The organism is Arthrobacter sp. UYNi723, assembly GCF_054057635.1.
In genome coordinates this window covers 1-43,170 of the sequence record NZ_JBSRZM010000031.1, presented here as the reverse complement: position 1 = coordinate 43,170, position 43,170 = coordinate 1, and the positions used below count along the sequence as shown (strand labels likewise).

Sequence of the window (43,170 nt, the reverse complement as noted above, 5' to 3'; positions counted from 1 at the left end):
CGTTACCCGGGCACGGACCGGATCCTACGATTCGAGATCAAAAACAAAGAAACGTCACTCATAAACTAAATCGCTGTGTCCAGAGTCCTGAGCACCGGCTTGCGGGCGTGTTCGCCGCCGACGATCCGACCGGCAGCCTCCAGGCCGCCTGGCACGTCAAGGAACAACTCCGCACCCTGCTCTCCACCGGGTCCCTCGAAGCCGCAGACGCCGCGAAGTCTGCCCTCGCGGACCTGGTGGAACGCGCCGCGATGCCCGAGACGAACAGGCTCTACCGGACAGTGTGCCGCTGGTGGGCCGAGATCGAAGTCCTCATCGTCACCGGCGCTACAACAGCCAAGGTAGAAGCCAACAACACCGCGATAAAGCACATCAAACGCACCGCCCGCGGCTACCGCAACCCAACCAATTACAAATCGCCTATTCTCTTGAGAAGTGCAGCCCGGATGGCAGCATGAGCAATCATCTCAGCAGACCATTCCCCGGGAACCTTGAAGAGCCCTGTACGCGGGGCCATACAGCGACAGATCCAGGCACTCACGGCCGAGTTACTGATGCTCTCGACCAGCCGAAAGCGGCAAACCGAAGGACGCCACGCGCACTGTCCCGATGATTCCAAGAAGGAGGCTACGCGCGCATCTGGACATGATTCCGCGGGGCTTCCTTGGGCGATGGGGTCCCCAACCGGGTGTCGGCAATCTTATGGGAAGTGCGGGCTGCGCCCACTCCGATGCCAAATACCATCGAAAGAAGCGGCCACGCGACGGGTTCCATGAGGAAGAACCCGACTGCACAAGGAATGGCACCCAATACGAAGGCCCGGTGCCAAGAGCCTAAAGTCGGCGATCTTATTCCCTGGATCAGCGATAGGAACATTCCCACCATTAGTGCGAGGCCGATCAGGCCGAACTCCGCATACATAGTGAAAAACTGGTTGTCGACGGTGCCGTAGATTACGCCTTCGACGTTGTTTGAGAACGCTTTGGCCACAGCCTTCGGTCCTGCTCCAAGCACTATTTCGTGACCTGTCGTAATCTGCATAACCGTATCAAAACCGCCTAAGCGAATTCTTTGATCCTGAGCGGAAAGCTCACCAAAACGCTGTCCAAACCCTTCACCGAAGTACATAGCAATGCTGCCAACGGCGCCTGCTGCCGCAAGTGCGAAGGCTAAAAACTTTGAACGGTCGCTGTCCGCCCGAGCTAGCAATATTCCGAGAAGGCCAGCTGCCACGAACATGTAGATGCTCCTTGAAACCGATGCACTGGCACCCGCCAATGGAAGAGCAATGCTTAGGACTTGAAAGATCTTTCCGCCTCTGGAGCCGTGCGCCGGACCAGAAAGATTCAAGACCGCAACGCAGGTTAGTAGAACGCAGAGAACTAGAGGGTGGCCTAGGAAGGCTGACGCACGAAATACTCCGTAGGTAGTCCCGGGTACTTGGAACTCGGTATATAAATAGAATGGCCTCTTAGTGACGAACTCTGCTATAGCGATGATGGCGGCAACGCACGCTAGGAATGACAGCATTGTACGAATAGTTGCCAGCTCGCGCGGAGAAGCGGCGCTGCCTATCATAATAGCGAGAGCCATTACCGTCGCCGTGAGTAGCCCGACCAGGAGCCTGAAAATGTCAGTCTCAATCACGCCGACGGTCAAGAAAGAAAGCGTACTTATAGTGGTAAGCCAAACGAATGCCAGCTTCGGGCTTACATGTCGTTCTTTGGCGGTCACAAAAGCACTGCAGAGCAGCGATCCGGTGACCAGGATGAGTGCTATGATCTGCGGCTGGCGCTGCTCTGTGAATCCTGGCAGCAGCGGAATGAGAGCGACTGACAACAGCGATAGTACTGCAACTCTCGAGATGGACCCTCGGCAGAACAGATACCCTAAGATAAGCGCGGCTATCCCGACTATGATCGAAAACCAAATCGGTACCACCGGGCCGGGGGCCGCAACAACCTCAGTATTCAGCACCTGCGCTACATGCCACTGCATCATAAGATTTCCGGGCAATTTTGGACCTCATTCAGGATTTATTGGCATCCGTTGCTAAGTGCTGAGCCTAAGATAGATAGGGGAAAGTCTTGGGGACCAATCAGAGCTGTTCACTGGGATCACGGTTAGTTAAATTCTCCAAAACATGGCTAGATGCGGCTGTTGCGCTTTACTAGTTTTCGGTTGACCGGATCAAATGCGGTCGAATCGACTGGATTGGAATACACTTGGATCCCGCTCCGGGGAGCCCATCGCTTCGGGATCGTAGGCAGACGAGATCTCACGAGAAGTCAATATGTCCCCGCCACCCGTCCCCGGACGATTCCTCTTAGAATTACGTTTGGTGGCGGACTCATGTTCAGTATCGTGGCTGTAATAACTGTAGGCATAAGCGTCAGGGCCGCTATTGGGGATTCTGTTCAATATTATGCCCAATACATTTGACTTGACCATGTCCAGCGCATTTAGTGATTTTTGCAAGTCTTTTTGCTTGATCCTTTGAGATCCTACAACGACCACAACTCCCCCCACGTGCTGTGAGAGTACTGCGGCATCTGTCACCGGCAAGAGCGGTGGCGCATCAATGATTACGCTATCGAACGCGCTTTCTAGTCGCAGTATCAATTGCTTCATCTCGCCGGACCCTAACAGCTCACTCGGATTAGGTGGGATCTGTCCAGACGCGAGTACAAACAATTTGTCGTCGCCCCAAGGCTGCAGGACGTCGTTGACATCCGCCGCGCCTACCAGGACTGTCGTCAATCCCGCATTCCGATCGAGGCCAAGGTACTCGTTTATCATTGGCCGACGCAGATCTGCATCTACAAGACAAACAGTCTGGCCAGCTTGGGCAAGCGCGATTGCAAGATTCGTGGCAGTCGTACTTTTTCCTTCGCCCGGGACTGACGAGGTTATAAGAACAGTTCTAGCTTCTCCAGACACGTTTGCAAACTGGAGGTTCGTTCTCAGCTGGCGAAATGATTCGGCTCTTGGGCTCTGCGGGGCTGCTTGCGTGAGAAGGGGTTTCTTCGTTGCGTCCGGGTCAAACGAAATACCACCCAGCAAAGGCGAGTCCGTAATATGCCTGAGATCGGCTTCACCCCTTATCCGGCTGTCCAACATGGTCCTAAGCGCAGTCGCTGCGGCGCCCATGGCGAGGCCCGCAATTACACCCAAAAGTAGGTTAAGTCGGGTGTTTGGAGCTGATGGGCTCGCCGGAGCAATTGCAGGTTTGATAATAGAGAGGCTGACTGGGGATGACCCACCGCTTTTCGGAGTCTCCAAGTCTTCGACAGCTCGGATCAGACTTCTCGCAACCTCTTGGGCGATGGCCGCCGACCGAACGGGGGAACTGTCTTGAACGCTAATATTAATAAGGACTGTATTGAGGTCCGACGTGGCTTGGACTCTTTGCGATAGTTCGTCGGCGGTTACCGGCAGGCCCAAAGCATCTATCGCTGGTTGCAGGACCACGGGGGTTTCGACGGTCTTAACGTACGACTGAACCCTTGCCTGGCTGAATGTATTGCCTTGCTGCAACTCCTGGACCGACCCGGAGCCTTGAATAGCGACAAAAAGCTGAGTATCGGAGGTGTATATGGGTTTCGATAATACCGATGCCGCTCCTCCGAGCAAGATCCCCAGCAGCGTTGAGGCGACGATAAGAATCCAATTGCGGCGTAGGATGCGCAAGTAGTCGCTTAGGTCCAAATCGGGGTCCCCCTGGGTCGATTGCAAGAGGCCGCCAGTGGCACGCCCCCAGAACGGCTATATTCGTGCGGTCTTGCCAATTGTACTCGCCGCATGTGACCACAAGCACCGACGCGCGCCGGTTCGACAATTATGGATTCTTCGGAGTGGATGATTTGGCTGTGTTCATCAACCACTCCAGGGGGTCATACGTGGCATGGGCTGGAGCACCGACATTCGGTGGTGGATGGTTGTCTAGCGATCCGCAGGGTCGCGATAGTGACACCGACGTATGATCACTCGGATTGTGATGGTTCGACTGCCGGAGGATTCTTGACATTCGTCGCTGACGCTATCCAAAACCTGGGTCGGTAGTGGCCAACATGTAGCCGGCGGGCGAAAGGTTGGGGCCTCAGTCGGTCCAACTCGACGCTCGCACTTCAGGCATTAGGAATCTTTCTTGATCGTGTCGGTGTCGCCGTGAAGCTCTCCCTTGGACAGTCCTCGTGATGCCGTTTCCTACTGCCGGACGGCGCAGATGACTCATTTTGTTCTGAGTCCCGCCGCGTCGAGTCCCACGACTTCCGACGATGGTCGGCCGTACAAGTCGCCCGCAAACGCAACTCCCGCGTCAACGTTCTGAACCCGTAACTGAAGAGATCCGGGTTGGTCACGGTCCGCTCGAAGAACCGCGAGATCTTCGCGTTCGAAGCAACGTTCCCGAAGACACCGGCACCGGTCCCAGGATGTCCAGATCGGAGACGTGCTCTCCGCCGCCGGCGAGCATGACCGCCAACGAGCCCAGGATGGTGCCCGGCCGATGCCGGGGCCCGGACGGGACAAACTGGCCCAACCGGTCCTCCACAAGCCCCGGAACCCAAGCGCGTCAACAAGGGACGTCACCACGTCAGTCCGGCGTGGGAGACCAGTTGCTGCCCCGTCGTGGCGACAGGAAGGGACGGGAAAAATTCCGGTATTCTTGGACATCAGAAAGGTGCTCCTGCCGGCCGGTAGAAGAGTGCGTCAACAACACTATTTTCCCAGCTCAGAAGCACCTTTCGTCGCTTTGCCACACCCAGTGGGCGCCACCCTCATGAAAACCCCGGGCTGACATCCCAAGGCTGTGCGACGCGACGTCGCAGTAGTGCCTGCCTAGGTTTTTCAAGTTCGTGCCCCACCCAAGGCTGAAGTTAAAGAATCCTGTCTCATTGGCCCAAAGCTGGCCGTATGATTGCGCAATGAGCATCGATGTCGTGGGTCGCCGCACTGCCAAGCTGATCGGCTCTCGACGCGTCCCGTGGTGGGCCTATCTCTCGCTGGCTAGCCTCGCCGTTGCCACCACGCTGTTTGTCATATTCACCGCCTACCACGCCGGAGTCGGGGAGGGGTTCTGGTTGGTCATATCCATTCTGGCCCTGAACTGGGCTGTGTTCGGCACCTGCTTCTGGATTTCGAGAAGCAAGCCGCGCCGACGTAAAGGATCCCCAAACTGACGACCTGAATGAGACCACACTCGCCGCCGTTGCCTTCCCTTGGCTCCACCACCGGAACCGTGGCCCGAATGCAGCAATTGCTGACCAAGCTCGAGGCAGTCGAGAGCCTCGCGCATCGAAGCGTTGGTGAGGTTCAGATTCGGTGACGCGCCGATCGAGCAGGAAATGACCTGCCGGTTGACGAGATCCATGACCGGTGTGAGGTAGAGCTTTTGGTCGCCCACGCGGACGTCGGTCACATCCGTAACCACTTCTGATTCGGGGCTTTCGCTTCGAAGCCTGGGTCAGCACATTTGGGGCGACAATGCCCGAGCCTCGTCGCTGCGGCTTTAGACGATATGAAGTGAGGGGCGTTCAGTTCCCTGCCCGTCCGGATCGGGCCCATTGTCGCCGGGCGGCCGCGCAGCGCCGGCCTGACATGACGCGTATCCGTGGTGCCGGGGCGGCGCTGCGGGGCCTGTGGCCCGGCGGAATCGGCCTTTGTCCGGACGGGCAGGGGAAGAGGCGAGGACGGTGACGTGAAGGCCGGGGCCTTCTGTGTCACAGGGTCCGTGGGTTGCCATGGACGGTGCTCTTGGATTGTTGGCCCGTGGAGCGTTGCAATGGTAGTGCCACATGTGAGTTTTGGGAGGTCCCGGCTATGTTTGAGCATACTTTCATCGGGCTCGATGTTCACGCGATTTCTGTTGTTGCTTGCGCGCTGAGCCCGGATACCGGCGAGCTGGTGCAGGCGAAAATGGACTCCGACCCGGCGGTGGTGCTGGAGTGGATCCGCCGCCGCGAACCCCCGGTGAAGGCGGTGTATGAATCCGGCCCCACCGGATACGTCCTGGCCCGGTACCTGCGCGAGGCCGGCATCGACTGCGTGGTCGCGGCGTCCTCGAAGCTGCTCCGCGCCCCGGGCGACAAGGTCAAAACGGACAAGCGCGACGCCCGCCTGCTCGCCGAGATGCTCGCCCTTGGTCAGGTCACGCAGGTGCGGGTCCCGACACGGGATCAGGAAGACCTGCGGGACCTGTCCCGGCTGCGGGCCACGGCGGCAAGGAATCTCGCCCATGCCCGCCAGCGGGTGAACGCGATCCTGCTCCGGCATGGCATCAGGTACCCGAAGGACAGCAAGTGGACGAAGGAACATGTGCTGTGGCTGCACCGGCAGCATTTTGACTCCCCGGTGTTGCAGTTCACCTACGAGACCGATGTGGAGCAGGCCGAACTGCTCGCAGCGCAGCTGAAGCGCATTGACCAGCGCGTCGCGGCGATTGCCAAGGACTGCCAGTACACGCAGGTGATCGACGCACTGATGTGCCTGCGCGGCATCCAGACCACGACCGGGTTCGGACTCGCCGTGGAGATCGGGGACTGGACCCGCTTCACCGGCTCGTCCATCGGCTCCTACCTGGGGCTGGTGCCCAGCGAGCAGTCCTCGGGCCAATCCCGGCACCAGGGACCCATCACGAAAGCGGGCAGCAAATACGCCCGCAAACTCCTCATCGAGGCAGCCTGGCAGCATCAGCGCCCCTACTCCCGGCCCGGGGAACGGCTGCTGCGCCAGCTGGACCTGGTCGCCCCGGCCACCCGGATCCGCGCGCTGGAAGCGCAGCATCAGCGCCCCTACTCCCGGCCCGGGGAACGGCTGCTGCGCCAGCTGGAGCTGGTCGCCCCGGCCACCCGGATCCGCGCGCTGGAAGGCAATCACCGGCTCCACCACAAATGGGAAGTATTCGAAGCCCGCAAGAAAAGGTCCGTCACGGCCAACACCGCGATCGCCAGGGAACTCGCCGGATGGTGCTGGTCTCTGGCCGCACCCCTCCAACACGGCGACCACGGGCGAAGAGGCCGTATGAACGCGGCCTGATGAACGTGCCGTCCTGGTGCATCGCAGACGTGACGTGGCAGCACTCCGGGGCTAACTCGAGACCGCACTATGAGCAAACGGGCCACACCGTTGACGCTCGATTCTAGACAGCGATACGCCCCAGCCGAACAATCGTCATGCGGTAACCAACCCGCGAATATCAGTCTGACACTGCAGTCGAACACAAGACTCGCCAGCACGCCCCACCACACCCGGACAGCACCCAACGGAAAGCGGCCCCCCAATCAAGCCGGGGAGCCGCTCACCACTGCCTCTTGACAAACGTTCCTACATATCAGTGCTTGGCCCATCCGCCCCACAGCCGCTCGTGGCGGAACTGCATACAGCGCAGCCCGTGCTGGGGACTCACAGTTGCTAACAGCCCAGAGCTTTATTCTCACAGCACGCTCGTGAATACTGCCGGCCGCGCCCAGATTGCTGAGAAGTTCCTGGAGTCCTGGGCCATGCTGACCTAAAGAGCTAGCTTCCGCAAAGTCGGCGTGGCACATGCTCCCGCACCCAGCCGGCGCCCAGCCCTCACTCAGCGGGGTTATGGAAACGTTATATATGCTTAGTGGGTGAATTTTTGGTCAAGTAGCGGAATCCTGAACATGAGCGAACGCCCGGCGGCGCCCGAACTCGGGCTGGTGTCGGGGCGGCAGCACGCACTCGATGGGCTGCGCACCGTCGCGGTAGCGGGCGTTTTTCTCTTCCACACCGTCACGGGGTTCGCCCCCGGTGGCTCCATTGGCGTGGACGTCTTCTTCACGCTCAGCGGGTTTGTCATCACGCTCCTGATCATGAAGGAGTACCGCTCCACGGGCGGGCTGCGCGTTGCCGTCTTCTACGCCAAACGGCTCGCCCGGCTCTGGCCGGCGCTGTTGGTTCTGTGCGCTGTTGTCGTTGTGGTCGGCCTGATCTTTCCGTCGTCGGGCTGGGGCGGTCAGGAAGCCGACGCCATTCCGGCGGCTGGCTACCTGATGAACCTGTCCAACTTCGGAGCCTTCGGTTCCTCGACCGGCGGCGGCGCGCTGAGCCCAACCTGGACGCTCGCCGTCGAGGAGCAGTTCTACCTGATCTGGCCAGTGCTCCTCCTGCTGATGCTGAGGTTCTGGAAGGTCCGCACGGTCGCCTGGATCACCGCCGTCCTGGCGGCGGGGTTCCTGGTTTCACGCTTCTTCCTGGTCTCCGGCGGGGCATCGCTGGCCCGGATTTACAACGGGCCGGATACACGGGCTGACGAGTTGCTGCTGGGGTGCGCCGTGGCTCTGGTGTTGTCGTCCATCAGCCCGGGCTCGCGGCTCCACGGCTCGCTGCAGGCCGGGGTGCGCCATGGCGGCCCGTTCGCTGGACTCGCCCTGTTGCTGGCCGTGTTCATGCTCAAAGAGCCGACCACGCCCGGTGCCTGGTTTGATGTCTTCTGGACCGTGGGCCCGACGGCCCTGGCGCTGCTGGCCGGGTTGGCCATCGGCTGGCTTGTCCTGCTGCCCGACGGCTTCATCTCAAGGATCTTGGGCCACCGGTGGCTGTCCCGCCCGGGCCGGGACCTGTCCTATGGGATGTACCTCTGGCACTTGCCGGTCTTTATCCTGCTGATTCCCCTGGTCCCATCGCTCGCCATCCGCGTACCGCTGACGGCAGCCCTGACCGTGGTGATGGCCTACGGGTCATTCCGATTTGTGGAAACACCCATCCGCCGCTGGGCCTCCAGAAGGTTGGAGCCCGCCGTCGTCCGTCCCGCTCCGGTGCCCGCGCGGGAGCTGGCGATGGCCGGGGCATCCGGGAAGTAATGTCAAGCGGCGTCACCTGAGTGCTCAGCGCACCGTACCGTCGCGATCAGCTGGCCGCCGTCGTCGGCCTTCTGATACACCGTTACGTGGTTGGTTGATTTCGCGCAGAGGGCGCAAAAGGTCGTGTGCTGTTTAGTCCCCATAGGCAAATAGTACGCAGCAGAAGGTTTCAGATGGGTAAACATTGCCTTTCGCGGCAGGTCTGACGCCCTAACGCGTATCAACACCCTCAAATACCAGAAAGTCTGCGTGTCCTGGACGCCCGGCATCGCACTGGTGGCCGGACTTCCGGTATGGGCTACGCCTCTCATGAGAGATACTTTCCTCCACCCGACGAGCGGGCCACGAGGGAACGCCGCTGGAATCGGCTTAGTCGGGCAACGTCTTGTTGTGTCTGCGCCGCAGCCTGCTATGGGGCAGCGCCCATCAGCTGCAGGCGGACGTCTCCGAGTGCTCCATACACCGGACGATGGCAATCAGCGGACCGCCGCTGGCATCCCTCTCTCCGCGACGACGCCGGTAAGATGTGCCGGGTGACGAGTAACGGCGGAGACACAGCGTGACCAAGCAGGAATGGTTCAAGTACGGTGCACTCTTTCTGCTGGCGGTAGCGGCGTTCGGGGTAGCCGGCATCGCCCTGACGAATCCCCGCGCCCCGGGCGAAGCAGTCAGCCCTGTGACGGCAAGCTCTCAGGTGGCCACGGCGACTCCCACACCGACTGCCACGGCAACCCCGGCACCCACAGCGACCGCAACGGCCCAACAGCTGAAAATCCAGCTTCCAGCCCGGCCCGTCCTCCTGATTCTTGGCGATTCGTACACTGCCGGCGACGGCGCGGACCGGCCAGATCAGGGGTGGGCGTACCTTGTTGCCGACTCGCTCGGATACCCCACCAACATCGACGGGGAGGGCGGCACCGGCTTCGCGTGGGGCGGTGGTCCGCAGGACAACGGGGTCCGTGAGTACGAAGTCCGGTTGCGGGAAGCCGCTGCGGATCCGCGCTTCGTCCCCAACGTCCTCATACTGCAAGGCGGCCAGAACGACGCCCTGATCACCAGCCCTGATGAAATCCAAAGCGCCACGGCGCAGACCGTCGAGGCTGCCCGCACGTTGTGGCCCGGCGTCCAGGTGGTGGTTCTTGGGCCCTCGGCCCCCCAGCCGTTAGCGGAGGAACTGCAGGGTGTGAACAGCGCCGTCCGCGCCGGGGCCGCAGCCGCCGGTGCTCCGTTCATCGACGCCTATGAGGCCGGCTGGTTCACGGGTGCCAACAGCCCGGGATTCGACTTTGACGGTGCGCACCCGAACACCGCCGGCCACGCGCACCTTGCTGAGAAGTTCCTGGAGTCCTGGGCCACGCTGACTCAGTGAGCCGCCTTCTGCGGACGCGGCGATGCCTCTTGGACCCCGTCAGCGCGTGTCAACATCCTCAAACACCAGAAACGTCTGCGTGTCCTGGACGCCCGGCATAGCCTGCAGCTGGTCGAAAATCACCCGGCGCAGGTCGGTGTTGTCGATGGCGCGGACCAGCAGGATCACATCAAAGTCACCTCCCACAAGTGCGATGTGATGGACCTCCGGGATCGCGCGCAGTTGCTCGCGCAGTTCACGCCAGGAGTGTTGGCTTACTTTGAGTGTCACGTAGGCGGAGGACTTCAACCCGGCTTTGATGGGGTCCACCAGGGCCGTGAATTTGGTCAGCACGCCTTCGCCGGTGAGCCTGGCGATGCGGGTGTACGCGTGGGCGCGGGAGATGTGGACGTTTTCGGCCACCTGGGTCACGGACATCCTCCCGTCCCGGGTAAGTTCGGCGATGATCCTGCGATCGACGTCGTCCAGGGGCACCTCCCCGGAATCTCCGTCAAGTCGTGCCAATTCGTCCACCGCTCCCGCTCGTTGTCCAGATCACATTTCAATTCGTCTTCCAGACTAGGTCCATTCTGCAGAACCTTCCATGATTCTGCGAAGTACTGGATACGAAACTTCCCTTGGGGCGATACTGGGGGTGACTAGTGGCTACAGAAGGACGGACCAATGACGATCTCCGCGGACCACTCTGCGCCGGACCACGCCGAGCGCCTGCCGGCTGAAGATGCCGTATCCGAAGCGGTGCGCAAGTTCGGCATCACGGTGGAGGACTATATGCTGCCCGCCCGCCACCAGATCCAGATGGTGGATCCGGACGGACGGCTCATGGCAGAAAGTGAGCAGGGCACCGAACCCGGCCACGAGTATCCGCTGCCCGGCGATGAGGAACTGCTAGCCGCTTACGAGCAGCTCGTCGTCGGACGCCGGGTCAACGACCAGAACTCCGCACTGGTCCGCCAGGGGCGCATGGCCGTGTACCCGTCCAGCCATGGCCAGGAAGCCTGCCAGGTGGCAGCGGCACTCTGCCTCTCCGACGGCGACTGGCTGTTCCCCACCTACCGGGACGCCGTGGCGGTCATGGCACGGGGAGTTGATCCCGTGGAGACCATGACCATCTTCCGCGGTGACTGGCACAGCGGCTACGATCCGGCCAGGCACAAGGTGGGCATCCAGTGCACGCCGCTCACCACCCAGCTGCTGCATGGCGTGGGTGTTGCGCACGCGGCAAAGCTCCGCGGTGAAGACACAGTGGTCCTGGCGATGTGCGGGGACGGCGCCACCAGCGAGGGCGACTTCCATGAGGCCCTGAACTTCGCCGCTGTCTTCCACCTGCCGGTGGTCTTCTTCGTCCAGAACAACAAGTACGCCATCTCGGTTCCGCTGGCGCACCAGTCCGTGGCGCCGTCGCTCGCCCACAAGGCAGTGGGCTACGGCATGGCCGGCGAACGGGTGGACGGCAACGACATTGTGGCCCTCCTCGCCGTGCTGGACCGGGCCGTGAAGCTCGCACGGGCCGGCTCGGGACCGCTCCTGGTGGAGGCACACACGTACCGGATGCAGGCACACACCAACGCCGACGACGCCACCCGCTACCGGCAGGACAGCGAGGTGGCCGAGTGGCTGGCCAAGGATCCGATCAGCCGGATGAAGACGTACCTCACCGGGCGGGGACTGCTGGACGACGACGGCGCCGCGCGGATCGCCGCTCACGCTGAGGACGTTGCCACTCAACTTCGCGAGGGGTTGGGTGAGGACGTTCCGGTGGACCCCCAGGAACTCTTCCGGCACGTGTTCTCGGTGCCCACACCACAGCTGAAAGAACAGTCCGCCATGCTGGCCGACGAACTTGCCCGTGAAGCGTCCTCAGAGGAGTCTGCGAAATGAGTCCGACCATCACCACCTCGTCCGAGGCCAACGGCAACGTCAGCGCAGCAACTGCCCGGGCGGCGGCGTCCGCCGCGGCGACTGTTGAGGCCAGCGGACCGCAGGCCGTCACCATGGCCAAGGCACTCAACACCGCCTTGGCGGATGCGATGCACGCCGATCCGTCCGTCCTGGTCTTCGGCGAGGACGTGGGCCTCCTCGGCGGGGTCTTCCGCATCACGGACGGCCTCACCAAGACCTTCGGGGAGCAGCGCTGCTTCGACACCCCGCTGGCCGAGTCCGGCATTGTGGGCATGGCCGTGGGGATGGCCATGAACGGGATGCGGCCGGTGGTGGAGATGCAGTTCGACGCGTTCGCGTATCCGGCGTTCCAGCAGATCGTCAGCCACGTGGCCAAGATGCACAACCGCACCAGGGGCACCGTGAAACTGCCCATGGTGATCCGGGTTCCCTACGCCGGCGGGATCGGGGGAGTGGAGCACCACTGCGACTCCTCCGAGTCCTACTACGCCCACACCGCGGGCCTGAAGGTGTTCACGCCCGCCACCGTGGCCGACTCGTACCGGATGCTCCGCGAAGCCATCGATTCGGACGACCCCGTCATGTTTATGGAACCAAAGAAGCTCTACTGGTCGAAAGACCTGGTGGACCTTGAGGATCTGCGGGCGCAGCACGCCCTGAACGTCGAGGCGGGCAGGTCTTCGGAGGGCCGTGCCGCCGTCGCCCGTGCCGGGACTGACGCAACGCTCATCGCCTACGGCCCGTCAGTGCCCACCGCGCTGGCGGCGGCCGCTGCAGCTGCCGAGGAGGGCCGCTCGCTGGAAGTCATCGACGTCCGCTCCATCGTTCCCTTCGACGACGAGACTGTGTGCGCGTCCGTCCGTAAGACCGGCCGGGCCGTGGTGATCGCCGAAGCGCACGGGTTTGCGTCCGTGTCCTCCGAGATCGTGGCACGCGTCCAGGAACGCTGCTTCCACTATCTCGCCGCCCCCATCCGCCGCGTGACGGGATTTGACGTCCCGTACCCAGCGCCGAAGCTCGAGCACTACTACCTGCCCGGCGTGGACCGCATCCTCGACGCCGTAGACGACCTCCAGTGGGAGAACTGACCATGAGTGAAACGAAAGTATTCCTGCTGCCTGACCTCGGCGAGGGCCTGACGGAAGCCGAACTGGTCAACTGGCTCGTTTCGGTAGGGGACGAGATCAGGGTGGACCAGCCGATCGCCGAAGTGGAGACGGCCAAGTCCATGGTGGAAGTCCCGTCCCCGTACGCCGGCACTGTGACGGTGCTCCACGGCGAGCCCGGCCAGACGCTGGATGTCGGCAAACCGCTCATCTCGGTGCTTCCGGTGGGCTCGGTGGTCGAGCCTGCCGAAACCAAGCCTGCCGAAACCGGTGCAGCGGATACGTACCGTGAAGAAGAGAAGGCCGGGTCCGGAAATGTGCTGATCGGGTACGGGACTCCCGGCGGCAGTGGCGCTGCCCGGAGAACCAGGGCCCCCCGAACAGTGGTTTCGACAGGCTCAAGCAACGACAATCCAGTGGTTGAGCCCGTCGAAATCCCGGATGTGGACATCTCGCTCCTCCGGACGAGGGTCCCTGGCAAACTCGGCGCCGTCATTTCACCGCTCGTCCGGCGCATGGCACGGGAACACGGCGTGGACCTGGGCAACATTCACGGGTCCGGGGACAGTGGGCTGATTATGCGCCGGGACGTTGAAGCCATAATCCATCCGGCGGTTGAGGTTTCGGCAGGCTCAACCACCGAACGCCCGGTGGTTGAGCCTGTCGAAACCAAGGGGGCTGTCGATTCCCGCACAGGACTGGGCATCTCGTCCCGGACACCCGTCAAAGGTGTCCGCAAGGCCGTGGCCGCCAACATGTCCCGCAGCCGTGCGGAGATCCCTGAGGCCACCGTCTGGGTGGACGTGGATGCCACAGCGCTGGTGGAACTCCGGGCAGGCCTCAAAAAGTCTGATCCGCACAATACGCCGGGGCTCCTCGCGTTCATCGCACGTTTTGTCACTGCTGGGTTAAAACGATTCCCGGACCTGAACACCCGCATCGAAACTGCTGCCGACGGCTCCCAGGAGATCGTGGGCTTCGCCGGCATCAACCTGGGCTTCGCGGCCCAGACGGACCGCGGACTGATGGTCCCCTCGGTACGCAACGCGGACAAACTCAGTGCCCGCGAACTGGACGCGGAGATCCGCCGGCTCACCGCCGTCGTACGTGACGGCAAAGCGACGCCCGCGGAACTGGGCAGCGGCACCTTCACGCTGAACAACTACGGCGTCTTCGGGGTGGACGGTTCCGCAGCCATCATCAACCACCCCGAGGTGGCCATCCTCGGAGTTGGCCGGATCGTCGACAAGCCGTGGGTGGTGGAGGGCGAACTCGCCGTCCGGAAAGTCACCGAACTGACGCTCACGTTCGATCACCGGGTGTGCGACGGTGGCACAGCAGCCGGGTTCCTGCGGTTCGTGGCCGACGCGATTGAGAACCCGGGGTCGGTGCTCGCGGACATATAGGTGGCCTTGGTGGACGAAACCGCAGAGCTGTTGGGCGAGCACCTGAAGCAATGGAGAATCGTGCTTGGCCTCAGCCAGGAGCTGGCCGCGGACCGGGCTAATCTCTCCATGCCCACACTGCGCCGCATTGAACGCGGCGACACGGGCGTCAGGCTGGGAAGCGTCCTGGCCCTGACGTGCGCGCAGCTGCCAGGTTTCGTCCCAGTTGCAAGCAGAACGGCCCTACCCTCAGTTGTATCAATGGGCAGTGTCTCCCAGCAGCCAGCTCATTGCTTCGCTCCTGTAAGTGAAGAACTTCGTGGGGGCATGGGGCGCGTTGATGCCAAGGAAAAAGTTAGCAACGACTCGATCTACCGGGCTGGAACCGAGTAGGGCGATCTGTGAAGCCGCGCACGGGATGGACCATACCGCGCGCGCTTCGCGGCTGACAGTTTCCGTAGCGGCCATATCGACCAGCATGGGATGATCGACGCCGTTGCAGACCTCGTTGACCATCGCCATCGCTGCCCTGGCGTCGGCTACCTCGATTTTGGCGTGGGGCGTCCAGATTAGATGGACGATACCGTCGCCTCGGAGCTCGACGGAGCCTTTTCCCCCTTCTATTGGAGTTCGCCCTATTGGAGTTTGCCGCACTCGATGGCCTTCCGTATTGGTTCTGGACCCCATGATAGTCGGCACCAACGCGGCCCCGTGCCTGGACTAGGTGGGGAAGGGCCGGCAGCGGCGGAGCTGATGCATTCGACCTGACCTGCCCGCATTTTCCTGCCAGCGCAATAGCCACCCCGCGCAAAGTTCCCAGTCGGTGGCCGTGTGGTAAAGGACCTCGCTGATTTCAACTCCGTGAGGGTGTGGGCAGCCTAGAGCAGCCCCTCTCCGGAGCGCAAAGCCGGTCTAAGGCGTCTTGCGACCTTCGGGCTCGCCATGCTCGCGGACGCGACCCGCGTCCGGCTGATCCTGGCTTTGCGTGACGGTGAGATGTCCGTCAACGACCTTGCAGAGATGGTGGGTAAGCCCCAGTCCGCCGTGTCCCAGCACTTAGCGAAAATGCGGATGGCCCGAATGGTTTCCACGCGCCACGAAGGCACCCGTGTGTATTACCGGCTGGAAAATGAGCACGCCCGTCAGTTGGTGGCCGATGCCATCTACCAGGCCGAACATTCCCTGGGCGGCACGCCCCGCCACCACCACACGCAGGCGGAAAGCGGCGCGGCATGAAACGCACAGGTGACGGCATCGACAGCCACGGCGCTGACGGACAATCACGACCATGATCATGACTACAGGCACGGGCATCACCACGATCACGGGCACGAGCATCCTGGGGGCTGAGAGGGTTTCTCCGTGGCCTGTTCGTCCCGCACAGCCATGATGCCGCCGATTCCGCGGACGAGGCCATGGAGTCTTCGGTCAAGGGCATCCGGGCATTGAAGATTTCCTTGGCCGTTCTGGCCGTGACCTCGTTCTTGCAGCTGGTGGTGTTTCTTTTCAGCGGCTCGGTGGCCCTGCTGGCCGATACGATTCACAACTTCTCCGATGCCCTGACCGCAGTGCCCCTGTGGGTGGCGTTTGTCCTGAGCCGCCGCGCGGCGACGCGGACCTACAACTACGGTTTTGGGCGCAGTGAAGACCTGGCGGGCTTGTTCATCGTCGCGATGGTTGCCTTGTCCGCCATCGTGGCAGCGGTTGAATCCGTCATCCGCATCTTCCAGCCGCAGCCCTTGAACAACCTCGGCTGGCTGGTCGCGGACGGTGTCCATGCCCGGACCGACGGATTCACCTCCCTGGCGGTCGTCGCGGGTGTGATCGGTGTCTGGCTCGGCTTCCCCTTGGCAGACCCGATCATCGGCATCCTGATCTCGATCACCATCTTCGTCCTGCTGTGGGGCACCGCCAGGGACATCGGCCGAAGGCTCCTGGACGGCGTCGATCCGGCCCTGCTGGAACGTACCGAGGCCGCCATTGCGCCCGTGACGCCCCCGGCTTCAACCGTCCGCCTCCGCTGGAGCGGCCACCGGCTCCACGTTGAAGTCACCACCCCGGCCGACCCGCGGTGGAGCATGGCGGAGCTCGCCAGCCTCAACCGTTCGGTCGAGAACGCCGTGCGGACCAATATCCGCAACGTCGGAACGGTGCTCGTCGTTGCCCGCTAACCGCCGCGCGGCCCGTGGGGCGCAAGCGCCTGCTCAGCTGACTTCTGAACAGTGGGCGGGAAACGAAAGCCATCAATCCGCCCTGACCATCGCCGAGCTCCCGGGCCACGGCCGGTTCTTCCTCACCGATGCAGCCGTGGAAATGATAGGAGTATTCGGCGGGCTGCTTCACTGCTACACGGGCCCCGGCGGATGCCGGAAGCAAGGCCTGTGTTTCACATGGACCCTGCCCCGCAAGCCTCTCGGATGCGAACTGCGGCCCGGAGGGGCAGATCAAAGTAGTTCTGCGGCCATGGGATCCGTACTGTCCTTCGGCGTGATCAACATGCCCGCCGACGTCGAATACGAAGGCCCGCGCCCTGTCACCTGGCTTATTTGGGCAGGCTCAAACCGGGGAACAGACTTTTTGGCACTTTGCAAGTGCCTACACTTTGGTCAGTTGGAGATGTCTTTTGCATCGCTGAGCCCGGCGAGAGCCTTGCGGAGTCGGGCATCGGCATCGTCGGCGACTTCCCGGACGACCGGATTTTCGCTGAGCTGGACCATGGTTTGTGGGTCTATGGCTTCGACAGTGGTTTCGAGCGCGTCCTTGCCTCGTCGGACAATGACATTACAGGGAAGGAGCGCGCCCAGCTCCGGCTCGGCCGCCAGGGCGCGGCTCGCCAAAGTGGGGTTGCAGGCCCCAAGGATTACATAGTCGCCGACGGCGTCGGCGGCCTCGGTGCCGAGTTTGGTCTCAAAAGTGGAGCGGACGTCAATCTCCGTCAAGATGCCAAAGCCTTGTTCACCGAGCGCCTCACGAGTGCGCTGGACAGCGTCCTCCCAGGACAGCGGGACGGTAACTGTGTGGGTGTAGCTCATGAGTCTGCTCCTCATAGGTCGTTAAAGATACGGCCCGGTTCAGGCCGGGGCCGTGCCGGGGCAGCTTGGGGGAAGCTCCCCCGGCACGGGGTCTTGGGGTCCCTGCTTTTCAGGCGAGGGAGAGGAAGAGCTTTTCCAGCTCTTTTTTGTCCATGGTGGTGTCTTCGCGGACGATGCATTGCTCAAGGCCGCTGGCGATGATGGCGAAGCCGGCCCTGTCCAGGGCCTTCGAGACGGCAGCCAGCTGCGTGACGATGTCCTTGCAGTCCCTGCCCTCCTCCAGCATGCGGGTGACAGCTGCGAGCTGGCCCTGGGCGCGCTTGAGGCGGTTGACCACCGGGGTCAGTTCTGTCGGATCGAGTTGCATGAAGTCTCCAAAGGCGTGGGTGTCTTGCCATCAACTATATACCCCCTAGGGTGTTTTGCATACCCTCTAGGGTATCTGCAATACTGGGTGGGGTATCGACCAACGACCCCTTTCGAGAGGCCCCCATGACTTCCCTTTCCCCATCCACCGCCATTACCGCCCTGGCGCCGGAGACCTTGCGCAGCTGGGTCGCCGAGCATCAGGACCTTGTGGTCATCGACGTGCGCTCTGCCGCTGAGTTCGAGTCGATGCACATCCGGGGCTCCTATAACGTCCCGCTGCCGTTGCTGTCCGAACACACCGACGAACTGGCCGCCCGCCTGGGCAGCCGCGTCGTCCTTGTCTGTCAGTCCGGAGCCCGCGCCGAGCAGGCGCGTCAGCGCCTCGCCGGTTCCGGCATCGATACGGCCTACGTCCTGACCGGCGGCGTCCCAGGCTTCGCAGCGAGTGGTGGCGACGTGGTCAAGGGCAAGGACCGTTGGGACCTGGAGCGGCAGGTCCGACTCGCCGCCGGGTCCCTGGTGGTTCTGGGCCTTGCAGGGGGTAAGTTCGTTTCGCCGAGGATCCGGATGCTTGCCGGCGTCATCGGGGCAGGCCTGACCTTCTCCGCGGCCACCAACACCTGTGCCATGGGCCAGGCCATCTCGGCGATGCCATGGAACAGGGCCGCCAAGGAACCCACCCGCGAAAGCGCCATCCTGCAGCTTCCGGTGGCCGAAGCCAGGCAGGCCCCGGCAGCATGATCGCGGCCCTGTTACTGGGGCTTATTGTCGGGGTCGTTCTCGGAATCGTCGGTGGCGGCGGCTCCATCATCGCCGTCCCTGCCCTGGTCTACGGCGTGGGCATGAGCCCGGCGCAGGCCATTCCCACCTCGCTGCTGGTGGTGGGCATCTCGTCCCTGGCTGCGCTGATCCCCCGGCTGCGTGAGGACATCAACTGGCCCGTGGTGTTGCTTGTTGGCGCTGCGGGCATCCCCGCTGCGTGGGGCGGGGCAGCTGTTGGCAGGTTGCTGGATCCGACCATCCTGATGCTTGCCTTCGCTGCCATCATGGTGATCGCCGGGATCCGGATGCTTATGCGTACTGCGGAGACCGAGGGCTCGTGCAGCACAGGCGCCAACCGGGCCTTCCGCTCCTGCGCGCCCAAGGCCGTGGGGGTCGGGATCCTCGTAGGGTTCCTCACTGGGCTGCTGGGAGTGGGTGGAGGTTTCCTGATCACCCCGGCCCTCACACTGTTCCTGGGCCTGCGCATGAAACAAGCCGTGGGTTCATCCCTGGCCATCATCGTGATCAATTCGGCTGCGGGCTTCGGCGCCCACGCCGCGGGATTTACCATCGACTGGCCCGGCGTCCTGTCCTTCGCGGTCCCCGCGATCCTCGGATCCCTCGTTGCTGCCCGCCTTGCCCGCCACCTTAACGACCAGCACATCCGCATCTCGTTCGCCGTGCTCATCTTTGCCGTCGCAGCCTGGGTCACTGCGGGCACCGTTACCGCCTGAAATCCACCCCTCGTTCCGAAACAAAGGAGAACACCATGGGCCTCATCAGCTCCCTGAAGAAGGCATTCAGCAAGCCCTACAAAACCATCACGGTCGCTGAGGCCAAGGAACTCCTGGCTTCGGGCGCGGCTCTGATCGACGTTCGTACCGTCCAGGAATGGCGCTCCGGACGGGCCCCGCAGGCCAAGCATGTCCCGCTGGACAGGCTCCAGACCAGCACGACCGGAATCCAGAACACCCGCCCCGTGATCGCCATGTGCCAGTCCGGGATCCGATCCGCTTCCGCCGCCCGCCTGCTTGCTGAAAAGGGCTATGAGGCATATTCCCTGCGCGGCGGCATGGTCGCTTGGCGCCAGGCCGGGGAACCCGTCCGCTAAGGACAACAGTCCAACTATTCGAAGGAGAAACCGATGACTGAAATCACCGTCAACGAAGCCGACCAGCGCCGATCCACTGACCGGATCATCGATGTCCGCGAGGACTTTGAAGTCGCCGACGGCATGATCCCGGGAGCGCTGCACATCCCCGTGGGGCAGCTGCAGGCACGACTGTCCGAGCTGGACCCCACGGTCCCCGTCATCGCTGTCTGCCGCAGCGGCAACCGGTCCGCCCGCGTCGCAGACGCGCTCAACGGTGCCGGCTTCACCGCCGACACCATGGCCGGCGGCATGATCGCCTGGACCCGCGCAGGCCTCCCCACCACCTGACCCTCCTGCTGAAGATCAGCATCCAACTCTCCAAGACACCATCCGGAAGGACACGAACTTCGTCATGGCAACCATCGATATCACCGAACAGAACTTCGCCGAAACCCTGGAGAACAACGACATCGTTTTCGTTGACTTTTGGGCAGCCTGGTGCGGCCCCTGCCGCATGTTCGCCCCCACCTACGGTGCCGCCGCCGAACGGCACCCGGATATCACCTTCGCCAAGGTCGACACCGAAGCCGAACAGGCCCTCGCCGCCGCGGCCGGCATCACCTCCATCCCTACCCTGATGGCTTTCAAGGACAAAACCCTGGTCTTCTCCCAGCCCGGAGCGCTCAACGCCACCGGACTCGAAGAAATCATTCTGGGCGTAAAGAACCTGGACATGGACAAGCTCCGCGCCGACTCAGCGCAGCACCACCCCTAACATCCCAACGAAAGACAGCTGGCACACCCAGCATTGCAACATACCCCCAGGGGTATTAGAATTGATGCAGGAACAGACGCCAAACTTCCCCTCATGAAGGAGAGCACCAATGCTTATCGAGCGTATTTACGACGAAGACCTCGCCCAGGCCAGCTACCTGATCGGCTGCCAGGCCAACGGAACCGCAGTGGTCGTTGACGGCCGCCGGGACATCGCGGTTTACCAGGATCTGGCGAAGAAGAACGGCATGAAGATCGTGGCGGTCACCGAAACCCACATCCACGCCGATTACCTCTCCGGCACCCGCGAACTCGCGGCCGCCACGGGCGCGAAAATCTATGTCTCCGGCGAAGGCGGTCCGGACTGGCAATACGGATTCGACGGCGAACGCCTCTATGACGGCGACACCGTCACCATTGGCAACATCAGCATCCAGGCCGTACACACCCCGGGCCACACCCCCGAGCACCTGTCGTTCCTGGTCACCGACGGCGCATTCAGCGACCAGCCCGGCTACCTGCTCTCCGGCGACTTCGTCTTCTCCGGCGACCTGGGCCGTCCGGACCTGCTCGACGAGGCAGCCGGCGGCATCGACACCCGCTTCGAGGGCGCCAAGCAGCTGTTCGCCAGCCTGCGGGACAAGTTCCTCACCCTGCCGGACTACGTCCAGGTGCACCCTGCCCACGGGGCCGGCAGCGCCTGCGGCAAGGCCCTCGGCGCCATCCCCTCCTCCACCGTCGGCTACGAGCGCCTTTACGCCTGGTGGGGCCCGTACCTGGCCGCCAATGACGAGCAGGGCTTCATCGACGAACTCCTCGACGGCCAGCCCGACGCCCACGCTTACTTCGGACGGATGAAGCGCGAAAACCGTGAAGGCCCGGCCATCATGGGCGAACGCGACCCGCTTCAGGAACTGGACCCGGCCGACGTCGCGAAGGACCTCGCCGAGGACACCGTCACCTTCATCGACACCCGCCCCAACACCGAGGTCCACGAGGGCACCGTCGCCCGCTCACTGAACGTCCCGGCCGGGAAGTCCGTGGCAAGCTACGGCGCCTGGGTAGTGAACCCCGAGACAAACAAGAACCCCCTGGTGCTCCTGGCTTCCGACCAGGAAACCGCGCAGGACATGTGGGACCACCTCGTCCGGGTCGGCATCGACAACGTCGCCGGCTACGTCACCACCCTCGAGGGGCTGCCCATGAGCACTCCGAAGCTGATTCGGCCCGAAGAACTGGCCGGCTTCGACGCGTCCGTGGTGCTGGATGTCCGCAACCGTACTGAGCACACCGCCGGGCACGTCCCCGGCTCCCGCCAGCTCAGCGGCGGCCGGGTCATGTGGCACCTGGACCAGCTTCCGGCCGAAGGCACCATCGTGACCTACTGCCAGAGCGGAGTCCGGAACTCCGTGGCGGCCAGCGCCCTGCGCCGCGCCGGGTACGACGTCGTCGAACTCGACGGCAGCTACGCCGCCTGGGACGCCTGGCAGAACTCTGGCCAGTCAGCCAGGGCCTAGAACCAGCGGCACCGCACGGCCCGGAAAACCCTCGCGGTCAGGAAAGGCCTGGCCGTGTACGAGAAGAGATAAGGAACCCCTTGATGATGAACGGCTTTTGTATGGGCGGGATGGGGCTTGCGTGGATCTTCTGGCTTCTGCTGATCGCAGGCGGGGTCATGCTCGCCGTGGTGCTGGTCAAAGCCTTCACCCGCAACGCCGGCGGTAACGCGCCCACCGATGGGCAGGGACCACCGCGCACGGGTGCGGGCCCTGCCCGGGCCCGGGAGATCCTTGAGGAGCGTTACGCCCGCGGGGAGATCAGCACCGAGGAATACCAGGAACGGCGACGGATACTGGAGGAGGACGGCCGGTGAGGCCGCTGACACGCCGCCAGCTGCTGGCACTGGGTGCGGTCGGGGCCGGCGCTACGGCTGCCGGCGGCGCCGGGCTGTGGCTGACCACCGGCAACGGACCCGGATACACCGGGGGTGAGGACCTGACCGAACCCCAGGTGCTGGCCAGCCGCGACCGGGTGCTGGAGCTGGACCTGACCGCCGCGCCGGCACGGGTCCGGGTCGGCGGGCGGGATGCCTCCGTCCAGGCGTTCAACGGCTCACTGCCCGGTCCGACCCTGCGGGTCCGCGCGGGCGACACGATCCGGGTCACACTGCGCAACGGGCTGCAGGCTCCCACGAACCTGCACGTGCACGGACTGCACGTCTCCCCACAGGGCAACAGCGACAACCCGTTCGTAAGCATTGACCCGGGCGGGTCCTTCGACTACGAGTTCACCCTGCCCGAGGACCACCCGCCTGGTACCTACTGGTACCACCCGCACCGCCACGGGCACGCCGCCGACCAGGTCGCCGCCGGCCTCTACGGGGCCATCGTGGTGGAGGACCCCGACCCGGTTCCGGTCACCCGGGAGCGGGTGCTGGTGGTCTCCGACCTGTCCCTCGACGCTGCCGGCAATCTCGCCGAGGTGGACCAGATGCAGCAGATGATGGGACGTGAGGGAGAGATCGTCCTGGTCAACGGGCAACTCCGCCCGCAACTGCGCGCCGCGCCCGGAGAACGGGAGCGGTGGCGGATCATCAACGCCTGCCCCTCCCGGTACCTGCGCCTGGCACTTGACGGACAGCAGGTCCGGCTGCTCAGCAGGGACCTCGGGCGCCTGCCGATCCCAGAAGACGTCACCGAAGTGGTTCTCGCCCCCGGCAACCGCGTAGAGCTGCTCGTGGAAACCCGCGACGGGTCCGCCGCCCTCACGGCTGCCGCCCTGGACCGCGGCAGCATGAACGCGATGATGGGCGGGGCCATGAGGGGCGACAACGAATCCGGTGGCGGCCCGGTCGAACTGCTCACCCTGGCCGTCTCGGGAAGCGCGGGCACTGACCCCGGGCCCGTGCCCGAGGGCCGGCCCCTGCGCGATCTACGGAACGAACCGGTCACCGCCGCCCGCACCCTGAACTTCGCCATGGGCATGAATGGAAACATGGGCGCGGGAATGGGCAGCGGACAGGGCACCATGATGGCCTTCACCATCAACGGACGGGAGTTCGACCCCGAACGGCTCGACGAGACGGTCGCAGCCGGGACCGTGGAGGAGTGGACCCTGACCAACTCCAGCCCCATGGACCACCCCATCCACCTGCATGTGTGGCCCATGCAGATCGTCCAGGACGGCGACCGCGACGTGACCGGGCCCAAATGGCAGGACGTGGTCAACGTCCCCGCCCGCTGCCAAGTGAAAGTCCGGGTGGCCTTCGACGACTTCGCCGGCCGCACCGTGATCCACTGCCACATTCTGGACCACGAAGACCAAGGCATGATGGCCACCGTCCAAGCCCGCTGACCGGCCAGCGACACGGGCGGGTAAACGGCCGGGCTCCACAGGGAACCCGCCGTCGGGTCAGCCCGATACCGGCACCCCTAACACTGACAGGATCCGCCAATGGCCTTAGCCAACACACCCTCCCGCCAGCAGCCTCGGACAACCGAGGTCATCACGCTGGGACTGCGGCAGAACCTGGCCCAGTTCATGCTCCTCGTCGCCGTCAACGCCCTGGTCGGCGGCACCCTCGGCCAGGAACGCACCGTGCTGCCGCTGCTCGCCGGACAGGTCTTCCACCTCGATGAGTACACCTCCGCCCTGACCTACATCCTGGCGTTCGGTCTGGCCAAAGCCGCCACCAACTACTTCGCCGGAACCCTCTCCGACCGCCACGGCCGCAAACCCGTCCTGGTCGCCGGCTGGCTCATCGCCCTCCCGGTCCCCCTCCTGCTGATCTTCGGACCCTCCTGGGAATGGATTGTCGCCGCGAACGTGGTTCTGGGCGTCAGCCAGGGCCTGACCTGGTCCACCACCGTGATGATGAAAATGGACCTCGTCGGCCCCGAACGCCGCGGCCTGGCAATGGGGCTGAACGAAGCAGCCGGCTACCTCGGCGTCGCAGGCACCGCACTGGCCACCGGATACATCGCCTCCACCTACGGACTGCGCCCCGGGCCCTTCCTGCTCGGCGCAGCCTTCATCGCCGTCGGCCTCGGCCTGTCCGTGCTGACCATCCGCGAAACACACCACCACGCCAAAGCCGAAGCCGCAGTGCACGTCCCGGTCCACGCCGGCAGCCATGCCGGGCTGAGGAACCGTGAGGTGTTCACTCTGACCAGTTTCCGGGACAAATCACTGTCCTCCGTCAGCCAAGCCGGGATGGTGAACAACCTCAACGACGGCCTCGCCTGGGGACTGTTCCCTGTCCTGTTCGCCACCGCAGGGCTCGGCATCGAACGCATCGGCATCCTCGCCGCCGTCTACCCGGCCGTCTGGGGCGCCGGGCAGCTGGTCACCGGCGCGCTCTCGGACCGGATCGGGCGCAAACCGCTGATCGCCGGAGGCATGCTCGTCCAAGCCCTGGCGCTCGGTATGGTCGCCCTCGGAAATGACTTCGGAACCTGGCTTGCCGCCGTCGTCCTGCTCGGTGCCGGCACCGCCATGGTCTACCCCACACTGCTTGCAGCGATCGGCGATGTCGCCCACCCCGAATGGCGGGCCAGATCAGTGGGCATCTACCGGCTGTGGCGCGACGGCGGGTTCGCCGTCGGCGCCCTGCTCTCCGGCCTCATCGCCGACGCCTACGGCATCCCGGCAGCCGTCGCCGTCGTCGCCGGCCTGACTGCGCTCTCCGGCATCATCGTGGCCGCACGGATGCGAAGCAGCGACCACCGCGGCCAGGGATGAACGAGTGGAACCACCTCAAGGACGGATGACCGGGATGCCCAGGTGGGTCAGGCTGACCCGGCATGAAGCGGTCCAGCGAATCCGGATCGTGGATGAGGCCGTCTCGCACGGGCGCGAGGAGGCACTTGCATGCGGTGTCAGCCCCGACGCGCTGGACTTTATGGCGAAAGCCTTCGAGGGAGAGCGCCGGGCTCGCGCCACGGACCTGTGCAGCCCAACCACCATCGACCTTGCGGCAGGCGGCCCGGCAGGGCTGCCCGGTGAAGTCTGGGTACATCCGCACATCAGAAGAGGGCGGTTCGTCGAAGGGCATTTCAGGTGCCGGGCGCAGTAGGGAGGCGACGCGGACAAACTCAGTGCAGGTGAACGGGACGCGGGGAAGCGCTGTCCCTCTGCCGTCGAACGAGAGAGGGCAAAAAGACGCAGGAACGCCTCGTCGCATCGGTAATTGAGAGATCGAGGCGTCCGCGCCCCATGCCTTCTTGCGGATGATGGTCCGGAGCCGAACGGTCGTGGCGCGGTCAGCGGGTGACGAGCTGTTGCGCTCGCTGGTGTGAGACGCCAAGTACCGCGCCGATGTCGCGGACGGTGACACCTTGCCGCTTCAGGACCATGGCCGCCTCGTGGCGCTCGTTGGCTGATGCCGCCTTCAGCTCATCGGACCTGGCAGCTAGCTCACGCGCTTGGCGGAGGTGGGCTGCGACTTCGGGCGTGTCGAAGGTGACTTCGACGTCGAAGTCGGTTTCGGGGCGTCCCGTGATCATGGCCGCAAGATCGCGGACCATTTCGGGGATCTCGGCGACCGTGCGGGCCTGAGTGGTGAGCCCGTCGATTTGGGTGGATTCCAGGTACCAGAACCGGCCGTCCCGGCTGGCCGTTACTTCGAGTTTCATTTGGTGTCCTCTCCCTTGGCCTGCTTCATGATTTGCTTGGCGAGCTTCTCGCCGATTTCATTGTGGCGCGGCACAAACGTCGTATTATCGCCGACGTTCACGCGTGTGTGCCTGCCGCCTTCCTCGGTGGTGTACTCGACGTCGAGGTCCTTTGCGGTCTGCTTGAGCTGGTTCAGGAGTTCCCGGCGCTTCATCACGAGAAAAGTCTATAGCGGACTAGGCGAGGCCGTCTAGTCCGCTATGGACTGTGCCTGGGCGAGCTGTACACCTCAGCGTCAGACGGCTTCCTCCGCGTGCTCAGCGCACCGCACCGTCGCGATCAGCTGGCCACCGCCGTCGGCCTTTACATAGTGGGTCACGTGGTTCGTGATCCTGCCGCAGTGATCACAGAAGCACGCGTGTTGTTTTGTCTGCATAGCGAGATGTTACGCAGTTCGATGGATTTAAGGCGAAATCCCGGCTAGGAATGTGGATCTCCACATGCGGCCCGGACCGCGTCCCGCATCCCGGAAACTCCAAGGGCCCGCGGGTAGAATCGGGGCCAAGAAGAACGCAGTCGCTTTCCGGAGGTACGGAGAAACAATGTCAGAATGGCTCGACGTCGGCGCGGACAACTACGTGCTGGTCACCGAAGGATCACTGCTGAACACCGGCCTGATTGTGGGCTCCGAGAGGGCCATGGTGGTCGATACCGGCTGCGGGCCGCGGCAGGGGCGCGAGATCCTGGATGCGGTGCGGGAGAAGACAGACCTGCCGCTCGTCGTGGTGAATACGCACGCGCACTACGACCACTTCTTCGGCAACGCTGTCCTCGCATCCGACGGCGCCACCGAGTTCTGGGCGCACGAAAACTGCGCCCAGGAGATCGACGACCACGGGGACCTGCAGCGCCGGTTTGTGGGAACGCTGGAGCCGGAGATGTCCACAGGCGAGGGTGAGAATGTGGAACTCGTGGTGCCCAACGCCATCGTCAAGGACCAGCCCGTGCTGGTGGACCTGGGCGGAATCACCGTGACCCTCTTCTACCTGGGCCGCGGCCACACCGACGGCGACCTCCTGGTGGGCACCCCAACCACCCTCTTTGTGGGCGACCTCGTGGAGCAGGGCGCGCACCCGTCCTTCGAGGACTCCTACCCGGAGGAATGGGCCGACAGCCTGCGCCACATCTCCGCGCTGCGCCACCGGTACGAGTTCCTGATCCCCGGCCACGGCCAGCCCTGCAGCGACCAGTTCGTCAAGACCATGGCCAACACCATGACCACCGCGGTCCGGCAGGCCCAGCAGTCCATCCGCGAAACCCCCACCGACGCCACCAAAGCCATCCCCGTGCTGCCCTACGGCCCGGAGCAGTCACGCTGGTTCATCAAGCGCCTGCAGGAGACCCGGCCGCTGCACTAGGTTTTGGAAACGCGGAACGGTCCTGATTGCAAATGGTTGCACTTAGCATGCCTCCCGCGAAGTCCAATGGCCCGTCCCGCGGACCGTGCCTCACCTGAGCCCCGTCCGGCGAGACCTCAGGCATGATTGTTGGGTGATCACCGAACATGCATTGCTCTCCGTCCGGCCCGGCATGGAGGAGGAATTCGAGACTTCTTTTGGCAAAGCGAAATCCATCATTGGTTCCATGCCAGGATTCCAGGGCCTCACGCTGTCCCGTTGCATCGAGAACCCGGCCACGTACTTGCTGCTGGTGGAATGGGCGCGGCTGGAGGACCATACCGAGGGTTTCCGGGGATCCGCCGGGTATCAGGAATGGCGTGCGCTCCTGCACCATTTCTACTCGCCGTTTCCCACCGTGGAGCACTACGAGCCTGTCTTTGTCATGTAACCGGGAGCCTTCCGCGGCGCTACGGCTTGGACGGCTCCGACATACGAATCGCCATAACGATCAGGCCAGCGATCGGGATAAGCAGCCGGAAGAGCTCCGTCCACCGGCGGCCGGCATCACGGAGGCGGCGGACGCCGACGGCGAGCGTGGGGATCATCGTGGCGATCACCCAGAGCGAGGCAAGGCTGGAACCGACACCGATCACCCCGTTGGGGGTGGCCACGTTCAGGGCGCCAAGGATTCTACCGCCGCGTACGGTCTGTGGCGATGGCGTTCCGGGCGCCGCGGCACACATCAGAAGGCCCAGCCCGCCCGTGAATTTGGTGGTGTGGAACCGTGGCCCGCGCGCCGCCTCGGTGAAATTCCAGCGGCGGTGCAGCTCGATGGACACGAGGTTGTCCGCATTGACCACGTACCAGGCCTCCGACGCCCGGGCCCAGACCCACCGCAACCGAGCCTCCGTCAGCGCCGCACCCACCCCGCGCCTGCGCCACGCCGGCAGGACCGTCACGCCGCCGAGGTAATGCCCGGAAGGTGCCGGCCCGTCGTCGTGGTCCCAGCAGTGCGCTTTTCCCCAACCAACAACGGCACGGTCAACGGTGGCCACAACAACATGCCTGTCCGGGTCTGCCACAGCCGCAGCCATGGCCGAAGGGCTCAACGGACCCCGGCCGCTGGGGTGCTCGATCGCGGCGATCGCCTGGCAGTGGCCACGGCAGCGGTGGTGGTGCTCGCGCTCAACCGGTGAGCGGCTGCTGCCCTACTCTTCGGGCATCGGCGCAGATTAGGTATCCACGAGGCGTGCCATCCCCGGCATGTCAGGCTTCATCAGCCGGCAGTTCGAAGAATAGCCAGTCGGGAAGCGCCGGAACAGCTGCTAGGGCGCCTTCTCAATTCCTTGGTTCTGTCGGGACGCCGAGAGAAGCAAGGAAGTGAAATGGCCGAATTCTAGGCGACGCGTTGTGTATGAGGAGCGCGCGGGCAGGGGCGCGAGGGAACAGGCAACCTGAATTCGCACTGAGGGTCGCTCTCAGGCTGTTTGCGGTGGGATCTGTTCGTGGCGGTGGTGGGATCTGAGTTGGATGATCCGCCCGGCGCCTGCCACGGCGACCAGGACCCCGCCGCTGACGGCGGCGATAAACAGGGCCATGCCCAGGGAAATTGTCCCGTCCAGGCCAAAGAACCTGACCCTGACGTTGTCCTGGTTCTGCACGATGAAGGCGATGAGCAGGATCAGCAGCATCAGGGCGGCCACGGTGGCCACCCAGATCATGCCTGCGCGGGTTACTGCCGGCCGCTTCGCAACGGCCGGAGCGGGCCCGGGGCCGTGCACCGGCTCCGGCGTCGGAATCGGTTCAGCATTCATGAGGTGGTCCCCTCTTTTGGTTCCCGTGGACATGACGGGCGGGTCCCGGGGCCAGGGCTGGGAAGGCTCCGGGCCCCGGGTTTCGGGTCAGTGTTTCTTGAAGGCGTCTTTGATTTTTTCCCCGGCCTGCTTCAGGCCGGCCTTCGTCTGGTCGGTCTTGCCTTCGGCTTTGAGGCTTTCGTTGCCGGTGGCCTTTCCTGCGGCTTCCTTGCCCTTGCCGCCGGCTTTCTCGGCGGTGTGCCTGATCTTGTCACCTAAACCCATGATGGCTCCTATCCATGGCCGGTCTGCCAGCCCATGCCGGCGGGACACTTTCATCCTATCGCCGGGCGAGGGCGACGGCGATAACATTCACTCGGCACCGTCGTCAGGGGCGTCCGGCGTTGTAGTGTGTTCCGATTTGGGCGGCGGTGAGTGCGGTGGAGTAGGCGGCGGCGTACCTCATCCTGCCTGTGAAGGCATGGTTGGACGGTTCGTTGGGGCCCCAGCCGGCGAGGTTGTTGTAGCCGATGCGCCAGAAGCCTTTGACAGTTTCGCCCGTGGTCGCAGACGGATCCTGCGCGGCGAGCTGGCCGTCGACATAGAGTTCCATCCCGGCCGGAGACAGGGTTGCTGCGACGTGGTGGGGTGCCCCGTCGTTGTAGCTGCCGGGGCTGGTGATGACTTTCACGGTGCCGGGGTAGACGCCGAAGACGAGCTGGCCGGCGTTGTTCATGAAGATGTGCCGGTCATAGGCGGTTGAGGTTCCGGTGGCGGTGTTGCCCCAGCCGATCAGCCGCCCGCCGGCGGTGCTTGTCCTGAACCAGACCTCCAGGGTGAAGGTGTTCGTGGAGGCCCGGGCGATGGCGCCTCCTGCCGACACGTACGTTGAGGTGCCGGTCAGGGCGTAGGATCCGCCGGCGTCCCGGGGGGTGCATGGCCGGTTCGCTGAGGTGGTGTCGGAGCTCATGGTGCCGCGGTAGGTGCCGGGGTTGTTTTTGCCGGAGAAGTCCGCCGCCACGGCGGAGCCGGAGGGTTCGGCGAGGCGGTAGGCGAAAATTGCCGCGGCCTTGTCCGCTGCCATGGCGCCTTGGCAGGTGAAGTAGGGGGCCGTGCCTGCGGTGTTGGTGCTGTTCGTGATCCGGGCCAGATAGCCGCCGGAGGTGGGAGGGGTGGCCAGCGCGGCCAGGCCGATCACCAGGGCCAGGGCGAGGGCGGCGGCAGGAAGGGCCGGGCGGAGCCGGGGTCCGCCCTGTTCCGTGGTCATCCGGGCACCCGGGCCGGTGTTTCCTGAGGGCCGCCGGAGCGCAGGCCCCGTCCGAGGACCCAGAAGACGGGCAGCAGGCAGAGCAGGGCGGTGATGATCCATCCCCACCAGGGCAGGTCGGCGGAGGAGGAGAGGTGGTAGTAGCCCTCGCCGTCGGTGGCGGTGAGTTCGCTGACCTGGCCGCTGGACAGCTCTGCCGTGGTGCCGTGCTCGGCCCGGACCGTGATCGGCAGCAGGCCGGTGGAGGCGACACTGGCCCGCGTCCCCGATTCGTCCGTGGTGACTCCGAGCAGGGTGAGGCCGATGAAGGGACGGAGCAGGATGACTGTGAGGGAAACGACGGCGCAGGCGCCGAAGAGCCGGACGGGTCCCTGCCACGGCCCGCGGATCCAGTACCTGGTCACGGCCCACACGGTCAGGCCTCCGGCCAGCAGCAGGGGCACGGCCTTAACCAGCCATCCCCAGCCGGGCAGGAGCGTGGCCACCCCGAGAATATTCTGCGGGGTCAGGACCCAGGGGTCGTCGGTTCCGTTGATGTCCCCGCGGGTGGTGATGCCCCCGGCCTCGTCGATCCCGGCGATGCGGTGGGTGTAGACCGTTCCGGGCCGCCCGGGCGGGGTGAAGGTGATGACTTCCCCGGTGTGCAGCGCGGACGCGGGCACGGGTTCGGACAGGACCAGGGAACCGACGGGTGAGCTCTGGCCCATGGAGGGGGTGGAGACAACGAACCAGCGCCAGCCGGCCAGAAAGAACAGGACCGCCACGATTACGAGCCCCGCTGCCAGCAGGGCGGCGGCGGGCAAGGCCATGCCGCGGACCCGTCGCCATGCCGGAGTCGCCATGGGGTTTCCTTTCCGTGCGGGGACGCGGGGCGGTGCCTGCGCCGGCATGACGTCATCCGGCACAGGCACCGCACCGTGTGTTTTTAGCTGGCGAAGGCCCAAGTGAGCGGCAGTGATGCGGCCAGGCCCTGGTAGGTGTTGTCTGCCGTCGTGTCGAGGGTGACCTTGATGGTGACCGGGACGTCCACGCCGGCGGCCGGGGCCGGGGTGATGCTGATCGCGGGCGCCCCGGCGAGGGTCGCGGCGGTGCCGTTGAAGATGGACGTGCCGCCGGCGGTGATGACGACCTTGAGCTTCGCGCACAGGTCCGTCGCGGTGCCGTTGACGGCGCCGTTGTTGGACTGGGCACACGCTGCGCCGGGGGTCAGGGTGAAGGTGCCGGCGTTGGCCGTGCCGATGTTTTTGATCGTGATGTCGGTGCTGACGACGTTGCCGGGCACCAGAACCGTGCTGCCGCCGAACTTGTTGATCGTCGCGCAGGTCGCGGTGTTCGCTCCGACGCCGCCGGCGCCGGAATTGGACGTGCAGGTGACGGGGGTGGTGCCGGTGGATTGTTCCTGCATCACCAGGGTGCCGGAGCCGGCGGTGTTGGCGCTGTTCGTGATGCTGGCGGCGAAACCGGAGAGCGTCCCGGTCAGTGTCAGGGACAGCAGTCCCGCGCCGGCGGCGGCGGCGATGAGAGCCAGCGGAGCGATGCGGCGGTTCTTCTTGGCGGGCATGGTGGAATCGTTCATGGCAGCTTCTTTCAGGAAGTCGTGATCAGACAGAAGGACCCCGCCGGGGCACCCTTGCGACGTGGTCCCCGGCCTGTCCATGGCGCACAGATATCCGGTGATGGTTCACGAATATCCGCTGATGCGGTCTAACCTGCGCCGTCCATGAATGATCTGCCCGGGATCCGGGCCCGAACGGCTGCACCGCTGGCGCCCGACGAACGTTACCGGCTGGTAGCCCCTTTGCCCAATTGGCTCGCCGCACCGGCACCGGAATTAGCCCACGGTCCCCGCGGGCGGTCAGCCCTCCAGGCCGGCCTGCGGTCGGCTGACCGCCCCGCACGATTCTGAACGGGGCTCCGCGGCCGCCACCGCCGCCTTGCTCAGCGATGACTACTGCATCATCCTGGCCCGCCGGATCCTGGACGCAGCCCGTGCCATCCGCGATTTATGCGGAGGTGCCGCGGAGCCGGGCTCCGCTCTCTTCCGGGGCACGGGCGGTACCCGGGATGGCGCAAAGTGCCCCGCTGTTCACGGTTGTACGGAGTCAAAGAACCGGTACTCCGGGGGATCGGTCCGGGCCTCGTGTGCCTTGGCCTGGATGAAGTCACGGTCGTCCTGGGAGAGCACCGTCTCGCCGTGCCGGTCACCCTCGTCGGTTCCGCCGGTCTCCTTGCAGATGGTCGCTGTGATCGTGCGCGGCAGGATCAGGCATCCCGGGTGGTCGATGAGCCACTGCTGTGTGGCGTGATCGAGCCGGTCCCACTGGTCTTTGATGTTCATCCCCATGAATGCTGCCTTCCCGAGTGAACGCGTATTGAGGGCCTCGGCGTCGCGCCGGTACCCGGTGTGCGTTCAGGGTACGCCCCGCCGGCAGACGAAGGACAGGGGCCGCGGGACGGAACCGTGCACCGCGGCCCGTCGAACCGTCCCATCAAGGCACGCCGGCTGCGCACAGGGATGTTCAACACCTGACCGGGCGGCTAGTGTGGGGTGTCGAGCGCACCTACCGAACGACCGGTAAGTGCGCGGGTGCTCAATGAGGAGCCGGCTGACAGCGGAGGACGTGGAGTGACGGCCAGATTTGAAGTGTTCGACGACCCCGACGAGACCTTGCCTTTCAAATTCCAGCTTCGGGCCGATAACGGTACGGTGGTGGCAGTTTCCCAGGCTCTGGACAGCATCATGGCCGTCAAGGCGGCCATCGCCGCCGTCCGGGAAAGCGCGGCCACGGCCCTCGTTGTGGACATGCGAGAGTAACCGGGGCGTGCGGGCCCCAGGTCAACGGGCGATTCCAGGCCCGACCAACACGGCATTGCCTCGTGTGACGGAAGCGCCGGCTGAGCCCTACACACAAAGGAACCCCCGGGGGTACACAGCACCGAGGTGGACCAGAGCCCCGGAATATCTGCCCTCAAACAGCGTTGGTGCAGGTCAGCGTCGAACGCCAGGTCGCGTGGGCGGTGGACATTTTGGAGGTCCAGCCCGAGGCATGCCCCGTGGTTAGACCCGGAAGACGTGCACGTGCGGATATCGTCGGTGTAGTGAGGGCTGAGCTCTTCGCGCACTGCCCCGTCGCTCCTGTCGGGGATTCGTTTCGATGGGAGTTCTATGTCTGCTGTTCAGGTCCATCCGGATGTCGCCATGGTGATGAGGGTTCTCGGCGGCCTCGCCCTCGTCTGTTCGCCCGCCAAAGTCGAGGCCGACAACGCTGAGTACGGCGCCGCGATCTCGGAAATCGGTCGGTCTCCGGTTCGGTTCCGGGTCGGCAAGCTGACCCCGACGAAGGTGGGATTGTTCGTGACGGTGTGGCGGCGCTCTCCCGGCGGGTCGACCGAACCTCTGCCTGCGGAGGAGGACCCCGACATGCTGGTGGTCTGCGTGCGGGAGGATTCCCGAGTCGGAGCATTCGCGTTTCCGAAGGCGGCGCTCGTCAAGCATGGCGTCGTGTCCGTGGGCGGCGCCGGAGGCAAGCGAGGATTCCGCGTCTATCCGCCATGGTCAGCAACGACGATTCGGCAGGCGAAAAAATCCCAGCAATGGCAGTGTAGTTACTTCTTCGAGATGGCTGACGGATCCGCCATCAATCCGCAGCGAGCCATTCGACTCTTCGTTGCGGCCTAGCTAGGAGGAGCGCTGGGGAATAGCTCTAGACGCATCCCGTGCAGAAAGCCGGAGATCAGCTCGCGATGATGATCTCCGGCTTTCTGATGCCCGGAACGATATAGCCCTTACAACGCCAGCACTTCGTCGGAATTTTCTGGCTGCTGATCTTCATTCTGGTGGCCGTCTCGTCCGGCGCCGGCCGTTAGGAACAGCTGCGAGACGGAAACCAATCTTGTCCGGAGGGATCCATCTGATGACCGGAAGCATGCCCAGCGCGCCGCGCCGTTGACGCGATTTGTCAATCCCGTGACGGACCGATAGGGTGACCTCTGATCGCATGGGGGATCACTGCTAACGTTCGGAGATCGGTGTGGCTCTCATTGACTATGTCCTGGCGCTGTGCGCGCTGTTGGGCACACTCGTGGTTCCCTTTTATGTGATGTACCACGTGCTGCGCCGGAAGCGACGCGCAGTGCGGGTGACCGCCACGAGGAGTAACCCCAGCTAGCCATGCCCTACATCGATATCAACCCGCATAAGGGCCGCCCCAAATGGCAGGCCTACGCCATCCTGGCCGTGCTTCTGGTCCTCACCGGCGCCGTCGTGATTGCCGCGCTCACCCGCGGCTGACCTCGCAATTCCGCCCCAGCGCCTAGACTTACAGATTGAATCAGTCCGTAAAGTGCCGCAGAACCTTGTGCCGAAAGTCCTGGGGGGACAGACATGCCCGATCCGGCGGATCAGAACGCACGCCCCATCGCAGAAGATGCAGGGCTACCGCAACCGCCCCGGCGACGCCGTGACCTCCGTCGCGCCGACGGTGCCCTGCAGGACGCCCAGACAGGAACCATGCCAGCCGTAACGCCAGATCTTTCGAGCACCCCCGACGCCGGCACCCCGGTTCCGCGCCGCAGTTCCTGGGCGGAGGCGGCGGCCGCCGCCGACCAAGCCAGTCCCGCACCCTCTGCTCCCATCACCTCTGCCCCCATCACCTCTGTCCCCGCGCCCACCCGCCGGCCCGCCAGGCCGCCGGTGACCCCGCTGCCTCAGGTGACGCCGCAGGACGGGCAGCCGGCCGAGCCGGACTTTGGCACCCCCGCATTGGCGTACGACGGCGACGAAGCCGCGCCGCCGTCGTCGTACGTTCCTGAGGAAGCACCGGAGCCGTCACCGGCGTTCCGGCGCATCCGCCCCACCACCGCGGACATCATCGCCGACAGCCCCATGCCCGACTTCATCAGCTCCCCGGGCCTGTTCGTCAAAGAGCAGAAGCCCCGGCCGGTAGGCGGCGTCCGCGGCGCCCTCTACTCGCTCACGGGCGGGGCCTGGAACATGGGCCCCAGCGCCAAGCAACGCGAGGAAGACGAGCTGGGCCGCCGCATCTCCCGCCAGCTGCAGGGCAGCTACAACACCGCGGTGCTGAGCCTCAAGGGCGGCATCGGCAAAACCTCCACCACGGTGGGCGTGGGCCTGACGCTGGCCGAATTCCGCGGCGACCCGCCCTGCGCCATCGACGCCAACCCGGACTCCGGCGACCTCGTGGAGCGCGCCCTCGGCGAGGGCATCTACCAGCAGGCCAGCCCGCGCACCATCACGGACCTGCTGGCGAACATCGACGGCGTTGACTCGCTCACCGGGCTGGCCCGGTACATGCACCACGCCGGCCGGCTGCACCTGATCGCGGGGGAGCAGGACCCGGAGGTCTCCGACTCGCTCACGGCCGCCGAGTACCTGCGGATCCGCAAGCTCATCTCCAACTACTACTCCGTGGCCCTGACCGACTGCGGCACCGGCGTGACGCACAACGCGATGAGCGGGATCCTGCAGTCGGCGGACAACCTGATCATCGCCGCCGGGTATGCGGTGAGCGGGGCCAAGCGTGCCCGCAGCACTCTGCACTGGCTGGCGAGCCACGGGTACGAGGACCTGGCCCGGAACGCCGTGGTGGTCATCACGGACAAGGACGAGGTCTCCTCCCGCGTGGACAAGGACGCCATCGAGGAGCACTTGGCCGGGATCTGCCGCCAGCTCATCGCCGTCCCGCACGACCGCGGCGTGGCCGACGGCGACCTGGTCACCCTGGACGTGCTGAAGCCCGAGACACGGCGGGCGTACAAGGAAATCGCGGCGTCGATCGTGGACGGGTACCGGTAGCTTCCCCCTTCCCCCCGCCTCCCCAACTAGGTAGCGCTAACTGTCGTTATGAGGGCTCAAAACGACACTTAGCGCTACCTACTTTTGGGTGGGCAACAATCTTGAGTGAACGCACCCGGCCATCTTTGGCTGATCCTGAGCATCGATCACTAGCGTCAGCGCATCAGCCATATGAAAGGTGAGTCAACGATGACCATTCTTGAATACCTCACAGGCCTGGCAATCATCCTCGGGTCCCTTATGGGTACCATGGGGCTCGCGGCGGCGGTCATGCGTCATAGGCAGCGCCACTAGTGGATCGGAAGACTGGTTTCCAGCCACTCGTGAAACGTCTGGAGCCCGACGGCGGATCCTGCCGCCGGGACCAGGTCACCGCGACGCATGGCTTGACCCATGAGGCCGGGTGCCGGTACCTTCACGACCAGCTTCCGCTGCCCGGATTTTCGCAAGTATTTGCGGACCAGGTCCGCGAGCTGCTCCCGACGGGGCCCGCCAAGATCAGCAACCCGTCCGCGGGGTCCCTGCTCGGCTGCGTCCACCAACGCCGCAGCCACTTCCCGCGCTGCGACCGGCTGAGTGATCATCTGAGGAACCAGGACCACCGGGCCAATCGACGCGGCGTTGATGGCCATGGGCACAAACTCGTGGAACTGAGTGGACCGCAGGACGGTCCACGGCACCTCTCCGTGCCGGACGGCATCCTCCTGCGCGAGCTTCCCGGCGTACAGCCCCGAAACGGCTCTGTCGATGCCTACGATCGAGAGCGCAATATGGTGCTTGGACTGAACCGCTACCTCAGCTGCGAGCAGGTTCCGGGTGGCGGCGGTGAAAAAGTCCACGGCTTTCCTGGTGGAAATCGTCTGGATTCCGGAGACATCAATAACGGTGTCCACACCCTGCAGGGCTTCGTGCAGCCCGCGGCCGGTGAATAGGTCCACGCCTTCTGATCGCGTCAGGCTGGTGACCCGGTGTCCGCGGTCCCTGGCAATAGCGACGACATGTTGGCCAACGGTCCCGGTACCTCCTGGAACGGCAATGTACATGCTCAGATCCTACGGCCCGCGGTCGGCCACACTGAAGACAGGTAGCCGCTACTCGTGTGCGCGTGTGCTGTACACCCCTAGTCTCGGACCATGGAGCGGGGTAATTACCGAACAGTACGGCGGCGCGGGCGGGCACGGCCTACCGAACGAGAGATCCTGAAGCTCGCCGCAGTGATCGGTGACTTGGACCCAGACGGTGTCAGCCGGAAGGTCGCCGTTGTCGCGCCCGTCTCCGGATTCGGCCTCCTGCGTGAATCGCTGCGGAAGATCCTGAACAAGGGATCCGGCATTCGCTGAAAGCCGGGGTGAAGTCGGTTTCGACAGGCTCAACCACCGGAGCCGTCAGGAGTCCCGATCCAGCGTGTTCGTTATATCGAACATTCCGGCCGGGGAGCCATATGATCGTTATATGGAACATTCCGAGGCGACCAGTTTCTTCAGGGCAGTCGACGCCGCATCCCTTGGCCGGTCGATCGCCGACGCCCGCAAGGAAGCAGGACTTACCCAGCAGTACGTCGCCGAGAAATTGGGGGTCACGCGGGGAACCGTTGTCAGGCTTGAACACGGCGAGCCCGTCTCCATCGTCATCGCCATGAACGTCATCCGGGCGGTAGGCCGTGATGTCGCTCTAATCCCACGTTTCGCCCGGCTGCAGGTGAAGCACCAAAGCCTTTAGGCACACCTGCACGCACGCCACATCACCCTGAACTGAGGGAGTGGCCGGGGTTTCGACAGGCTCAACCACCTGGCGGGCTCAACTACCGGCCGCATGCTCAACCACGGGATCCGTCAGAAGTCCCGGTGAATTGCGTGTGACAAAAATTGTCTAGTGGTTGAAGTGGGGGTGTCCCGCCGCGGATGGCCGGGTAGGCGCTTGGGGTGTGCGCGACATATCTGAGCTCAAATGTTGCGCACATCACATTCGTTGCCTACTCTGGATGAGGCTGCAGAGGCGCGGCCATTGGCCGCAGCGTCGCGGCCTCCCCGGCTGCAGCGTCGCAGCCAAGCAAGGAAGGCATGATCATCTTGTCCGAAAAGCTCAGCATTCTCGTCCGTATAGATCTCGACCACGCGAAGGCCCAGGTCCTCGCCAAGGGCCACGTCACCGTTCACAGCATCCAGGCCCTCTACGTGGTGGTGAAACGCGCCAACGCATTGAAGCACAACCTGGACCTGGAATTGGACGTGCGTAACGCCCGCGTGGATCCCGAAGCCCTGCGGCAGCTTCAGGCCTGCTCCGAGACCCATCACCTGCCCGCCAGGATTGACCCTCAGCAGACGCACTGCACGCTGAGCATCCTCCCGCCCCGCCGCGTCACCGCCAAAGCCGCCGAGTTCAGCCACGCCGCCGCCTGACCCACGCTTCATTTAGCGCGAACGCCGGCGCGACAACCCGCAACACCCCGCGCGAACCGGCAGCTAATGACCTCAAATCCCGGATTTGGCGTCATTTGCTGCCTGTTCGCGAGCTAGCTGTTCGCGCGTGGACAAGGGGCTTAACTGTCCGTTTGCGCTGTAGTCGAGGGCCGCCGTCGATGGTTATCCGACGGCGGGAATCCCGCCGGCCAATTCCGCCGCGGCGGCGAGTGCCCAGCGGTCGTTCTCCGGATCGAAGAAGACCACCATGGATGCGTCGGCTTCGCGGGCCTCGTCTAGGGCGAACAGCAGGGCATCCTCCAGATGCTGCGCGTGCTCCAGCCGTTCGGGAAGCGTGCCCGGAAGACCGCCGTCGTCAATTACGACGTGGGCCTTGCCGTCCACGATGACCTTCAGCGCAAAACCCTGGTCCTCATGCAGGGACCCCCGGGTGGATGCGATTTCCGTGACTTTGTCGGCCCGGACCAAACCGTTGTTGATGGTGCGGATCCACACTTCACCCATGAGACCTCCTTGGCTGAGAGGGGCAGGCGGAAGCGCCCCACAAGGCAAACGTTAGTCCTCGCAGGGCCGCTTGTGACCCCCTGAAGGCTGGCGAATTTCCGGCGGCATAGGATAAATCTGATGACTTCGCCAGGAACCCCACAGCCGTTCAACTTCCGAAGCATCGCCATACCCGCCTTCGGGCCGGCCCTGCTGTTCTGCATCGGCGAAGGCGCGGTCCTCCCGGTGGTGGTCCTCTCCGCCCGTGACCTCGGCGCCTCAGTAGCGGTGTCGGCGCTGATCGTCACGCTGATCGGGCTCGGCTCGTGGTTTTTCAACCTGCCGGCCTCCCTCATCACGCTCAAGTTCGGCGAACGCTGGTCCATCGTCGGCGCCGCTGCGGTGGGTGCCCTGGCGCTCGCGGCCGCCGCCATGTCATCCATGATTCCCAACGGACTGTGGCTGCTCGCGGTGGCGATGGCCGTCGTCGGGATGGCCGCCAGCGTCTTCAGCCTGGCGCGGCAGAAGTACCTCACCGAGGCCGTGCCCGTCCAGTTCCGGGCGCGGGCGCTGTCGACGCTGGGCGGGGTCAGCCGGATCGGCGTCTTCATCGGGCCGTTCATTGGTGCCGGGGTGATGCAGTTCGCCGGGATCGCCGGAGCGTACTGGGTGGGGGTGGTGGGCATGGCGGCCGCCGCCGTTTTGGCGGTCACCATCCCGGACCTGGTGGTCCCGCCAGCGCCCGACGGCGGCCACAAGGGTCCGGAGCCGACGCTGCGGAATGTGGCGGTTTCGCATGCCCGCGTGTTCCTGACGCTGGGTTTGGGGGTCCTGCTGCTCAGCGCGCTGCGCGCGTCCCGCCAGGTGGTCATCCCGCTGTGGGCGGACCATCTGGGCATGGATCCGGCCCAGGCGTCCGTGATTTACGGACTGTCCGGGGCGATCGACATGCTGGTGTTTTACCCGGCCGGCAAGGTGATGGACCGCCGCGGCAGGCTGTTCGTGGCCATCCCGTCCACCATCATCATGGGCATCGCGATGCTGCTCATCCCTTTGTCTGCGTCCTTTGGCGGGCTGCTGCTGGCCTCGCTGCTGATCGGCTTCGGCAACGGCATCAGCTCCGGACTGATCATGACCCTCGGCGCAGACTTCTCGCCCGACCGCGGCCGCGGCCAGTTTCTGGGGCTGTGGCGGTTCATCGCCGATGCGGGATCCACAGGCGGGCCCGTGCTGCTCTCCGGGGTGACGGCGCTGGCCAACCTCGGCGCCGGGGTCTCGGCCACCGGCCTCCTGGGGTTCGCCGCGGCCGGTGTGTTCGCGGGTGTGCTTCCGCGGCTGAGGCACCGGCGGAATTACTAACGGTCAGCGCCCCCACTGAGAAGCAAAGTGGTCGCGGAGCAGTTGCACGAAGATCTCTCGATCTAGCTATGCTGGCGCCCTGGGTTGTCGAATCTTAGTTGAGGGCGGGCTGATCAGCTGCAGGTGTATGTGCGAAGCAGCGGCGGACTGCTCCAAGCGTGAGTGGCGTCTACTTTGTAGATTGCTCGGATTTCGAGCTTGAACACGACTGTCTGACCGCCCGAGTTTGCCGTAAATACCTGATTTCCGTTGTATGTCAGCGCTTGATCCTTCGAGGACACGGTTCCACCGGCGTCCGCCGTGACCCGTAGTGCGTTCGCGTACGGCAGCGAGCCCGTGACGGCCAAGGTGACAGTGAGCGTCCTCTTGTTCTGGCTGCAGCTGGCATTCAGCGAAATCGTGGAAGTCGTCGGCGTGTTTAGGGTGGCCGTAGAAAAGCCTGTTGACGCTTGGCTGGCGGACCTGAAGGAGGCGCTTGCTGCGGGGGCGAGAATCAGGCCCAGAACGACGACGAGCGTCACGCCGATGGCGCGCACCACCCTGCCGGCAGCCGAAGTGCGGCTACCCACTGACTGCTGGTTCCGGATCCTTGCGCCAGATGGACGCCAGCAATCCAATCACCAGCACGGCCGGTGCGCCGTACATGAGGGTGTTCAGGACTACCGGCTGGCGCAAAGTGCGAATGACTTGACCCACGTAGGGGACCGTGAGGACGTGCCGGTCAACGGTCGCTCCGTTGAGCGTTGCGGTCCATGGATCTACGCCTTTGTTGGCGTCACCTTTGGTCCGCACAGCCGTCGTCCCGTCCGCATTTGTGAGTATCTGCGTGACGCGGTGGGTTTCCACCCGATGGTTCTCCACAGGAATGAGATAAGTGATGACGTCGCCCACTACGATTTCACCGACTGCGGTGGGGACCGTGACCACAACGTCGCCCGCGTGGATCAGTGGGGACATCGAGCCGGTGAGCATCGTGGACGTCTGATAACCCAGGGCCCGGGGACCAACAGCGAGGAAAAGGAACGCAGACACTGCCACGACGAGCATCGTCGTTGTGAGGACGTTGGCCCCGCGGCGAAAGCCGGTTTTGACGCGCGACGCAGCCCGTGCGGAGATGAAGGTCCCAGCGCTGCCGCGGGGGGTGCGGGGGCGCTGGGACAGCTCAGTTACCTGGGCGGCGCTGCGTGCCGCTGTCGGAATTTCAGTTACTGCGCTCATCGCTATCCAGCCTTGAGGACGGTCTGTTGGTGCTTCTGGCTATTGGTTGGCGGTGCCGGGTTCGTGACTGCCCCCAACCCACAGGACTGACGGCTACTTGACTTGGCCCGTGCGCTGCGTCGCGTCGAACGTGAAGCCGATGGTGCTGGTCAGGCCCTGGAAGGTGTCGTCTGCCGTAGAGGGCAGGGAGGTAGTGATCTTGAGCTTGTCCTCAGCACCAGACGTAATGGATGATAGGCCGGTAAGTGCGGTGCCCGAGCCGATGATCGCGCTCTTAGCCAAAATGGTGGACTTGATCCCCGAGCAAGTGTCTTCCGCGGCAGCCACGACTGTCCAAGCGACGGTGCAGGACTCGATGGTCAACTGCAGGCCGTTAGTTGTCTCCGTGGTGAGCTTTGAGGCGACGGTGGGCGCTGTGGTGAGCGTCACGGTGTTCAGGTTGGAGTTGCCAGTGTTCTTCAGTGTGGCGAACTTTTCGACGGAGTCACCGGGCAGCAGGCCGGTGACGGCGACACTCAGGGTCCCCGGATCGGTCAGGTCGATATCGACGGTGCCAGCAGTGACCTGCTCATCGACCTGTGTTGTGGTTCCCGTGAATGCGCCGTAGGTGCCCATGCCTGCGACTGCGGCGGCGGTGCCCACCAGTGCGACGGAAGCCAGAATCTTGCCGGAAGTGGTTTTCAAGCTGATGCCCATGAGAAGAATCCTTTTCGACGTTGCCCACCCCCAGGTGGGCCAGCCGCCCCCCAGTGGGTCGACCGTGAATGCCAGACTCACGCGGGCTGGCAAGAACCACTTTTCCCGACGAGACGCAACTTACACCTGCGTAATTCCTCAAGATTCTGTCAAGGTTGTTGACGTTTGCGCAGGTCAGAGGCTAATTACATCCATTTGTTGGATTAAAGGCGGCGGCAAGGTGCAGCACAGGTGGATCCTTAAACGTCCTGCGCGGGGGCATTTCGCGGCGTGGGGGAGAGCGTGAAGTTCAACGTGGTGCTCACCCTCGTGGAGATAACCGCGCTGTGCATCGTGATCGGCGTCGGCTTCTACGTCACGACGCAGGGCACCGGGAACCCGGGGGGGGGGGGGGGGGGTGGCCCTATGTTTTTTGTCAAGCGTTGGACCGGGTTTTCTTTCGCAAATGGTGTGACTTGTTTATGGGCAGGGGCGAGTGGCCAGCGGTGT

At 64.2% G+C, this 43,170-nt stretch carries 51 protein-coding genes and 4 pseudogenes; 31 read left to right on the top strand and 24 right to left on the bottom strand.

Annotation, left to right across the window (positions count from 1 at the left end):
• Positions 1 to 95: 95 nt before the first annotated feature.
• A pseudogene (locus ACVWY0_RS19210) lies at positions 96 to 458 on the top strand (transposase); the annotation flags it as partial.
• 169 nt (positions 459 to 627) lie between these two features.
• On the opposite strand, the gene ACVWY0_RS19205 reads toward ACVWY0_RS19210, so the two are convergent.
• The 4 genes and pseudogenes from ACVWY0_RS19205 to ACVWY0_RS19190 form a co-directional block, all read right to left on the bottom strand.
• Positions 628 to 2,016: an O-antigen ligase family protein gene (locus ACVWY0_RS19205; RefSeq protein ID WP_485838096.1), complete on the bottom strand. Its 1,389-nt coding sequence runs from the start codon at positions 2,014 to 2,016 to the stop codon at positions 628 to 630.
• 174 nt (positions 2,017 to 2,190) lie between these two features.
• On the bottom strand, positions 2,191 to 3,708 hold the full coding sequence (locus tag ACVWY0_RS19200) for a tyrosine-protein kinase domain-containing protein (RefSeq protein ID WP_485838097.1): 1,518 nt from the start codon (positions 3,706 to 3,708) through the stop codon (positions 2,191 to 2,193).
• A gap of 566 nt (positions 3,709 to 4,274) precedes the next feature.
• Positions 4,275 to 4,664, bottom strand: a pseudogene (locus ACVWY0_RS19195) (IS1380 family transposase); the annotation flags it as partial.
• A 386-nt stretch (positions 4,665 to 5,050) separates the two neighbouring features.
• Positions 5,051 to 5,419 carry a hypothetical protein gene (locus ACVWY0_RS19190; RefSeq protein WP_485838095.1) on the bottom strand — a complete coding sequence of 123 codons (369 nt, stop codon included), beginning with the start codon at positions 5,417 to 5,419 and terminating at the stop codon, positions 5,051 to 5,053.
• A gap of 401 nt (positions 5,420 to 5,820) precedes the next feature.
• Here ACVWY0_RS19190 and ACVWY0_RS19185 point away from each other — a divergent pair, with 401 nt between their 5' ends.
• The 3 genes from ACVWY0_RS19185 to ACVWY0_RS19175 all read left to right on the top strand — a co-directional run bounded on the left by ACVWY0_RS19185 (position 5,821) and on the right by ACVWY0_RS19175 (position 10,194).
• The gene (locus ACVWY0_RS19185) at positions 5,821 to 7,035 is read left to right on the top strand and encodes an IS110 family RNA-guided transposase (protein ID WP_485838094.1); all 1,215 of its coding nucleotides are present in this window, start codon (positions 5,821 to 5,823) and stop codon (positions 7,033 to 7,035) included.
• A gap of 611 nt (positions 7,036 to 7,646) precedes the next feature.
• A complete protein-coding gene (locus tag ACVWY0_RS19180) occupies positions 7,647 to 8,825 on the top strand; it encodes an acyltransferase family protein (RefSeq protein WP_485838093.1) in 1,179 nt (392 codons plus the stop codon).
• 559 nt (positions 8,826 to 9,384) lie between these two features.
• The gene (locus ACVWY0_RS19175; RefSeq protein WP_485838092.1) at positions 9,385 to 10,194 is read left to right on the top strand and encodes an SGNH/GDSL hydrolase family protein; all 810 of its coding nucleotides are present in this window, start codon (positions 9,385 to 9,387) and stop codon (positions 10,192 to 10,194) included.
• A gap of 39 nt (positions 10,195 to 10,233) precedes the next feature.
• Here ACVWY0_RS19175 and ACVWY0_RS19170 read toward each other — a convergent pair whose 3' ends face one another.
• Positions 10,234 to 10,698: an Lrp/AsnC family transcriptional regulator gene (locus tag ACVWY0_RS19170; protein ID WP_485838091.1), complete on the bottom strand. Its 465-nt coding sequence runs from the start codon at positions 10,696 to 10,698 to the stop codon at positions 10,234 to 10,236.
• Between the two features lie 159 nt (positions 10,699 to 10,857).
• On the opposite strand from ACVWY0_RS19170, the gene ACVWY0_RS19165 reads away from it, so the two are divergent.
• From ACVWY0_RS19165 to ACVWY0_RS19150, 4 genes and pseudogenes are all read left to right on the top strand, one after another.
• A complete protein-coding gene (locus ACVWY0_RS19165; RefSeq protein ID WP_485838090.1) occupies positions 10,858 to 12,075 on the top strand; it encodes a thiamine pyrophosphate-dependent dehydrogenase E1 component subunit alpha in 1,218 nt (405 codons plus the stop codon).
• Entirely contained in the window at positions 12,072 to 13,184 is a 1,113-nt protein-coding gene (locus tag ACVWY0_RS19160; protein ID WP_485838089.1) for an alpha-ketoacid dehydrogenase subunit beta, read from the top strand. Before ACVWY0_RS19165 ends, ACVWY0_RS19160 begins: the two co-directional genes overlap by 4 nt.
• A 2-nt stretch (positions 13,185 to 13,186) precedes the next feature.
• Entirely contained in the window at positions 13,187 to 14,608 is a 1,422-nt protein-coding gene (locus ACVWY0_RS19155) for a dihydrolipoamide acetyltransferase family protein (RefSeq protein WP_485838088.1), read from the top strand.
• A pseudogene (locus tag ACVWY0_RS19150) lies at positions 14,609 to 14,770 on the top strand (helix-turn-helix domain-containing protein); the annotation flags it as partial. It lies immediately after the preceding gene.
• Between the two features lie 75 nt (positions 14,771 to 14,845).
• Here ACVWY0_RS19150 and ACVWY0_RS19145 read toward each other — a convergent pair.
• On the bottom strand, positions 14,846 to 15,274 hold the full coding sequence (locus ACVWY0_RS19145; RefSeq protein WP_485838087.1) for a DUF7793 family protein: 429 nt from the start codon (positions 15,272 to 15,274) through the stop codon (positions 14,846 to 14,848).
• 255 nt (positions 15,275 to 15,529) lie between these two features.
• On the opposite strand from ACVWY0_RS19145, the gene ACVWY0_RS19140 reads away from it, so the two are divergent.
• Both ACVWY0_RS19140 and ACVWY0_RS19135 read left to right on the top strand, forming a co-directional pair.
• Positions 15,530 to 15,823 carry an ArsR/SmtB family transcription factor gene (locus ACVWY0_RS19140; protein WP_485838086.1) on the top strand — a complete coding sequence of 98 codons (294 nt, stop codon included), beginning with the start codon at positions 15,530 to 15,532 and terminating at the stop codon, positions 15,821 to 15,823.
• Positions 15,824 to 16,002: 179 nt separating this feature from the next.
• The gene (locus tag ACVWY0_RS19135; protein WP_485838085.1) at positions 16,003 to 16,758 is read left to right on the top strand and encodes a cation diffusion facilitator family transporter; all 756 of its coding nucleotides are present in this window, start codon (positions 16,003 to 16,005) and stop codon (positions 16,756 to 16,758) included.
• 435 nt (positions 16,759 to 17,193) lie between these two features.
• On the opposite strand, the gene ACVWY0_RS19130 is transcribed toward ACVWY0_RS19135, so the two are convergent.
• Positions 17,194 to 17,619: a DUF302 domain-containing protein gene (locus tag ACVWY0_RS19130; RefSeq protein ID WP_485838084.1), complete on the bottom strand. Its 426-nt coding sequence runs from the start codon at positions 17,617 to 17,619 to the stop codon at positions 17,194 to 17,196.
• Between the two features lie 109 nt (positions 17,620 to 17,728).
• Entirely contained in the window at positions 17,729 to 17,986 is a 258-nt protein-coding gene (locus ACVWY0_RS19125; RefSeq protein WP_141141385.1) for a metal-sensitive transcriptional regulator, read from the bottom strand.
• 125 nt (positions 17,987 to 18,111) lie between these two features.
• Between ACVWY0_RS19125 and ACVWY0_RS19120 the strand changes: the two genes are divergently transcribed.
• The 10 genes from ACVWY0_RS19120 (at position 18,112) to ACVWY0_RS19075 (ending at position 25,691) form a co-directional block, all read left to right on the top strand.
• Positions 18,112 to 18,729: a rhodanese-like domain-containing protein gene (locus ACVWY0_RS19120; protein ID WP_485838083.1), complete on the top strand. Its 618-nt coding sequence runs from the start codon at positions 18,112 to 18,114 to the stop codon at positions 18,727 to 18,729.
• Positions 18,726 to 19,484 carry a sulfite exporter TauE/SafE family protein gene (locus tag ACVWY0_RS19115; RefSeq protein WP_485838082.1) on the top strand — a complete coding sequence of 253 codons (759 nt, stop codon included), beginning with the start codon at positions 18,726 to 18,728 and terminating at the stop codon, positions 19,482 to 19,484. The genes ACVWY0_RS19120 and ACVWY0_RS19115 overlap by 4 nt, the downstream gene beginning before the upstream one ends.
• Before the next feature lie 35 nt (positions 19,485 to 19,519).
• Positions 19,520 to 19,861, top strand: coding sequence for a rhodanese-like domain-containing protein (locus ACVWY0_RS19110; protein ID WP_485838081.1), 342 nt, complete (start codon positions 19,520 to 19,522; stop codon positions 19,859 to 19,861).
• Positions 19,862 to 19,894: 33 nt separating this feature from the next.
• Positions 19,895 to 20,191 (top strand): rhodanese-like domain-containing protein, encoded by a 297-nt coding sequence (locus tag ACVWY0_RS19105; RefSeq protein WP_485838080.1) that lies wholly within the window; start codon positions 19,895 to 19,897, stop codon positions 20,189 to 20,191.
• Positions 20,192 to 20,255: 64 nt separating this feature from the next.
• Positions 20,256 to 20,618, top strand: a complete 363-nt coding sequence (trxA, locus tag ACVWY0_RS19100; RefSeq protein WP_485838079.1) for a thioredoxin — start codon at positions 20,256 to 20,258, stop codon at positions 20,616 to 20,618.
• Between the two features lie 109 nt (positions 20,619 to 20,727).
• Complete coding sequence (locus ACVWY0_RS19095; protein ID WP_485838078.1) at positions 20,728 to 22,134, top strand: MBL fold metallo-hydrolase; 1,407 nt, start codon at positions 20,728 to 20,730, stop codon at positions 22,132 to 22,134.
• A gap of 83 nt (positions 22,135 to 22,217) precedes the next feature.
• Positions 22,218 to 22,490 carry an SHOCT domain-containing protein gene (locus ACVWY0_RS19090; RefSeq protein ID WP_485838077.1) on the top strand — a complete coding sequence of 91 codons (273 nt, stop codon included), beginning with the start codon at positions 22,218 to 22,220 and terminating at the stop codon, positions 22,488 to 22,490.
• Positions 22,487 to 23,971, top strand: coding sequence for a multicopper oxidase family protein (locus ACVWY0_RS19085; protein ID WP_485838076.1), 1,485 nt, complete (start codon positions 22,487 to 22,489; stop codon positions 23,969 to 23,971). The genes ACVWY0_RS19090 and ACVWY0_RS19085 overlap by 4 nt, the downstream gene beginning before the upstream one ends.
• 99 nt (positions 23,972 to 24,070) lie before the next feature.
• Positions 24,071 to 25,357 carry an MFS transporter gene (locus ACVWY0_RS19080; RefSeq protein WP_485838075.1) on the top strand — a complete coding sequence of 429 codons (1,287 nt, stop codon included), beginning with the start codon at positions 24,071 to 24,073 and terminating at the stop codon, positions 25,355 to 25,357.
• A 25-nt stretch (positions 25,358 to 25,382) separates the two neighbouring features.
• A complete protein-coding gene (locus ACVWY0_RS19075; protein WP_485838074.1) occupies positions 25,383 to 25,691 on the top strand; it encodes a hypothetical protein in 309 nt (102 codons plus the stop codon).
• A 187-nt stretch (positions 25,692 to 25,878) separates the two neighbouring features.
• Here the strand turns inward: ACVWY0_RS19075 and ACVWY0_RS19070 are convergent, their stop codons facing one another.
• From ACVWY0_RS19070 to ACVWY0_RS19060, 3 genes are all read right to left on the bottom strand, one after another.
• A complete protein-coding gene (locus ACVWY0_RS19070; RefSeq protein WP_485838073.1) occupies positions 25,879 to 26,250 on the bottom strand; it encodes a hypothetical protein in 372 nt (123 codons plus the stop codon).
• On the bottom strand, positions 26,247 to 26,447 hold the full coding sequence (locus tag ACVWY0_RS19065; RefSeq protein WP_252613790.1) for a type II toxin-antitoxin system HicA family toxin: 201 nt from the start codon (positions 26,445 to 26,447) through the stop codon (positions 26,247 to 26,249). The genes ACVWY0_RS19070 and ACVWY0_RS19065 overlap by 4 nt, the downstream gene beginning before the upstream one ends.
• 78 nt (positions 26,448 to 26,525) lie before the next feature.
• The gene (locus ACVWY0_RS19060) at positions 26,526 to 26,666 is read right to left on the bottom strand and encodes a hypothetical protein (protein WP_157769000.1); all 141 of its coding nucleotides are present in this window, start codon (positions 26,664 to 26,666) and stop codon (positions 26,526 to 26,528) included.
• A gap of 166 nt (positions 26,667 to 26,832) precedes the next feature.
• Between ACVWY0_RS19060 and ACVWY0_RS19055 the strand changes: the two genes are divergently transcribed.
• Entirely contained in the window at positions 26,833 to 27,648 is an 816-nt protein-coding gene (locus tag ACVWY0_RS19055) for an MBL fold metallo-hydrolase (RefSeq protein WP_485838072.1), read from the top strand.
• Between the two features lie 133 nt (positions 27,649 to 27,781).
• Positions 27,782 to 28,078 (top strand): antibiotic biosynthesis monooxygenase family protein, encoded by a 297-nt coding sequence (locus ACVWY0_RS19050; protein WP_485838071.1) that lies wholly within the window; start codon positions 27,782 to 27,784, stop codon positions 28,076 to 28,078.
• A 19-nt stretch (positions 28,079 to 28,097) separates the two neighbouring features.
• On the opposite strand, the gene ACVWY0_RS19045 is transcribed toward ACVWY0_RS19050, so the two are convergent.
• The 7 genes from ACVWY0_RS19045 to ACVWY0_RS19015 form a co-directional block, all read right to left on the bottom strand.
• Positions 28,098 to 28,739: a GNAT family N-acetyltransferase gene (locus tag ACVWY0_RS19045; protein WP_485838070.1), complete on the bottom strand. Its 642-nt coding sequence runs from the start codon at positions 28,737 to 28,739 to the stop codon at positions 28,098 to 28,100.
• Between the two features lie 369 nt (positions 28,740 to 29,108).
• Positions 29,109 to 29,444, bottom strand: coding sequence for a LapA family protein (locus ACVWY0_RS19040; RefSeq protein ID WP_485838069.1), 336 nt, complete (start codon positions 29,442 to 29,444; stop codon positions 29,109 to 29,111).
• A gap of 87 nt (positions 29,445 to 29,531) precedes the next feature.
• Positions 29,532 to 29,708, bottom strand: a complete 177-nt coding sequence (locus tag ACVWY0_RS19035; protein ID WP_485838068.1) for a CsbD family protein — start codon at positions 29,706 to 29,708, stop codon at positions 29,532 to 29,534.
• 103 nt (positions 29,709 to 29,811) lie between these two features.
• Positions 29,812 to 30,690, bottom strand: a complete 879-nt coding sequence (locus tag ACVWY0_RS19030) for a LamG domain-containing protein (RefSeq protein WP_485838067.1) — start codon at positions 30,688 to 30,690, stop codon at positions 29,812 to 29,814.
• Positions 30,687 to 31,532 carry a S26 family signal peptidase gene (locus tag ACVWY0_RS19025; protein WP_485838066.1) on the bottom strand — a complete coding sequence of 282 codons (846 nt, stop codon included), beginning with the start codon at positions 31,530 to 31,532 and terminating at the stop codon, positions 30,687 to 30,689. Before ACVWY0_RS19025 ends, ACVWY0_RS19030 begins: the two co-directional genes overlap by 4 nt.
• Before the next feature lie 83 nt (positions 31,533 to 31,615).
• Positions 31,616 to 32,266, bottom strand: coding sequence for a hypothetical protein (locus ACVWY0_RS19020; RefSeq protein WP_485838065.1), 651 nt, complete (start codon positions 32,264 to 32,266; stop codon positions 31,616 to 31,618).
• A 510-nt stretch (positions 32,267 to 32,776) separates the two neighbouring features.
• Entirely contained in the window at positions 32,777 to 33,034 is a 258-nt protein-coding gene (locus ACVWY0_RS19015; RefSeq protein WP_485838064.1) for a hypothetical protein, read from the bottom strand.
• Between the two features lie 282 nt (positions 33,035 to 33,316).
• Here ACVWY0_RS19015 and ACVWY0_RS19010 point away from each other — a divergent pair, with 282 nt between their 5' ends.
• The 4 genes from ACVWY0_RS19010 (at position 33,317) to ACVWY0_RS18995 (ending at position 36,505) form a co-directional block, all read left to right on the top strand.
• Positions 33,317 to 33,505, top strand: a complete 189-nt coding sequence (locus tag ACVWY0_RS19010; RefSeq protein WP_485838063.1) for a YegP family protein — start codon at positions 33,317 to 33,319, stop codon at positions 33,503 to 33,505.
• A 351-nt stretch (positions 33,506 to 33,856) separates the two neighbouring features.
• Positions 33,857 to 34,369 (top strand): MepB family protein, encoded by a 513-nt coding sequence (locus ACVWY0_RS19005; protein ID WP_485838062.1) that lies wholly within the window; start codon positions 33,857 to 33,859, stop codon positions 34,367 to 34,369.
• A 352-nt stretch (positions 34,370 to 34,721) separates the two neighbouring features.
• The gene (locus ACVWY0_RS19000) at positions 34,722 to 34,859 is read left to right on the top strand and encodes a hypothetical protein (RefSeq protein WP_485838061.1); all 138 of its coding nucleotides are present in this window, start codon (positions 34,722 to 34,724) and stop codon (positions 34,857 to 34,859) included.
• 215 nt (positions 34,860 to 35,074) lie between these two features.
• Positions 35,075 to 36,505, top strand: a complete 1,431-nt coding sequence (locus tag ACVWY0_RS18995) for a MinD/ParA family ATP-binding protein (RefSeq protein WP_485838060.1) — start codon at positions 35,075 to 35,077, stop codon at positions 36,503 to 36,505.
• A 290-nt stretch (positions 36,506 to 36,795) separates the two neighbouring features.
• On the opposite strand, the gene ACVWY0_RS18990 is transcribed toward ACVWY0_RS18995, so the two are convergent.
• Positions 36,796 to 37,548, bottom strand: coding sequence for an SDR family oxidoreductase (locus ACVWY0_RS18990; RefSeq protein ID WP_485838059.1), 753 nt, complete (start codon positions 37,546 to 37,548; stop codon positions 36,796 to 36,798).
• Positions 37,549 to 37,638: 90 nt separating this feature from the next.
• On the opposite strand from ACVWY0_RS18990, the gene ACVWY0_RS18985 reads away from it, so the two are divergent.
• From ACVWY0_RS18985 to ACVWY0_RS18975, 3 genes are all read left to right on the top strand, one after another.
• On the top strand, positions 37,639 to 37,845 hold the full coding sequence (locus ACVWY0_RS18985; RefSeq protein ID WP_485838058.1) for a hypothetical protein: 207 nt from the start codon (positions 37,639 to 37,641) through the stop codon (positions 37,843 to 37,845).
• Positions 37,846 to 37,957: 112 nt separating this feature from the next.
• Positions 37,958 to 38,224, top strand: a complete 267-nt coding sequence (locus ACVWY0_RS18980; RefSeq protein ID WP_485838057.1) for a helix-turn-helix transcriptional regulator — start codon at positions 37,958 to 37,960, stop codon at positions 38,222 to 38,224.
• A 341-nt stretch (positions 38,225 to 38,565) separates the two neighbouring features.
• A complete protein-coding gene (locus tag ACVWY0_RS18975) occupies positions 38,566 to 38,904 on the top strand; it encodes a hypothetical protein (RefSeq protein ID WP_485838056.1) in 339 nt (112 codons plus the stop codon).
• Positions 38,905 to 39,044: 140 nt separating this feature from the next.
• Here ACVWY0_RS18975 and ACVWY0_RS18970 read toward each other — a convergent pair.
• Both ACVWY0_RS18970 and ACVWY0_RS18965 read right to left on the bottom strand, forming a co-directional pair.
• A pseudogene (locus tag ACVWY0_RS18970) lies at positions 39,045 to 39,116 on the bottom strand (hypothetical protein); the annotation flags it as partial.
• Complete coding sequence (locus tag ACVWY0_RS18965) at positions 39,088 to 39,429, bottom strand: hypothetical protein (protein WP_141141367.1); 342 nt, start codon at positions 39,427 to 39,429, stop codon at positions 39,088 to 39,090. The pseudogene ACVWY0_RS18970 and the gene ACVWY0_RS18965, both read right to left, overlap by 29 nt.
• Positions 39,430 to 39,549: 120 nt before the next feature.
• On the opposite strand from ACVWY0_RS18965, the gene ACVWY0_RS18960 reads away from it, so the two are divergent.
• Positions 39,550 to 40,767, top strand: a complete 1,218-nt coding sequence (locus tag ACVWY0_RS18960) for an MFS transporter (protein WP_485838055.1) — start codon at positions 39,550 to 39,552, stop codon at positions 40,765 to 40,767.
• 113 nt (positions 40,768 to 40,880) lie between these two features.
• On the opposite strand, the gene ACVWY0_RS18955 is transcribed toward ACVWY0_RS18960, so the two are convergent.
• The 3 genes from ACVWY0_RS18955 to ACVWY0_RS18945 all read right to left on the bottom strand — a co-directional run bounded on the left by ACVWY0_RS18955 (position 40,881) and on the right by ACVWY0_RS18945 (position 42,681).
• Complete coding sequence (locus tag ACVWY0_RS18955) at positions 40,881 to 41,336, bottom strand: hypothetical protein (RefSeq protein WP_485838054.1); 456 nt, start codon at positions 41,334 to 41,336, stop codon at positions 40,881 to 40,883.
• The gene (locus ACVWY0_RS18950) at positions 41,329 to 41,985 is read right to left on the bottom strand and encodes a signal peptidase I (RefSeq protein WP_485838053.1); all 657 of its coding nucleotides are present in this window, start codon (positions 41,983 to 41,985) and stop codon (positions 41,329 to 41,331) included. The genes ACVWY0_RS18955 and ACVWY0_RS18950 overlap by 8 nt, the downstream gene beginning before the upstream one ends.
• A gap of 93 nt (positions 41,986 to 42,078) precedes the next feature.
• The gene (locus tag ACVWY0_RS18945; protein ID WP_485838052.1) at positions 42,079 to 42,681 is read right to left on the bottom strand and encodes a TasA family protein; all 603 of its coding nucleotides are present in this window, start codon (positions 42,679 to 42,681) and stop codon (positions 42,079 to 42,081) included.
• Between the two features lie 282 nt (positions 42,682 to 42,963).
• Between ACVWY0_RS18945 and ACVWY0_RS18940 the strand changes: the two genes are divergently transcribed.
• Positions 42,964 to 43,170, top strand: a 207-nt coding sequence (locus ACVWY0_RS18940; protein WP_485838051.1) for a hypothetical protein, incomplete at its 3' end; no start/stop codon positions are given.

What these genes read in the sequence shown, in the direction of transcription:
- ACVWY0_RS18995 (WP_485838060.1), top strand. Translation starts at nt 35,075, where the DNA reads ATGCCCGATCCGGCGGATCAGAACGCACGCCCCATCGCAGAAGATGCA.
- ACVWY0_RS19070 (WP_485838073.1), bottom strand. Translation starts at nt 26,250, where the DNA reads ATGAAACTCGAAGTAACGGCCAGCCGGGACGGCCGGTTCTGGTACCTG.
- ACVWY0_RS18950 (WP_485838053.1), bottom strand. Translation starts at nt 41,985, where the DNA reads ATGAGCGCAGTAACTGAAATTCCGACAGCGGCACGCAGCGCCGCCCAG.
- ACVWY0_RS19160 (WP_485838089.1), top strand. Translation starts at nt 12,072, where the DNA reads ATGAGTCCGACCATCACCACCTCGTCCGAGGCCAACGGCAACGTCAGC.
- ACVWY0_RS19105 (WP_485838080.1), top strand. Translation starts at nt 19,895, where the DNA reads ATGACTGAAATCACCGTCAACGAAGCCGACCAGCGCCGATCCACTGAC.
- ACVWY0_RS19145 (WP_485838087.1), bottom strand. Translation starts at nt 15,274, where the DNA reads ATGGGGTCCAGAACCAATACGGAAGGCCATCGAGTGCGGCAAACTCCA.
- ACVWY0_RS19165 (WP_485838090.1), top strand. Translation starts at nt 10,858, where the DNA reads ATGACGATCTCCGCGGACCACTCTGCGCCGGACCACGCCGAGCGCCTG.
- ACVWY0_RS18960 (WP_485838055.1), top strand. Translation starts at nt 39,550, where the DNA reads ATGACTTCGCCAGGAACCCCACAGCCGTTCAACTTCCGAAGCATCGCC.
- ACVWY0_RS19030 (WP_485838067.1), bottom strand. Translation starts at nt 30,690, where the DNA reads ATGACCACGGAACAGGGCGGACCCCGGCTCCGCCCGGCCCTTCCTGCC.
- ACVWY0_RS19055 (WP_485838072.1), top strand. Translation starts at nt 26,833, where the DNA reads ATGTCAGAATGGCTCGACGTCGGCGCGGACAACTACGTGCTGGTCACC.
- ACVWY0_RS19090 (WP_485838077.1), top strand. Translation starts at nt 22,218, where the DNA reads ATGATGAACGGCTTTTGTATGGGCGGGATGGGGCTTGCGTGGATCTTC.
- ACVWY0_RS19020 (WP_485838065.1), bottom strand. Translation starts at nt 32,266, where the DNA reads ATGAACGATTCCACCATGCCCGCCAAGAAGAACCGCCGCATCGCTCCG.
- ACVWY0_RS18965 (WP_141141367.1), bottom strand. Translation starts at nt 39,429, where the DNA reads ATGGGTGAAGTGTGGATCCGCACCATCAACAACGGTTTGGTCCGGGCC.
- ACVWY0_RS18945 (WP_485838052.1), bottom strand. Translation starts at nt 42,681, where the DNA reads ATGGGCATCAGCTTGAAAACCACTTCCGGCAAGATTCTGGCTTCCGTC.
- ACVWY0_RS18990 (WP_485838059.1), bottom strand. Translation starts at nt 37,548, where the DNA reads ATGTACATTGCCGTTCCAGGAGGTACCGGGACCGTTGGCCAACATGTC.
- ACVWY0_RS19075 (WP_485838074.1), top strand. Translation starts at nt 25,383, where the DNA reads ATGACCGGGATGCCCAGGTGGGTCAGGCTGACCCGGCATGAAGCGGTC.
- ACVWY0_RS18985 (WP_485838058.1), top strand. Translation starts at nt 37,639, where the DNA reads ATGGAGCGGGGTAATTACCGAACAGTACGGCGGCGCGGGCGGGCACGG.
- ACVWY0_RS19025 (WP_485838066.1), bottom strand. Translation starts at nt 31,532, where the DNA reads ATGGCGACTCCGGCATGGCGACGGGTCCGCGGCATGGCCTTGCCCGCC.
- ACVWY0_RS19040 (WP_485838069.1), bottom strand. Translation starts at nt 29,444, where the DNA reads ATGAATGCTGAACCGATTCCGACGCCGGAGCCGGTGCACGGCCCCGGG.
- ACVWY0_RS18975 (WP_485838056.1), top strand. Translation starts at nt 38,566, where the DNA reads ATGATCATCTTGTCCGAAAAGCTCAGCATTCTCGTCCGTATAGATCTC.
- ACVWY0_RS19115 (WP_485838082.1), top strand. Translation starts at nt 18,726, where the DNA reads ATGATCGCGGCCCTGTTACTGGGGCTTATTGTCGGGGTCGTTCTCGGA.
- trxA (WP_485838079.1), top strand. Translation starts at nt 20,256, where the DNA reads ATGGCAACCATCGATATCACCGAACAGAACTTCGCCGAAACCCTGGAG.
- ACVWY0_RS19185 (WP_485838094.1), top strand. Translation starts at nt 5,821, where the DNA reads ATGTTTGAGCATACTTTCATCGGGCTCGATGTTCACGCGATTTCTGTT.
- ACVWY0_RS19180 (WP_485838093.1), top strand. Translation starts at nt 7,647, where the DNA reads ATGAGCGAACGCCCGGCGGCGCCCGAACTCGGGCTGGTGTCGGGGCGG.
- ACVWY0_RS19130 (WP_485838084.1), bottom strand. Translation starts at nt 17,619, where the DNA reads ATGAGCTACACCCACACAGTTACCGTCCCGCTGTCCTGGGAGGACGCT.
- ACVWY0_RS19015 (WP_485838064.1), bottom strand. Translation starts at nt 33,034, where the DNA reads ATGGGGATGAACATCAAAGACCAGTGGGACCGGCTCGATCACGCCACA.
- ACVWY0_RS19060 (WP_157769000.1), bottom strand. Translation starts at nt 26,666, where the DNA reads ATGCAGACAAAACAACACGCGTGCTTCTGTGATCACTGCGGCAGGATC.
- ACVWY0_RS19140 (WP_485838086.1), top strand. Translation starts at nt 15,530, where the DNA reads ATGCTCGCGGACGCGACCCGCGTCCGGCTGATCCTGGCTTTGCGTGAC.
- ACVWY0_RS19005 (WP_485838062.1), top strand. Translation starts at nt 33,857, where the DNA reads ATGTCTGCTGTTCAGGTCCATCCGGATGTCGCCATGGTGATGAGGGTT.
- ACVWY0_RS19035 (WP_485838068.1), bottom strand. Translation starts at nt 29,708, where the DNA reads ATGGGTTTAGGTGACAAGATCAGGCACACCGCCGAGAAAGCCGGCGGC.
- ACVWY0_RS19110 (WP_485838081.1), top strand. Translation starts at nt 19,520, where the DNA reads ATGGGCCTCATCAGCTCCCTGAAGAAGGCATTCAGCAAGCCCTACAAA.
- ACVWY0_RS19135 (WP_485838085.1), top strand. Translation starts at nt 16,003, where the DNA reads ATGGAGTCTTCGGTCAAGGGCATCCGGGCATTGAAGATTTCCTTGGCC.
- ACVWY0_RS19080 (WP_485838075.1), top strand. Translation starts at nt 24,071, where the DNA reads ATGGCCTTAGCCAACACACCCTCCCGCCAGCAGCCTCGGACAACCGAG.
- ACVWY0_RS19155 (WP_485838088.1), top strand. Translation starts at nt 13,187, where the DNA reads ATGAGTGAAACGAAAGTATTCCTGCTGCCTGACCTCGGCGAGGGCCTG.
- ACVWY0_RS19095 (WP_485838078.1), top strand. Translation starts at nt 20,728, where the DNA reads ATGCTTATCGAGCGTATTTACGACGAAGACCTCGCCCAGGCCAGCTAC.
- ACVWY0_RS19120 (WP_485838083.1), top strand. Translation starts at nt 18,112, where the DNA reads ATGACTTCCCTTTCCCCATCCACCGCCATTACCGCCCTGGCGCCGGAG.
- ACVWY0_RS18980 (WP_485838057.1), top strand. Translation starts at nt 37,958, where the DNA reads ATGGAACATTCCGAGGCGACCAGTTTCTTCAGGGCAGTCGACGCCGCA.
- ACVWY0_RS19125 (WP_141141385.1), bottom strand. Translation starts at nt 17,986, where the DNA reads ATGCAACTCGATCCGACAGAACTGACCCCGGTGGTCAACCGCCTCAAG.